Annotated in this window: 50 protein-coding genes (2 of these 50 running past the window's edge); 22 read left to right on the plus strand and 28 right to left on the minus strand. The window is 72.1% G+C overall.

Annotation, left to right across the window (positions count from 1 at the left end; all coding sequences use genetic code 11):
- Window positions 1–67 carry the 3' end of an NEW3 domain-containing protein gene (locus tag ACFVTX_RS08420; RefSeq protein ID WP_386899147.1) on the plus strand. Its footprint begins 1,136 nt before the window's first position, so only the last 67 of its 1,203 coding nucleotides appear in the window; its start codon lies off the left edge, out of view; its stop codon occupies window positions 65–67.
- A gap of 147 nt (window positions 68–214) precedes the next feature.
- Window positions 215–688: a helix-turn-helix domain-containing protein gene (locus ACFVTX_RS08425; RefSeq protein ID WP_386899148.1), complete on the plus strand. Its 474-nt coding sequence runs from the start codon at window positions 215–217 to the stop codon at window positions 686–688.
- On the opposite strand, the gene ACFVTX_RS08430 is transcribed toward ACFVTX_RS08425, so the two are convergent.
- The 3 genes from ACFVTX_RS08430 to ACFVTX_RS08440 all read right to left on the minus strand — a co-directional run bounded on the left by ACFVTX_RS08430 (window position 670) and on the right by ACFVTX_RS08440 (window position 2,518).
- Window positions 670–1,296 carry a ClpP family protease gene (locus ACFVTX_RS08430; protein ID WP_386899149.1) on the minus strand — a complete coding sequence of 209 codons (627 nt, stop codon included), beginning with the start codon at window positions 1,294–1,296 and terminating at the stop codon, window positions 670–672. The genes ACFVTX_RS08425 and ACFVTX_RS08430 overlap by 19 nt on opposite strands.
- Window positions 1,293–1,913, minus strand: coding sequence for a ClpP family protease (locus ACFVTX_RS08435; RefSeq protein WP_386899150.1), 621 nt, complete (start codon window positions 1,911–1,913; stop codon window positions 1,293–1,295). Before ACFVTX_RS08435 ends, ACFVTX_RS08430 begins: the two co-directional genes overlap by 4 nt.
- 80 nt (window positions 1,914–1,993) lie before the next feature.
- Entirely contained in the window at window positions 1,994–2,518 is a 525-nt protein-coding gene (locus ACFVTX_RS08440; protein WP_386899151.1) for a MarR family winged helix-turn-helix transcriptional regulator, read from the minus strand.
- A gap of 101 nt (window positions 2,519–2,619) precedes the next feature.
- Between ACFVTX_RS08440 and ACFVTX_RS08445 the strand changes: the two genes are divergently transcribed.
- Entirely contained in the window at window positions 2,620–3,192 is a 573-nt protein-coding gene (locus tag ACFVTX_RS08445; protein WP_386899152.1) for an NADPH-dependent F420 reductase, read from the plus strand.
- A 67-nt stretch (window positions 3,193–3,259) separates the two neighbouring features.
- Here the strand turns inward: ACFVTX_RS08445 and ACFVTX_RS08450 are convergent, their stop codons facing one another.
- Complete coding sequence (locus ACFVTX_RS08450) at window positions 3,260–4,114, minus strand: MBL fold metallo-hydrolase (RefSeq protein ID WP_386899153.1); 855 nt, start codon at window positions 4,112–4,114, stop codon at window positions 3,260–3,262.
- A gap of 59 nt (window positions 4,115–4,173) precedes the next feature.
- On the opposite strand from ACFVTX_RS08450, the gene ACFVTX_RS08455 reads away from it, so the two are divergent.
- The 3 genes from ACFVTX_RS08455 to ACFVTX_RS08465 all read left to right on the plus strand — a co-directional run bounded on the left by ACFVTX_RS08455 (window position 4,174) and on the right by ACFVTX_RS08465 (window position 7,888).
- On the plus strand, window positions 4,174–4,920 hold the full coding sequence (locus ACFVTX_RS08455) for an NUDIX domain-containing protein (protein WP_386899154.1): 747 nt from the start codon (window positions 4,174–4,176) through the stop codon (window positions 4,918–4,920).
- A gap of 2 nt (window positions 4,921–4,922) precedes the next feature.
- Window positions 4,923–6,386, plus strand: a complete 1,464-nt coding sequence (locus ACFVTX_RS08460; RefSeq protein WP_386899155.1) for a phytoene desaturase family protein — start codon at window positions 4,923–4,925, stop codon at window positions 6,384–6,386.
- Between the two features lie 71 nt (window positions 6,387–6,457).
- Window positions 6,458–7,888 carry a lipase maturation factor family protein gene (locus tag ACFVTX_RS08465; protein WP_386899156.1) on the plus strand — a complete coding sequence of 477 codons (1,431 nt, stop codon included), beginning with the start codon at window positions 6,458–6,460 and terminating at the stop codon, window positions 7,886–7,888.
- A gap of 12 nt (window positions 7,889–7,900) precedes the next feature.
- Here the strand turns inward: ACFVTX_RS08465 and ACFVTX_RS08470 are convergent, their stop codons facing one another.
- A complete protein-coding gene (locus ACFVTX_RS08470; protein ID WP_386899411.1) occupies window positions 7,901–9,283 on the minus strand; it encodes an MDR family MFS transporter in 1,383 nt (460 codons plus the stop codon).
- Between the two features lie 209 nt (window positions 9,284–9,492).
- Between ACFVTX_RS08470 and ACFVTX_RS08475 the strand changes: the two genes are divergently transcribed.
- Window positions 9,493–10,620 carry an AI-2E family transporter gene (locus tag ACFVTX_RS08475; protein WP_386899157.1) on the plus strand — a complete coding sequence of 376 codons (1,128 nt, stop codon included), beginning with the start codon at window positions 9,493–9,495 and terminating at the stop codon, window positions 10,618–10,620.
- Between the two features lie 44 nt (window positions 10,621–10,664).
- On the opposite strand, the gene ACFVTX_RS08480 is transcribed toward ACFVTX_RS08475, so the two are convergent.
- Window positions 10,665–12,566, minus strand: a complete 1,902-nt coding sequence (locus ACFVTX_RS08480) for a DUF2264 domain-containing protein (protein WP_386899158.1) — start codon at window positions 12,564–12,566, stop codon at window positions 10,665–10,667.
- A 116-nt stretch (window positions 12,567–12,682) separates the two neighbouring features.
- Here ACFVTX_RS08480 and ACFVTX_RS08485 point away from each other — a divergent pair, with 116 nt between their 5' ends.
- From ACFVTX_RS08485 to ACFVTX_RS08510, 6 genes are all read left to right on the plus strand, one after another.
- Window positions 12,683–13,771: a substrate-binding domain-containing protein gene (locus ACFVTX_RS08485; RefSeq protein WP_386899159.1), complete on the plus strand. Its 1,089-nt coding sequence runs from the start codon at window positions 12,683–12,685 to the stop codon at window positions 13,769–13,771.
- Between the two features lie 94 nt (window positions 13,772–13,865).
- The gene (locus ACFVTX_RS08490) at window positions 13,866–15,173 is read left to right on the plus strand and encodes an ABC transporter substrate-binding protein (RefSeq protein ID WP_386899160.1); all 1,308 of its coding nucleotides are present in this window, start codon (window positions 13,866–13,868) and stop codon (window positions 15,171–15,173) included.
- A gap of 62 nt (window positions 15,174–15,235) precedes the next feature.
- Window positions 15,236–16,168 (plus strand): carbohydrate ABC transporter permease, encoded by a 933-nt coding sequence (locus ACFVTX_RS08495; protein WP_386899161.1) that lies wholly within the window; start codon window positions 15,236–15,238, stop codon window positions 16,166–16,168.
- Window positions 16,165–17,079 carry a carbohydrate ABC transporter permease gene (locus ACFVTX_RS08500; RefSeq protein ID WP_386899162.1) on the plus strand — a complete coding sequence of 305 codons (915 nt, stop codon included), beginning with the start codon at window positions 16,165–16,167 and terminating at the stop codon, window positions 17,077–17,079. Before ACFVTX_RS08495 ends, ACFVTX_RS08500 begins: the two co-directional genes overlap by 4 nt.
- Window positions 17,076–18,083 carry a hydroxyacid dehydrogenase gene (locus ACFVTX_RS08505; protein WP_386899163.1) on the plus strand — a complete coding sequence of 336 codons (1,008 nt, stop codon included), beginning with the start codon at window positions 17,076–17,078 and terminating at the stop codon, window positions 18,081–18,083. The genes ACFVTX_RS08500 and ACFVTX_RS08505 overlap by 4 nt, the downstream gene beginning before the upstream one ends.
- Before the next feature lie 2 nt (window positions 18,084–18,085).
- The gene (locus ACFVTX_RS08510; RefSeq protein ID WP_386899413.1) at window positions 18,086–18,817 is read left to right on the plus strand and encodes a ThuA domain-containing protein; all 732 of its coding nucleotides are present in this window, start codon (window positions 18,086–18,088) and stop codon (window positions 18,815–18,817) included.
- Window positions 18,818–18,871: 54 nt separating this feature from the next.
- Here the strand turns inward: ACFVTX_RS08510 and ACFVTX_RS08515 are convergent, their stop codons facing one another.
- The 4 genes from ACFVTX_RS08515 to ACFVTX_RS08530 all read right to left on the minus strand — a co-directional run bounded on the left by ACFVTX_RS08515 (window position 18,872) and on the right by ACFVTX_RS08530 (window position 23,362).
- Entirely contained in the window at window positions 18,872–19,756 is an 885-nt protein-coding gene (locus tag ACFVTX_RS08515; RefSeq protein WP_386899164.1) for a sugar phosphate isomerase/epimerase family protein, read from the minus strand.
- Entirely contained in the window at window positions 19,753–20,970 is a 1,218-nt protein-coding gene (locus ACFVTX_RS08520; protein ID WP_386899165.1) for a dihydrodipicolinate synthase family protein, read from the minus strand. The genes ACFVTX_RS08515 and ACFVTX_RS08520 overlap by 4 nt, the downstream gene beginning before the upstream one ends.
- A complete protein-coding gene (locus ACFVTX_RS08525) occupies window positions 20,970–22,157 on the minus strand; it encodes a Gfo/Idh/MocA family protein (protein ID WP_386899414.1) in 1,188 nt (395 codons plus the stop codon). Before ACFVTX_RS08525 ends, ACFVTX_RS08520 begins: the two co-directional genes overlap by 1 nt.
- 146 nt (window positions 22,158–22,303) lie before the next feature.
- Window positions 22,304–23,362 carry a LacI family DNA-binding transcriptional regulator gene (locus ACFVTX_RS08530; protein WP_386899166.1) on the minus strand — a complete coding sequence of 353 codons (1,059 nt, stop codon included), beginning with the start codon at window positions 23,360–23,362 and terminating at the stop codon, window positions 22,304–22,306.
- 126 nt (window positions 23,363–23,488) lie between these two features.
- Here ACFVTX_RS08530 and ACFVTX_RS08535 point away from each other — a divergent pair, with 126 nt between their 5' ends.
- Window positions 23,489–24,628 carry a glycerate kinase gene (locus ACFVTX_RS08535; protein WP_386899167.1) on the plus strand — a complete coding sequence of 380 codons (1,140 nt, stop codon included), beginning with the start codon at window positions 23,489–23,491 and terminating at the stop codon, window positions 24,626–24,628.
- A 48-nt stretch (window positions 24,629–24,676) separates the two neighbouring features.
- Here the strand turns inward: ACFVTX_RS08535 and ACFVTX_RS08540 are convergent, their stop codons facing one another.
- The gene (locus ACFVTX_RS08540) at window positions 24,677–26,026 is read right to left on the minus strand and encodes a GNAT family N-acetyltransferase (RefSeq protein ID WP_386899168.1); all 1,350 of its coding nucleotides are present in this window, start codon (window positions 26,024–26,026) and stop codon (window positions 24,677–24,679) included.
- 154 nt (window positions 26,027–26,180) lie between these two features.
- Between ACFVTX_RS08540 and ACFVTX_RS08545 the strand changes: the two genes are divergently transcribed.
- Together ACFVTX_RS08545 and ACFVTX_RS08550 are read left to right on the plus strand one after the other, a co-directional pair.
- Entirely contained in the window at window positions 26,181–27,467 is a 1,287-nt protein-coding gene (locus tag ACFVTX_RS08545) for a multidrug effflux MFS transporter (protein ID WP_386899169.1), read from the plus strand.
- A gap of 57 nt (window positions 27,468–27,524) precedes the next feature.
- Window positions 27,525–28,268: a phosphatase PAP2 family protein gene (locus tag ACFVTX_RS08550; RefSeq protein ID WP_386899170.1), complete on the plus strand. Its 744-nt coding sequence runs from the start codon at window positions 27,525–27,527 to the stop codon at window positions 28,266–28,268.
- A 25-nt stretch (window positions 28,269–28,293) separates the two neighbouring features.
- On the opposite strand, the gene ACFVTX_RS08555 is transcribed toward ACFVTX_RS08550, so the two are convergent.
- From ACFVTX_RS08555 to ACFVTX_RS08570, 4 genes are all read right to left on the minus strand, one after another.
- The gene (locus ACFVTX_RS08555; protein ID WP_386899171.1) at window positions 28,294–28,800 is read right to left on the minus strand and encodes a molybdenum cofactor biosynthesis protein B; all 507 of its coding nucleotides are present in this window, start codon (window positions 28,798–28,800) and stop codon (window positions 28,294–28,296) included.
- Window positions 28,797–29,297 (minus strand): cyclic pyranopterin monophosphate synthase MoaC, encoded by a 501-nt coding sequence (moaC, locus tag ACFVTX_RS08560; protein ID WP_386899172.1) that lies wholly within the window; start codon window positions 29,295–29,297, stop codon window positions 28,797–28,799. The genes ACFVTX_RS08555 and moaC overlap by 4 nt, the downstream gene beginning before the upstream one ends.
- Window positions 29,290–30,594 carry a gephyrin-like molybdotransferase Glp gene (gene glp / locus ACFVTX_RS08565; protein WP_386899173.1) on the minus strand — a complete coding sequence of 435 codons (1,305 nt, stop codon included), beginning with the start codon at window positions 30,592–30,594 and terminating at the stop codon, window positions 29,290–29,292. Before glp ends, moaC begins: the two co-directional genes overlap by 8 nt.
- 66 nt (window positions 30,595–30,660) lie before the next feature.
- A complete protein-coding gene (locus ACFVTX_RS08570) occupies window positions 30,661–30,909 on the minus strand; it encodes a MoaD/ThiS family protein (RefSeq protein ID WP_386899174.1) in 249 nt (82 codons plus the stop codon).
- A 319-nt stretch (window positions 30,910–31,228) separates the two neighbouring features.
- On the opposite strand from ACFVTX_RS08570, the gene ACFVTX_RS08575 reads away from it, so the two are divergent.
- On the plus strand, window positions 31,229–32,407 hold the full coding sequence (locus tag ACFVTX_RS08575) for a ThiF family adenylyltransferase (RefSeq protein ID WP_386899175.1): 1,179 nt from the start codon (window positions 31,229–31,231) through the stop codon (window positions 32,405–32,407).
- Window positions 32,408–32,555: 148 nt separating this feature from the next.
- Here the strand turns inward: ACFVTX_RS08575 and narI are convergent, their stop codons facing one another.
- From narI to ACFVTX_RS08595, 4 genes are read right to left on the minus strand one after another with little or no spacing between them, the layout of a single operon-like run.
- Window positions 32,556–33,320: a respiratory nitrate reductase subunit gamma gene (narI, locus tag ACFVTX_RS08580; RefSeq protein ID WP_386899176.1), complete on the minus strand. Its 765-nt coding sequence runs from the start codon at window positions 33,318–33,320 to the stop codon at window positions 32,556–32,558.
- Window positions 33,317–34,060 carry a nitrate reductase molybdenum cofactor assembly chaperone gene (gene narJ / locus ACFVTX_RS08585; protein ID WP_386899177.1) on the minus strand — a complete coding sequence of 248 codons (744 nt, stop codon included), beginning with the start codon at window positions 34,058–34,060 and terminating at the stop codon, window positions 33,317–33,319. Before narJ ends, narI begins: the two co-directional genes overlap by 4 nt.
- On the minus strand, window positions 34,060–35,703 hold the full coding sequence (narH, locus tag ACFVTX_RS08590; RefSeq protein ID WP_386899178.1) for a nitrate reductase subunit beta: 1,644 nt from the start codon (window positions 35,701–35,703) through the stop codon (window positions 34,060–34,062). Before narH ends, narJ begins: the two co-directional genes overlap by 1 nt.
- Window positions 35,703–39,464 carry a nitrate reductase subunit alpha gene (locus ACFVTX_RS08595; RefSeq protein WP_386899179.1) on the minus strand — a complete coding sequence of 1,254 codons (3,762 nt, stop codon included), beginning with the start codon at window positions 39,462–39,464 and terminating at the stop codon, window positions 35,703–35,705. The genes narH and ACFVTX_RS08595 overlap by 1 nt, the downstream gene beginning before the upstream one ends.
- A 238-nt stretch (window positions 39,465–39,702) precedes the next feature.
- Here ACFVTX_RS08595 and ACFVTX_RS08600 point away from each other — a divergent pair, with 238 nt between their 5' ends.
- Window positions 39,703–40,929: a nitrate/nitrite transporter gene (locus ACFVTX_RS08600; protein WP_386899180.1), complete on the plus strand. Its 1,227-nt coding sequence runs from the start codon at window positions 39,703–39,705 to the stop codon at window positions 40,927–40,929.
- Between the two features lie 38 nt (window positions 40,930–40,967).
- On the plus strand, window positions 40,968–41,381 hold the full coding sequence (locus ACFVTX_RS08605) for a molybdenum cofactor biosynthesis protein MoaE (protein ID WP_386899181.1): 414 nt from the start codon (window positions 40,968–40,970) through the stop codon (window positions 41,379–41,381).
- A 22-nt stretch (window positions 41,382–41,403) separates the two neighbouring features.
- On the opposite strand, the gene moaA is transcribed toward ACFVTX_RS08605, so the two are convergent.
- Genes moaA through ACFVTX_RS08630 form a run of 5 tightly spaced genes read right to left on the minus strand, consistent with a single transcriptional unit; the run spans window position 41,404 to window position 45,753 of the window.
- Window positions 41,404–42,531, minus strand: coding sequence for a GTP 3',8-cyclase MoaA (moaA, locus tag ACFVTX_RS08610; protein WP_386899182.1), 1,128 nt, complete (start codon window positions 42,529–42,531; stop codon window positions 41,404–41,406).
- Between the two features lie 39 nt (window positions 42,532–42,570).
- Window positions 42,571–43,695 carry a sulfate/molybdate ABC transporter ATP-binding protein gene (locus ACFVTX_RS08615; protein ID WP_386899183.1) on the minus strand — a complete coding sequence of 375 codons (1,125 nt, stop codon included), beginning with the start codon at window positions 43,693–43,695 and terminating at the stop codon, window positions 42,571–42,573.
- Window positions 43,692–44,525, minus strand: a complete 834-nt coding sequence (locus ACFVTX_RS08620) for an ABC transporter permease (protein ID WP_386899416.1) — start codon at window positions 44,523–44,525, stop codon at window positions 43,692–43,694. Before ACFVTX_RS08620 ends, ACFVTX_RS08615 begins: the two co-directional genes overlap by 4 nt.
- Window positions 44,525–45,352, minus strand: a complete 828-nt coding sequence (modA, locus tag ACFVTX_RS08625; protein WP_386899184.1) for a molybdate ABC transporter substrate-binding protein — start codon at window positions 45,350–45,352, stop codon at window positions 44,525–44,527. The genes ACFVTX_RS08620 and modA overlap by 1 nt, the downstream gene beginning before the upstream one ends.
- A complete protein-coding gene (locus ACFVTX_RS08630; protein WP_386899185.1) occupies window positions 45,349–45,753 on the minus strand; it encodes a molybdopterin-binding protein in 405 nt (134 codons plus the stop codon). The genes modA and ACFVTX_RS08630 overlap by 4 nt, the downstream gene beginning before the upstream one ends.
- Before the next feature lie 230 nt (window positions 45,754–45,983).
- Between ACFVTX_RS08630 and ACFVTX_RS08635 the strand changes: the two genes are divergently transcribed.
- From ACFVTX_RS08635 to ACFVTX_RS08645, 3 genes are all read left to right on the plus strand, one after another.
- Window positions 45,984–46,562, plus strand: a complete 579-nt coding sequence (locus ACFVTX_RS08635) for a nucleoside deaminase (RefSeq protein WP_386899186.1) — start codon at window positions 45,984–45,986, stop codon at window positions 46,560–46,562.
- 16 nt (window positions 46,563–46,578) lie between these two features.
- A complete protein-coding gene (locus ACFVTX_RS08640) occupies window positions 46,579–48,123 on the plus strand; it encodes an NCS2 family permease (protein ID WP_386899187.1) in 1,545 nt (514 codons plus the stop codon).
- A gap of 113 nt (window positions 48,124–48,236) precedes the next feature.
- Window positions 48,237–49,478 carry an MFS transporter gene (locus tag ACFVTX_RS08645; protein WP_386899188.1) on the plus strand — a complete coding sequence of 414 codons (1,242 nt, stop codon included), beginning with the start codon at window positions 48,237–48,239 and terminating at the stop codon, window positions 49,476–49,478.
- 30 nt (window positions 49,479–49,508) lie between these two features.
- Here the strand turns inward: ACFVTX_RS08645 and ACFVTX_RS08650 are convergent, their stop codons facing one another.
- The 4 genes in view from ACFVTX_RS08650 to ACFVTX_RS08665 are tightly spaced (at most 15 nt apart) and all read right to left on the minus strand, a layout consistent with a single transcriptional unit that may run on beyond the window.
- Complete coding sequence (locus ACFVTX_RS08650) at window positions 49,509–50,309, minus strand: SDR family oxidoreductase (protein WP_386899189.1); 801 nt, start codon at window positions 50,307–50,309, stop codon at window positions 49,509–49,511.
- Window positions 50,306–51,148, minus strand: a complete 843-nt coding sequence (xdhC, locus tag ACFVTX_RS08655) for a xanthine dehydrogenase accessory protein XdhC (RefSeq protein WP_386899190.1) — start codon at window positions 51,146–51,148, stop codon at window positions 50,306–50,308. The genes ACFVTX_RS08650 and xdhC overlap by 4 nt, the downstream gene beginning before the upstream one ends.
- A 15-nt stretch (window positions 51,149–51,163) precedes the next feature.
- Window positions 51,164–53,611, minus strand: a complete 2,448-nt coding sequence (gene xdhB, locus ACFVTX_RS08660; RefSeq protein ID WP_386899191.1) for a xanthine dehydrogenase molybdopterin binding subunit — start codon at window positions 53,609–53,611, stop codon at window positions 51,164–51,166.
- A protein-coding gene (locus ACFVTX_RS08665) for a xanthine dehydrogenase small subunit (protein ID WP_386899192.1) crosses the window boundary here: on the minus strand, window positions 53,608–54,830 show its 3' portion. Its footprint extends 253 nt past the window's final position; only the last 1,223 of its 1,476 coding nucleotides appear in the window; its start codon lies off the right edge, out of view; its stop codon occupies window positions 53,608–53,610. Before ACFVTX_RS08665 ends, xdhB begins: the two co-directional genes overlap by 4 nt.

Here is a 54,830-nt window from a genome sequence, read left to right on the forward strand (position 1 = left end):
GGTCGAGTTCGTGGTGCTGCCCGCCAACGCGTCGATGCACGTGTTCGCGGTGGGCATCGCCCCCTGACCCGGGGGAGGGGGCTCTCCGGGCACGGAGGGCGGGCGGCGTGGGAACGGGGGTCCCGCGCCGCCCTTGGCTGTCACCGTGGCCGACCCGTTCTGCTGTCAGCGGATCGAGCTGTCGCCCGATCGGCTGCGCGGTTAGCCTCAGGGCATGGGCAAGGTCGTCGAGTTCACGCGAGCGCCGCGCACCGCGAAGCCGCTCTGGCGCAACGAGCTGGGTGAGGTGCTCCGCGGCGAGCGCCTCGAGCAGGAGCGCATCCTCACCGAGGTCGCCGGGGCGGCAGGCGTCTCGCCCCAGTACCTCTCCGAGATCGAGCGCGGTCGCAAGGAGGCGTCGAGCGAGGTGCTCGGCTCGGTCGCCGAGGCGCTCGGTCTCGAGCTCGTCGAGCTCGTGCACCGCGTGGCCGACTCGCTCGAGGCCCGCCGCGCCGTCGAACGGCGCGAGGCCGAGCGGCGCGAACGCCTCGAACGCGAGGTGTCGTTCGCGTTCCGCGCCGACCCGCCGGCGAGGCATCCCGCGCTCGAGGCCGACGCCGTGCTCGTGCTCGACCTCGACGCCGCGACGGCCGCGGGCGGCGCGACCGTCGTCACGCCGCCCGGCGGCGTCTACCTGCTCGCCGCGTAGGAGGCGCCCGCGCCGACCGCGACCTGCGCCGTCAGCACGTGATCGGCGATTCCGTACTCGACGGCGGCGGCCGCCGACAGGATGCGGTCGCGATCGGTATCGCGTCGGAGCGTCTCCGCGTCGTGCCCGGTGTCGGCGGCGAGCGCCGCTTCGAGCTCGGCCCGCACGCGCACGACCTCGTCGGCGTGGATGATGAGGTCGGGGATCGAGCCCCGGCCCTGCGTCGAGGGCTGGTGCAGCACGACCCGCCCGTGCGGCAGGATCGCACGCTGCCCCTTCGCCCCGCCCGCCAGGAGCACCGCGGCCGGCCCGGCCGCCTGGCCGACGCACGTGGTCGCGACATCCGGCCTGATGTGCTGCATCGTGTCGTAGACCGCGAGCGCCGCACCCGGCGAGCCGCCGGGGGAGTTGAGATAGAGGCTGATCGGGGTCTCGCTCGACTCGGACGCGAGATGGAGGAACTGCGCGATGAGCACGTTCGCGACGCCGTCGTCGATCTCGGTGCCGAGGTAGACGATGCGCTCGGAGAGCAGGCGGCTGTAGACGTCGAGCGAACGCTCGCTGTTGCCGCGCTTCTCGACGACGTAGGGGATGGTGTAGCTGGTCATGCGGTCGCTCGCAATCCGGTCTGGGGGAGCTCGGCCCGGGGGAACATCTCGTCGAAGCCGTCGGCGATGCGGTCGATGAAGCCGTAGTCGACCGCCTCCGCGGCGGTGTACCAGCGATCGCGGAGGGAGTCCTCGGCGATGCGCTCGAGCGGCTGGCCGGTGTTCGCCGCGGTGATGCCGAGCACGGTGTCGCGCATGTGGCGGAGGTCGTCGGCCTGCAGTTCGACGTCGACGGCGGTGCCGCCGATGCCCGCCGAACCCTGGTGCATGAGGATGCGCGCATGCGGCAGGGCGAAGCGCTTGCCCGGCGTGCCCGCACTCAGCAGGAACTGGCCCGCGCTCGCGGCCATGCCGTACGCGATCGTCGACACGTCGTTCGGGATCGAGCGCATCAGGTCGGCGATGGCGAGCATCGCCGACACCGAGCCGCCGGGTGAGTTGATCCAGAAGCGGATGTCTCGGCGCGGGTCGTCGGCCGCGAGGGTGACGAGCTGCGCGCAGAGGCGGTTGCCGCCCTGCTGGTCGAGCTCGTCGCCGAGCACGATGATGCGTTCGTGGAAGAGCCGGGCGGTGAGCTCGGCGTCGATCGGCAGGATGGCCGGGGTCTGTTCGCTCATGCCCTCAGCCTGCGCGGCCGTGGCAGGTCGCGGGCCCGATGCTGCCGAGGGCAGTGCTGCCCTGAGCAGAGACGACCGGCTCAGCCCGCGAGCGTGCGGACGACCGGCCCTTCGCTGAACTGGCACGAGGTGGCCGTGAGCCGCTCGTCGGGGTCGAGCTTCGCGAGCACGGCGCCCGCGATGACGTAGAGCTGTTCGAGCTGCTCGGCGCTCAGTGCGTCGAACACGTTCGCGCGCACGGTGCCGACGTGGCCGGGGGCGGCGTCGGCCATGAGCTCGAGCCCGGCCTCGGTGATCGTCGCGTTGGTCGCGCGCCGGTCTTCGGGGCAGGGGAAACGGCGGATCAGCCCGCGCTCCTCGAGCCGGCGGGCGACGTGCGAGAGGCGCGGCAGGGTCGCGTTCGTGCGCGAGGCGAGCTCGGTCATGCGCATGGTGCGGCCCGGGGCGTCGGCGAGCGCCATGAGCGCGACGTACTCGAAGTGGGTGAGGCCCGCGTCACGGAGGAGCTGCGCGTCGAGCGCCCCCGGCAGCAGTTCGGCGACGGCGATGAGGCGCACCCAGGCCGCCGATTCCTCGGGGGAGAGCCACTGCGTTTCGTCTGCCATGCCTCGATTCTAGCGCATTGGTTGACGCAACAACTGAATTGGTCTAAGGTAATGGTTGTCGTAACAAGTAATCGCGTCGAACGGCGCGGGGAGGAATCGCAATGACGACCGTCAGCATCATCGGAAACGGCAACATGGGCAGCGCGATCGGCGGCATCGTCGCCGCGGGCGGCAACAGCGTCGAGGTCATCGGCCGCGACGCCTCGCAGCCGATCACGGGCGACATCGTCGTGCTCGCCGTGCCCCACTTCGCACTCGCCGAGATCGTCGAGGCCCGTGGCGCCGAGCTCGCCGGCAAGATCGTCGTCGACATCACCAACCCGCTCGACTTCGAGACCTTCGACTCGCTCGTCCCCGCTTCCGACAGCTCGAAGGCCGCCGAGCTCGCCGCGCTCCTGCCCGAGTCGCGCGTGCTCAAGGCCTTCAACACGAACTTCGCGGCGACCCTCGCCTCGAAGTCGGTCGGCGAAGAGGAGACCACCGTGCTCGTCGCGGGCGACGACGCCGTGGCCAAGCAGGCCCTCATCGACGTCGTGCGCGCCGGCGGCGTGAAGGCGATCGACGCGGGCGCCCTCAAGCGCGCCCGCGAGCTCGAGTCGATCGGGTTCCTCCAGCTCACCCTCGCGGTTCAGGAGAAGATCGGCTGGACGGGCGGCTTCGCCGTCGCCGCCTGACGCTCCAGCACGTCGCGAGTCGCCCGCTTTCGTTCGAAGGCGGGCGATTCGGCGTTTCGGGGCGGGGTCAGGCGGTGCCGCGCAGGTAGCGCAGCTGCGCACGCACGGATGCCTCGGCCGCACCCCGCACCGAGGCATCCGTGTCGGCGTAGACGAGATCGGTGACCGCTTCGACCCCGGCGTCGGCGCCGAGGTGCGCGAGCGCCGCACGCATCTGGTCGAGCCGCTCGGCGCGATGCGCGAGGTACGCCTCGCAGATCCTCGCGAGATCGGGCAGCTCGGGGCCGTGACCCGGCAGCACCGGCACGTGGCCCGCTGCGCCGATCGCCCGCAGCCGCTCGAGCGAGTCGAGGTACGGCCCGAGGGCGCCGTCGGGGTCGGCGATGATCGTCGTGCCGCGCCCGAGGATCGTGTCGCCCGTGAGGACCGCGAGCGGGGCGCGAGCGCCTGCGACATCGCCCGCCTCGCCGCCCATCGGCTCGTCGCCCGCCTCGCCGAGCAGCGCGAAGCACACCGAGTCGGCCGTGTGCCCCGGTGTCGCGAGCACCTCGAGCTCGACGCCCGCGGCGGCGATGCGCTCGCCGTCGACGAGGGGTGCCGCGTCGCGGCAGAAGGCGGGGTCGATCGCCCGAACCGGGGCGCCCGTCAGCCGCACGAAGGCGTCGATCGCCTCGGTGTGGTCGGCGTGGTGGTGCGTGATGAGCACGAGCTCGACCGACCCCGCCGCGGCGAGCAGTGCGAGGTGCCCTGCGTCGGCGGGCCCGGGGTCGACGACGATCGCCCTGCGGGCGCCCGGCGCCTGCAGCACGTACGAGTTCGTGCCGTCCAGGGTCATCGGGCCCGCATTCGGGGCGAGCACGGTGCGGGCCAGTCGTGACGGCCCGGCCGGGTCGATCCGCTGGGGCGCTGCGGCGTCATCCATCCCCGCAGTGTATCCGCGGCTTCCGTGCGCGAGCGGGCCGACCGGCCTAGTCTGAGGGGATGGACCGCGAGCCCGAGCAGCCCCGCTCACCCGCCGCCACCCGATCCGCCGCCACCGTCGTCCTGCTGCGCGACGGCGAACTCGGCGTCGAGGTGCTGCTCGCCCAACGCCCGCATGACCGCGGCACCTTCGCCGGCGCCTGGGTGTTCCCGGGGGGCGCGGTCGACGAGGCCGACGCCGCGGGCGGCCCCGCCGACGGTCTCGACGCGGCCCGCCGCGCCGCCGTGCGCGAGGTCGAGGAGGAGGTCGGCCTCGTCGTCGACGCCGATGAGCTCGTTCCGTTCTCGCTGTGGACCCCGCCCGAGCGCTCGCCGAAGGCGCTCACGACCGCGTTCTTCGCGGTCCGTGTGCCCGACGGCGAGCTGCGCCTCGCGCCCGATGAGCTCGTCGACGCCGAGTGGATGCGCCCGGTCGACGCTCTCGAACGGCACTCCGCAGGCGGCTTCACCCTCTGGCCGCCGACCTGGGTGACGCTCTACGGCCTGCTCGACTCGCCGTCGGTCGATGCCGCGCTCGCCGCGTACGCCGCGGGCGAGGTGCGTCCCTACCGCGCCCGCCGTGACGAGGTGCGCCGCATGGTGCTCTGGGAGGAGGACGAGGAGTACGAGCGTCTCGGCACCTCCGACCCGAACGACGACCCGAACGATGGCGCGACTGCAGCCGCGGTCGCCGCCGCGGGTGCGCAGGGCGATCGTCACCGACTCCTGATGGACCGCCTGCCCTGGGTCTATCTCCACACCTCCTGAGCATGGTCGACGTCACCGTCGTCGGATCGGGGCCGAACGGCCTCACGGCCGCCGTCGTCGCCGCGCGTGCCGGGCTCACGGTGCGCGTCGTCGAGGCGGCACCGACGATCGGCGGCGGCCTCCGCACCGCCGAGCTGACCCTGCCCGGCTTCCGGCACGACGTCTGCTCCGCGGTGCATCCGGCGGCGCTCGCCTCGCCGGTGTTCCACGAGCTCGGCCTCATCGACGGCCCGCGCGCGCCCGAGTGGATCGTGCCCGAGGCCTCCTACGCGCACCCCCTGCCCGGCGGCCGCGCCGGCATCGCCTGGCGCGACCTCGATCGCACCGTCGACGGGCTCGGCGCCGACGGCCGGGCGTGGCGACGACTCGTCGGGCCGCTCCTCGCCCGCCAGGACGGCGTCGTCGACTTCACGGGGTCGCAGCTGCTCCGGGTGCCCCGAGATCCGATCGCGGCGTTCCGTTTCGGCCTGCGCGCGCTCGACCAGGGCACCCGCGCGTGGGACCGGCGATTCACGGGCGACGTCGCGCCGGCGCTGTTCACCGGGGTCGCCGCCCACGCGGCGGGCGGGCTGCCCTCGCTCGCCTCGGCGGGCGCCGGGCTCCTGATCGCGATGCATGCCCACGGCGTCGGCTGGGGGCTGCCGAAGGGCGGATCGCAGGCGATCGCCGACGCCCTCGTCGCCGAGCTCGTCGAGCACGGCGCCGAGATCCTGACGGATGCCCCGGTGCAGTCGCTCCACGAGGTGCAGGGCTCCCGCGCGGTGCTGCTCGACACCTCGCCCGAGCTGCTGTTCACCGCCGAGCTCCCGCATCGCTACGAGCGGGCACTGCGCCGCTACCGCTACGGGTCGGGCATCGCGAAGGTCGACTTCGCGCTCGACGGCCCGGTGCCGTGGGCGAACCCCGCCGTCGCGCTCGCCCCGACCGTGCATCTCGGCGGCAGCCGCCGCGAGATCGTCGAGGCCGAGAACGCGGTCGTGCGCGGGCTGCAGCCGGGCGTCAACGCGCAGGTCGCGGGCGACGGGGGAGCCCCGAGGCATCCGTACGTGCTCGTCTGCCAGCCGAGCGTCGTCGACCCGAGCCGTGCGCCGGCGGGCAAGCAGGTGCTCTGGGCGTACACCCACGTGCCGGCCGGGTCCACGCTCGACGCGACCGAGCTCGTGACCGCGGCGGTCGAGCGGTTCGCACCGGGGTTCCGCGACGTCGTGCTCGCGAGCGCGGCGAGTTCGGCGCGCGAGGTGGGGGAGTACAACCGCAACTACGTCGGCGGCGACATCTACTCGGGGGCGCTCGACCTCGCGCAGCTCGTGAAGCGCCCGGTGGTCTCGACGGCGCCCTGGCGCACCCCCGTCGACGGCGTGTACCTCTGCTCGAGCGCGACGCCGCCGGGCCCGGCCGTGCACGGCATGAACGGCTGGTACGCCGCGAAGCTCGCGCTCCGCGAGCGGTTCGGGCTCGGCGTCTGACGGCCGGGTGGCCTCGAGACGGCCGCTGCGCTCCCTCCTCGACCGACTTCCCGCGGGCGTAGCGTGGAGGGGTGGACTGGACCGCCTGGTTCGACGCGCACGACTACGAGGTCGCCCGCCAGGTGCTGCAGCGCGGCGTCGGCGCGCTCGCGGTCATCGCGTTCTGGTCGACCCTGAACCAGTTCCGGCCACTCCTCGGTGAACATGGCCTCCTGCCGGTGCCCGAACTGCTGCGCCGCGCCTCGCGGCTGCGCGGCCCGAGCCTGTTCCGCTGGGGGTACACCGACCGGCGGCTCGTCGCGGTGGCCGTCACCGGGATGGTGCTCGGGGCATCCGTCGTGCTCGGGCTGCCGCAGCTCGGCCCGCCGTGGCTGCCGATGCTCGTCTTCCTCGGCCTGTGGCTGCTCTACCTCTCGGTTGTGAACGTCGGCCAGACCTTCTACGGCTTCGGCTGGGAGATGCTCCTCTGCGAGGCGCTCTTCACCGTCGCGTTCCTCGGATCGAACTCGCAGCCCCCGCCGATCACGATCATCGTCGCGGTCTGGTGGCTCGTGTTCCGCCTCGAGTTCGGCGCGGGCATGATCAAGATCCGCGGCGGTCGCGAGTGGCGCGACCTCACGGCGCTCATGTACCACCACGAGACCCAGCCGATGCCGGGGCCGCTCAGCCGCCAGGCGCACCTGCTGCCGCCGTGGTTCCACCGCGGCGAGGTGCTCGGCAACCACTTCGCGCAGCTGGTCGTGCCGTTCCTGGTGTTCGTGCCGGGGTGGGTCGGCGCGGCGGCGGCCGCCGTCGTCATCGCCACGCAGCTCTGGCTGATCGTCACGGGCAACTTCGCCTGGCTCAACTGGATCACGGTCGTGCTCGCCGCCTCCGCCGTGCCCGACTCCGTCTGGCATGCGGTCATCCCGGCGATCCCGCAGAGCCTCGGCACGGATGCCACGGGCTCGCCGCTCTGGTGGGTGCTCGTCGTGCTCGTGGCATCCGCCCTGCTGCTCGTGCTCAGCTGGTGGCCGCTGCGCAACCTGTTCGCGCACCGGCAGCTCATGAACGCCGCCTTCAACCGGTGGATGCTCGTGAACGCCTACGGCGCCTTCGGCACGGTGACGAAGCGGCGCATCGAGATCGTCGTCGAGGGCACCCTCGACGGGGCGCCCGACGAGGATGGCGCCTGGCGCGAGTACGCCTTCAAGGGCAAGCCCGGTGATGTGCGGGCGCTGCCGCGGCAGTGGGCCCCGTACCACCTGCGGCTCGACTGGCTGATGTGGTTCCTGCCGCTCGGACGCATGTGGGAGCCGTGGTTCGAGGTGTTCCTCGAGCGCCTGCTCACGGCCGACGCGCCCACGCTCGCGCTGCTCGCGCGCGACCCGTTCGACGGGGCCAGGCCGAACCGGCTGCGGGTGCGGGCCTACCACTACCGCTTCTCGACGCGAACGGAGTTCCCGGCGACGGGCGATCGGTGGGTGCGGACCCTCGAAGCGGAGATCGCCCTCGTCGGTTGAGGGTCGACGGGTTCAGCTCGCGGCGGTCGCCTCCGCCGGGCGGTGCTCGATGTCGTCGACGTGCGCGCGCGGCATCACGAGGGCCGCGGCGACCGTGAGCACCGCGGCGACGACGACCGCGAAGAACACCGTCGCCGAGGCCGCTTGGATCGCCACGGGGGACTGGGCGCCGAGCCCCGAGCCGGCGATCACCGCGTTCGCGACGGCGCCGAAGATCGCGACGCCCACGGCGCTGCCCACCGAACGGAGGAACATGTTCGCGCCCGTCACGACCCCGCGCTCCTCCCACGGCACCGACGACTGGGCCGCGATGAGGGTGGGCGAGGCGACGAGCCCGAGCCCGAGGCCGACGATGAAGCACGCGATCGCCGTCGTCCACACGTTCGGCGCGAACGACGCGGCGAACAAAGCCGCGCTCCCGAGCACGGCGATCGCGAGCCCGATGAGCGCGGTCGCCCGGAACCCGATGCGGAGGAACAGCCGGCCCGCGTTCGAGGCGGCGATCGGCCAGCCGATGGTGAGTGCGGCGACCGCGAGTCCCGAGACGAGGGGCGAGGCATCCGCCGTGATCTCGAGGAAGGTGGGCACGTAGGAGGTGAGCCCGATGAGCACGGCGCCGACGCCGAGCGAGATGAGCGAGGTCGTGACGATGAGCCGGCGGGAGAACACCCACAACGGCAGCACCGGTTCGGCGGCGCGGCGCTCGATGAGCACGAAGGCGACGAGGAGCAGCCCGCCGACGCCGAACGCGGCGAGGCTCTGCCACGACATCCACGCCCACGCCTGGCCGCCTTCGAGCACGGCGAGGATGACGAGGGTGAGCCCCACGGTCAGCACGATCGCCCCGGCGACGTCGATGCGGTGCTTCTCGCGGCCGAGCGACTCGTGGTAAGCCCGCCACAGCATCACCGCGGCGAGGATGCAGAGGGGGATGTTGACGAAGAAGATCCATCGCCACGAGAGGAACTCGGCGAAGAGACCGCCGAGGGTCGGGCCGACGACGGCGGAGGCCGCCCACACGCTCGCGATGTAGCCCTGCACCTTCGCACGCTCGCGCACCGTGTAGATGTCGCCCGTGATGGTGATCGACACGGGCAGCACCGCGCCCGCGCCGAGGCCCTGCACGGCGCGGAAGACGATGAGGGAGGTCATGTCCCAGGCGACGCCGCAGAGGATCGAGCCGAGCAGGAACAGGCCGATGCCGACGAGCATGATGGGCTTGCGCCCGACCGTGTCGGCGAGCTTCGCGTACACCGGCACCGAGACGGCCTGCGCGAGCAGGTAGATCGAGAACAGCCACGGGAACTGCGAGAAGCCGCCGAGGTCGTCGACGATCGACGGCACCGCCGTCGCGAGGATCGTCGAGTCGATCGCGATGAGGCCGGTCGAGAGCATCACGGCGATGAGCACCGGCCCTCGTGCCGATCGGAATCCCACGCCTGTCGTGTCGGTCACCCTCGCTCCTCGCCGGGGCGCAAGGTGCCGCCCCGCAGTGGTGCAACGCCTCGGGCGGCGAATCATTCCATCCGTCCGCCGGGGCCGCCGGTTCGAACTCGCCGGGTCAAGGGGCTGCCGTCGGCGGGGGCGCGCATTACCGTCGAGGCATGCGAATCCGAACGAAGCGGCCGGTCGCTCCGCAGCCGCCGGCGACCGAGGTCACGAGCGACGGCGACGCGCGCGCGCCCGAGGTGAAGATCCGGGCGTTCCGCATCGGGTTCATCGGGGCGCTCGGCGTGCTGCTCGCGCTCATGCTCGGCGGGATCATCGCCGAGCTCGGCACCGTCATCCTCTACGTCGCGCTCGCACTCTTCCTCGCGCTCGGCCTCGATCCGGTGGTCAGCTGGCTGCAGCGCAGGGGGATGCCCCGGTGGGCCGCCATCCTCGGCGTCGTCATCGTCGTGGTCGGCCTCTTCGTCGGGCTCATCGCGACCATCGTGCCGCTCATCGTCGAGCAGACGACGTACGTCATCGAGAACTGGCCGACGATCGTCGAGAACTTCAAGCACAGCGACCTCGTCGGCTGGCTCAATAGCGTCTCGGGGTCGGGTGACGCGCTCAACGACGCGATCGAGTCGGTCGGCAAGTGGCTCGCGGACCCCGAGAACCTGGGCTCGCTCGGCGGCGGCATCCTCGCGGTCGGTGCGGGGATCGCGGGGGGCTTCACCGGCGCGACGATCGTGCTCATCCTCACGCTCTACTTCCTCGCCTCGCTCGACTCGATGAAGCGCTACGCCGCCCGCTTCGTGCCGGCCTCCTCGCGCGGGGGCTACCGCGACGTGTCCGAGGAGATCACGGGCTCGGTCGGCCGCTACGTCATGGGCCAGGTCAGCCTCGCCGCGGTCAACGGCGTGCTGAGCCTCGTCTTCCTGACGATCATCGGGGCGCCCGCGCCGATCCTGCTCGCGTTCATCGCGTTCCTGTTCTCGCTCGTCCCGCTCGTCGGAACGCTCTCGGGCGCGGTGATCATCTCGCTCGTCTGCCTCGCCGCCTCGCCCGCGACGGCGCTCGCCGCCGCGATCTACTACCTCATCTACATGCAGGTCGAGGCGTACGTGCTGAGCCCCCGCATCATGAACCGCGCGGTCTCGGTGCCGGGTGCGCTCGTCGTGATCGCCGCGGTCGCCGGCGGCACGCTCGGCGGCGTGCTCGGCGCGCTCGTCGCGATCCCGGTGGCGGCCTCGCTCATCATCATCGTGCAGAAGGTGATCTTCCCCAGGCAGGACACCATCTAGGGAAGTCCGCCGTCTGCCCGGAATCCCTTCGGGATGCGGTCGCGTCAGCCTCGACGCGAGGAGCCGGCACGAACGCCGAGCGTCCGCACGACACCGTCCCCGAAGTCGAGCCGGGCGAATACCTCGAGCTCGGATGCCTCGAGCGCGAGCAGCCGTGGGACCGGCGTCGGGTCCGGTCCTCCGAGGAGCACGGCGACGACGTGCAGACTGCGCCCGCCGGCATGGCTGCCGGTCAGGATCGGGACGGCCGTCTGCTCGCCGTAGGGGCTCGTCCCCACCGAGCGGTGGACGCCGGGGACGTGGTCGCCGAACAGGTCGACGACGGACGAGACCAGCCGGCCGTCGCCGACGGTCGCGCGTGCCGGGCCGATCGACTCCGCGGGTGCCGTCGCGGCGGCCAGGGCGAATCCGCCGATGCGCACGGGCAGATCGCGTGCGTCGTCGCTCTCGACGAGGTGGAGGTGCACCGTGTACGGCCCGTGCACGAGCGAGGCGGTGGTGATGCGGGCGCGGGCGAGGCGAGTCGCCGCCTCGGGTTCGGCGCCCGGCTCCGCCCAGTACGGGAGGTGTGCGCTCGCGAGCGCCCCGCCGTCACCGAGCGCGGGGACCCTCTCGATCGCGCCGCGCCGGCTCGCGCGGCCGTGCTCGTCGAGGAGCGCGATGTGGTTGTCGACGGGGTGCGGGTCGTAGCTCGGGGCGGTCGCCGAAGAGTACGCGAGCCGACCGTAGTGCGGGTCGTCGGGGCCGGTGAGCGGCGGATGATGGTCGCTGCCGTGGTTCACGAGCCGAACGACGCCGTCGGACGCGGTGGTCGACACCAGGAAGCCCGGTGCAGGGAGGACGAGCGATGCATCCTCCGCTTCGACGGGCGACGGTTGCTCGGGCGACGACCAGACCGCCGACCCTGCGGGCAGGAGCAGCCCGAGGAATCCCTTGCTCGCCCAGTACGGCGACGCCGGTCCCGAGTACGCCTGCACCATCGGCGGGAACGTACCGAGCCATCCACCCGTGAGAAGACCCCGTTCGTCGAACGCACCGCCGTCGGCGAACCGCTGGAACGTGCGCGAGGCGAGTCGGCGGAGCGCGCCCGGTTCGACCGGCGAGACGCCGTACAGCTCGCCGAGCCAGAGCGGGGCGAGCGCGGCGAACCGGTAGGAGAGCGAGCGGCCCTGGAAGACCGGCGTGCCGTCGCCGCCGAAGAAGTGGAGGTGCTGCGGGAGGAACGCCCGAAGGCGGTCGAGCGCCTGCTCGCGCACCGTGGTCGCCCGGGCGGGGTCGCGTCGCTCGTGCATGCGGCTCCACAACAGGGGATACAGGTGCATCGCCCAGGCGTTGTAGTAGTCGAAGTTCTGTCCGTCGCCATCGCGGAACCAGCCGTCGCCGTCGTACCAACCGTCGACGCGGGCCAGCCCCGCGTCGATGACGGACGGATCGTGGTCGAAGCCGGCGCCCGCGAGGAACTCCTGGACGACCACCCGGAAGAGCACCCAGTTGTTGTCGGGGGTCGCGACCCGGGCCGACGGAGCGAGCCACCGGGCGATTCGGGCCTGCTCCCCGGCATCGAGCCGATCCCAGAGCCAGGGCCGTGTGAGGTCGAGGCCGACGGCCAGTGATGCCGCCTCGACGAGGGCCTGTCCGCGATCGACGATCCGCGGCCAGGCCTCGGGATGCTCTGGGTCGGTGCCTGCGAGGAGACCATCGCGGTAGCGGGGGAGGAGCGCGGCAGGATCCTCGCCGTCGCCGCCCGCGATGCGCAGCGCGAGCAGCAGGAACGAGCGGGCATAGCCTTCGAAGGCATCGGAGCGTTCGCCCGACCAGCTCGGGCGACCCGGCAACTCGATGAGCGCCCCCGAGCCCGAGCGGAACGGGCCGAGCGCATCGAGCATCCGATCGGCGGCGGCGAACCAGTCGGCTCGTCCCATCGTCGGGGAACCGGGCTGGGACATCTGCGCTCGCTCCTTCGCTGACCGGTCGCCGTCGTGTACAGCGCGGTGCGGTCAAGTGTATGGTGAGTTTCGTTCGTTCAGCAGTAACGAACAAGATCGAACAAAGGGGGTTCGAGGTGTTTGCTCCGGGTCGGCACGATGCCATCCTCAAGGAACTCGAGTTGCGGGGGGCGCTCGAGGTCACCCCGTTCGCTGCGAAGCTCGGTGCGTCGACGATGACGCTGCGGCGCGACCTCGCCGAACTCGAGGAGCGGGGCCTGCTGGTGCGCGTGCACGGCGGCGCCGTCTCCCGATCCGTCGCCGCGCAACGCGAGGAAGGTGACTCGGGGGCCCGTGCGCCGCGACGGCCGGTCGCGACGATCGGCATGATCACTCCGTCGGCGAGCTACTACTACCCCGAGGTGATCCGGGGCGCGCGAGATGCGGCGCGCGAGCTCAACTGCCGCCTCGTGCTGGGGACGACGAACTACTCCGAGCGGGAGGAGCTGCGCCAGGCCGAGCGGCTGATCGCCGGCGGCGTCGATGCGCTCATGATCACGCCGAGCAGCGTGCACATCGAGGGAACCCCCCTCCATGATCTGCTCGTCGACGCACCGATCCCGGTCGTCGTGGTCGAGCGGGCGATCGACGAGCGGGCGGGCGGGCGGCTCGAGTGCGTGCGCAGCGACCACGGCTACGGTGCCGAGCTCGCGGTGCGGCATCTCGCGGCGCTCGGCCATCGACGCATCGCGCTCGCCGCTCGGGAGACGCCCACGACGCCATGGGTGGTCGACGGCTACACGCGGGCGATGGGGCGGATGGGGAACGGCGACGCGATGCTCCACCACGCGCTCCCGACGCCCGATGTCGGCGACGACGGGCAGGTCGAAGCGCTCGGCCGGTTCCTCGCCGACTGCCTCGAGCGGCAGATCACCGCCGCGATCGTCCTGAGCGATGTCGATGCCGTCGCCTTCGCGGATCTCGCCGCCGACCGCGGGGTGCGGGTGCCCGAGGACTTCGCCGTGATCGCCTACGACGACGAGATCGCCGCGCTCGCCAGAGTGCCGCTGACCGCGATCGCGCCGCCGAAGCGCGACCTCGGCTATGCGGCCATGCGGCTCTGCTTCGATCGCATCAAGCAGGCGGATGCCTCGAGCCGGGCGGTCACGCGCACGGCCATGCTGCCCGAGCTCATCGAACGGGAATCGACGCGCATCGTCGCATGATGTTCGATCTTGTTCGTTTGTGGCGTTATGTCTTGCCTCTGAGGGCTTCGGGCGGTTCAGTAGTGCTGCACGTCACATTCAAAGGAGAATACGAATGATTCTGCGCAACAGGCTGCTCACCGGCGCCGCGCTCGTCACCGCCGGAGCACTGCTCGCCGGCTGCTCGACCGGCTCGGGCGCGGCCGCACCGTCGCCCGAGGAGAATCCCTCGGGCGAGATCACCTTCTGGTCCGCGATCCCCGGCATGGACCTCGTGACCGCGGCGTTCAACGAGAGCCAGGACGACATCACCGTCACGTTCGAGGAGATCCCGAACAGCGCCGGCGGCGGATACGCGAAGCTCGCCACGGCCATCGCCGCCGGCGACGGCCCCGACGTCGCCGGTTTCGAGTACGCCCAGCTCCCGCAGTTCGTCGGTGCAGGTTCGATCGTCGCGATCGACGACCTCGTGCCCGCCTCGACCCTCGACGAGTACTCCGCGGGCATCAGGAACCTCGTGACCTTCGAAGACGCGACCTACGCACTGCCGTACGACGCACCCCCGCTCGTCATGTACTACCGCCAGGACGTGCTCGACGCCGCAGGCCTCGAGATCCCGACCACCTGGGACGAGTTCCGCGCTGCGGCCGAGGCAGTCCGTGCCGCGAACCCGAACGCCTACCTCGCGAGCTTCAACCCGAACGAGCCCGCCGTGCAGGCCGCCCTGTCGTGGCAGGCCGGCGCGAGCTGGTTCAGCGTCGAGGACGACAGCTGGAAGATCGGCGTGAACGACAAGGAGTCGACGAAGGTCGCCGAGTTCTGGCAGGGCCTCATCGACGACGATCTCGTGAAGGTGCAGCCGTCGTTCAGCGACGAGTGGACCGCGGACATGGCGAACGGCGTGACGAACGGCGTCCTCGGTGCGAGCTGGAGCGCCGCGGGCATCAAGTCGCGCACCGAGGCGAACGGCCAGGCCGGCAAGTGGGTCGCCGCAGCACCGCCGACGTGGGGCGAGGAGTCGAACGCCCTGTACGGCGGCACGAGCTTCGCGGTCACGTCGAACTCCGAGAACCCCGCGGCCGCAGCGGAGTTCCTGGAGTTCGTGACGACCGACCCGGCTGCGGTCGAGGCTCGCGGCGAGGTCGGCAGCGCCTACCTCGCGTACCCGGGGCTCAGCGAGATCGCCGAGGGCGTGTTCCCGACCGACTACTTCGCCGGAGACCTCTACGCGGTGTTCGACGAAGCCTACGCAGCAGTGGTCGACGGCTGGCAGTGGGGGCCCAACTTCGACGTGACGAACACGGCGCTCAAGGACTCGATGAGCACGGTCGGCGCGGGCGGCAGCGTGCCGGACGCCCTCGACGTCTCGCAGAAGGCGACCGTCGACGGCCTGGAAGACCTCGGCTTGTCCGTCACCGAGTAGTCCCGCAGTCCGCGGGGCGGCCGCACGGTCGCCCCGCGGACGCGACCAACAAGGAGCACCTGATGACCACGAGCCTCGCCGGCCGGACGCGCACCGTCGCGCGCCGGCGCATCCCGGGCACCGGCGGCCGCACCGCCGCCATCTTCCTCATTCCCTTCTTCAGCCTGTTCGTCGTCGCGATGGTCGCACCGGTCGTCTACGCGATCGGGCTCAGTTTCTTCGCCCAGCAGCGCTCGGGTCTCGGCTTCGGCGGGGCCGAGACGGTGTTCGTCGGGCTCGGCAACTACGTCGAAGTGCTCACGAACGAGAGCTTCCTGGCCGGCTTCCTGCGGCTGTTCGTGTACTGCCTGATGTACATTCCGATCATGCTGGGCGCCGCGCTCGGCTTCGCCCTCCTGCTCGACGCCGCCGTCACGGTCGCGAAACGCGCCTTCCAGCTCTTCCTCTTCCTTCCGCACGCCGTGCCCGGCGTGATCGCCGCGCTCATCTGGGCCTACCTGTACACGCCCGGCGTCAGCCCGATCGTGTCGGCGCTCGCAGCCGGCGGCATCGAGATCGACTTCCTCTCGGTGCACATGGTGCTGCCCTCGATCGTGAACATCGCGGTCTGGGAGTGGACCGGCTACAACGTGATCGTGCTGTTCACCGCGTTGCAGGCGGTGCCCCGAGACATCCTCGAGGCGGCACGCGTCGACGGCGCGAGCGAGATCCGCACCGCGTTCTCGATCAAGGCGCCGCTCATCCTCCCCGCCTTCGGGGTGACGCTGCTGTTCACCGTCATCGGCACGTTGCAGATGTTCACCGAACCCCAGATCCTGTCGAAGGCGACGACCGCCGTCACGAGCACCTGGGTGCCGAACATGTGGGCCTACGACGCGGCGTTCAACCGCAACAACCTGCCGCAGGCGGCGGCCGCATCGATCATCCTCGCGCTGCTCGCCGGGCTTCTGTCCTGGATCGTGACGCGCATCACCTCGAAGGGAGCGTCGCGATGACCGCCACGCTCGACACCCGCGCCGCCGTCTCGGTCGACGCCGACCGCGGCCTGCTCGACGGGCCCCGTCGGAGACGGCCGCGTGCCGTCGGCTCCCGCATCACGGTCAACGGCCTGCTGGTGCTCGGCTCGCTCTACATGGTGCTGCCGATCCTCTGGCTCGTCTTCGCTTCGACGAAGGATGCCGCCGGGCTCTACGGCACGAGCGCCTTCAGCTTCGGCGGTGCACTCTGGGAGAACGTCGTCGCCGTCGTCACCGAGGGCGACGGGATCTTCGTGCGCTGGATGGCGAACAGCGTCTTCTACGCCGGTGTCGGCGCGGTGGTCGGCGGCCTCATCTCGGTGATGGCCGGGTACGCCTTCGACAAGTTCCAGTTCCGGGGCAAGAACACGCTGTTCGGCGCCGTGCTGATCGGGGTGCTCATTCCGAACACTGCGACGGTGCTGCCGCTCTATCTGCTCGCGAGCTCGGTGGGCCTCACGAACACGATGTGGGCGGTGCTCATCCCGGTGCTCTGCAACCCGTTCAGCGTCTACCTCGCACGGGTGTTCAGCTCCGGCTACATCCCCGACGAGACCCTGGAGGCGGCACGCGTCGACGGTGCGCGGCCGCTCCGCAGCTTCTTCAGCATCGGCCTGCCGATGCTCGGCCCGGGTTTCGTGACGATCGCGCTCTTCCAGTTCGTCGGCATCTGGAACAACTTCATGCTGCCCCTCGTGATGCTGCAGAACCGGGAGCTGTTCCCGGTCAGCGTCGGGATGTCGCTCTGGCAGGGGTACACGCTGCCGATGCCCGAGTTCACGCCGATGGTGATCACAGGGTCGTTCCTCTCGGTCGTCCCGCTCGTGGTCGCCTTCATCCTGCTGCAGCGCTTCTGGCGCGCCGGCCTCTCCGCAGGGAGCATCAAATGAGCAACGCGCGCCCGCGCCTCGCCTTCGCCATGTCGGCAGAGGTGCTCGACCGGGTGTTCACCCCCGATCGCCGCGCCGCCTTCGCGGAGGTGTCCGACGTCGTCGGGGTGCTCACCGAGTTCACCTCTCCCGAGGCGGAACGGCTGCTCGGGGAGGTCGAGGTGCTCGTGACCGGCTGGGGCAGCCCGCTGGTCGACGAGCAGGCGCTCGACGCGGCGCCGAGGCTGCGTGCCATCGTGCACGCGGCGGGGTCCGTCAAGCATCACCTCACCGCGGAAGTCTGGCAGCGCGACATCGTGGTGAGCTCCGCGGCTGCGGCCAACGCCGTTCCCGTCGCGGAGTACACGGTGGCGATGATCGTCCTCGCCAACAAGCGAGTCCTGCCGATCGCGCGTCGATACCGTGCCGAGCGGCGCGATTTCGACGTCGAGGCGGACTTCCCCTGGCTCGGCAACTACGGCAACCGGGTCGGGATCGTCGGCGCGTCCAAGATCGGGCGCAACGTCATCGAGCTCCTGCGGCCGTACGACCTCGAAGTCGTCGTGGCCGACCCCTTCCTCGGCGAGGAGGATGCACGCGAACTGGGCGTGCGTCTCGTCGAACTCGACGAGTTGCTCGCGACGAGCGACGTCGTCTCGGTGCACGCCCCCTCGCTGCCCGAGACGCAGGGCATGCTCGACGCCACCCGCATCGCGTCGCTGAAGCCGGGGGCGACGCTCCTGAACACGGCGCGAGGAGAGCTGATCGATCAGGAGGCGCTGACGGCACGAGTGCTGCGCGGCGACCTCTACGCCATCCTCGACGTCACGACCCCGTGGGTGCTCGATCGAGCGCATCCGCTCTACGACCACGAGCATGTGCTGCTCACACCGCACATCGCCGGTTCGCTGGGGCTCGAGCTCGGCCGTCTGGCCGAGGTCGCGCTCGACGAGACCCGACGTCTGGCGCGCGGCCTGCCGCTCGCGTACGGCGTGCTCGCCGATGAGCTGTCGTTCACGGCGTGACGATGCCTGAGCGCGGGCGGACGGCGGTCGTCGACGGGGAGCACCACGTTCGCGCCGTGCTGTTCACCGGGTCGGCACGCTACGCCGACCCGTGGCATCCGTTCGCTGAGACGAGTGCCCGCCTCGGTGAGCTGCTCGCCGAGGCGGGGGTCGAGGTCGAACTCCACGAGCGGGTCGAGACGGCGTTCGCGGCGCTCGACGGCGCCCGGCTGCTGGTCGTCAACGCCGGCGACCCCGATGGTCCCGGTGCCGATGGCGGGCCAGCCCGGCCGCCGGCCGGCCGCGAGCAGGCCGCGGTCGTGGCGGGCGAGGCGCAGCTGCGAGCGGCGGTCGACCGCGGAATCGGCATCCTGGTGATGCATGCCGGAGTGTCCAGCCTGCGCGAGTTCGGCGTCTTCGGCGAGGCGATCGGCGGTCGCTGGGTGCGTGGGGGCAGCTGGCATCCGCCGTACGGCGACGCGCACGTGCGATTCGTCGGCGAGCATCCGATCCGCTCCACCCTCGTGGACGCGGTCGTGCAGGACGAGCGCTATACCGACCTCGAGTTCACCGGTCCCGTCGAGGTGATCGCCGAGCACGACGAAGGCGGCCGATCGCACCCGCTCGTGTGGGCGCGCGAGCTCGGGCGGGCCCGCGTCGTGGTCGACCTGCTCGGGCACGACGCGGCATCCTACGAGGCACCCGGCCACCGCGAGCTGTTGCGGCGGTCGATCGACTGGCTCCTCCAGCGTTGAGACGCGCGAAGGGCGGGCTCGAGACGGTCGTCTCGAGCCCGCCCTTCGGACTGCTCAGGCCGCGTCGGCCCGAGCCTCGCCGAGGTGCGGCGCCACCGCCGCGGCGAAGGCCGCCGCGGTGCGCCGGGCGGTCTCGTCGCTCGGCGCATCCCAGATCTGCTGATTGAAGATCTCGACCTCGACGTCGCCCGCGTATCCGCTCGCCTCGACCGCGCTGGTGAGGCTCGCGAAGTCGATGACGCCGTCGCCCGGCTGGTGGCGGCCGAGCAGCACGTCGGCGGGCAGGGGCGTCTTCCAGTCGCAGACCTGGTAGCTCGCGATGCGCCCCTCGGCGCCGGCGCGGGCGATCTGGGGCAGCACCTCCGGGTCCCACCAGATGTGGAAGGTGTCGACCGTCACGCCGACCGTCGCCGCGTCGAACGGCGCCGCGAGGTCGAGTGCCTGCTTGAGGGTCGACACGACGGCGCGGTCCGAGGCGTACATCGGGTGCAGCGGTTCGATGGCGAGCGTCACGCCGGCTGCGGATGCCTCGGGCGCGAGCTCCTCGAGTGCGTCGGCCACGCGTGCCCGCGCCCCGAGCAGGTCGTTCGAGCCCTCGGGCAGGCCGCCCGCCACGAGCACGAGCACGGCGCGCGATCCGGTCGCTCCCGCATCGGCGAGCGCCGCGGTCTCCTCGATCGCCCGGCGGTTCTCGTCGATCGAGGCGCGGCGGGCGGGGCCCTCGCGCATCGTGAAGAAGCCCTGGCGGCAGAGCGTCGAGAGGCGCAGCCCGCTCGCGCGGAACCGCTTGAGGGCGGGCTTCAGCCCGACCTCGGCGATCGGTTCGCGCCAGAGGCCGACCGACTCGTAGCCCGCCGAGGTCAGCACGCGCAGCGACTCGTCGAAGGAGGCGTGCTTGATCGTGCCGACGTTCATCGACAGCCGCGGGTGCGCGCTCATGCGAAGACCGCCGTGCCGAGGTGCGAGGCGGGCGCCGAGGCATCCGGCCCGCTCGCGGCGTCGATGCCGTTGACGGCGAGCATCGCGTGCCAGCGGGCGGCGGCGAGCTCGGGGAGCTCGAGCGCGCCCGCGGCGTTCGCGAGTTCGACGATGCGCGAGAGGTGCGGGAGGCTGCGCGCCGCGTGCAGGCCGCCGACCATCTGGAAGGCGGGCTGGTGGCCGTTGAGCCAGGCGAGGAACGCGACGCCCGTCTTGTAGAAGTACGTCGGCGCGGCGAACACCTGGCGCGACAGCGCCTCGGTCGGGCCGAGGATCGCACGGTAGCCCGCGACATCGCCCGCGTCGAGCGCCTGGATCGCGGCCGAGGCGTTCGGTGCGACCGCCGCGAACGCGCCGAGCAGCGCGTCGGAGTGCCCCTGCTCGTCGCCCTCGATGAGGCCGACGTAGTGGAAGTCGTCGCCCGTGAACATCCGCGCCGACGCGGGCAGCCGGCGACGGACGGCGATCTCGGCGTCGGCGTCGAGGAGGCTCATCTTCACGCCCGTGACCTTGTCGGGGGCGGCGTCGATGATCTCGAGCAGGGTGTCGGCCGCGAGAGCCGGGTCGTCCGAGCCGAAGTAGCCCGCGAGCGCCGGGTCGAACGCCGTCCCGAGCCAGTGCAGCACGACGGGGGCGCCCGCGGCGGCGAGCACCTCGCGGTACACGCGCACGTAGTCGGCGCCCGACGACGCGGCGCGCGCGAGGTGCCGGCTCGCCATGAGCACGACCCCGGCGCCGGCATCCTCGGCGTGGTGCAGCTGCTGGACGTATGCGGCGACGACCTCGTCGAGCGAGACCCGCTCGGCCTCGAGGTGGTCGGTGTTGACGCCCACGACGAGGGCGCCGCCGACGGAGGCCGCCTCGGCGGCGCTGCGGGTGACGAGTTCGCGGGTGGCTGCGGCGTCGAGGCCCATGTTCCGCTGCGCGGTGTCCATCGCGTCGGCGACGCCGAGCCCCCACGACCAGACGTGGTGGCGGAACGCGAGCGTGGCGTCCCAGTCGATCTCGGCGGGCCGGCCGGGCGTGTTGTCGGCGAATGCACTGGGCACCACGTGCGCGGCCGCGTACGCGACGCGGGTCCCGAGCGGCCGGGCGGGCTTCGCGAAGGCGGGCTCCTCGGCGAGCTGCGCCGTGCGCCGCCCGCCGAGCTCGTCGAGCAGGGTGAGCGCGGTCATCAGCGCACCCCGGCGAGGGCGGATGCCTCGCCCGCGGGCTCGGCCGAGGCATCCGCCTGCTCGAGGCCGATGACGGGCAGCTCGACGCGCCGGCCCTCGGCGCTCGAACGGAGGCCCGCCTCGGCGAGGAGGACCCCGCGGGCGCCCGCGAGGAAGTCGAAGCGGTTCGGGGCGTCCTCGACGACGTGGCGGAGGAACTCCTCCCACTGCGTCTTGAAGCCGTTCTCGAACTCGCGGTTGCCGGGGCTCTCGATCCAGTCGGCCGAGTAGTCGTGCTGGTCGGCGAGGTCGGGGTTCCAGACCGGCTTCGGGGTGGCGTTGCGCGACTGGATCTTGCAGCCGAACAGGCCGACGACGGCCGAGCCGTGGGTGCCGTCGACGTGGAACTCGACGAGCTCGTCGCGGTTCACGCGGGTCGTCCAGCTCGAGTTGAGCTGCGCGGTGATGCCGCCCTCGAGCTCGAAGATCGCGTAGGCGGCGTCGTCGGCGGTCGCGAGGTACGGCTCGCCCTGCTCGTCGTAGCGCTCGGGGATCTCGGTGACGGCCTTCGCGTAGACGGACTCGACGCGGCCGAACAGGTTCTCGAGCACGTAGTTCCAGTGGGGGAACATGTCGACGATGATGCCGCCGCCGTCCTCGGCGCGATAGTTCCAGCTGGGGCGCTGCGCGGGCTGCCAGTCACCCTCGAAGACCCAGTAGCCGAAGTCGCCGCGCACCGACAGGATGCGGCCGAAGAAGCCTGAGTCGATGAGGCGGCGGAGCTTCACGAGGCCCGGCAGGTAGAGCTTGTCGTGCACGACGCCGTTCTTGATGCCGGCCTCCTCGGCGAGGCGGGCGAGTTCGAGGGCCTCCTCGAACGACTCGGCGGTCGGCTTCTCGGTGTAGATCGCCTTGCCCGCGGCGATGGCCTTCTTGAGTGCGGCGGCGCGGGCCTTCGTCACGAGGAAGTCGGAGTAGATCTGCCAGCGCGGGTCGGCGAGGGCCTCGTCGAGGTTCGTCGTCCAGTGCTCGATGCCGTGGCGTTCGGCGAGTTCGGCGAGCTTCTTCGCGCTGCGGCCGACGAGGATCGGCTCGACCTGCACGCGGGTCTCGCCGTCGGCGAGGAGCACGCCGCCCTGCTCGCGGATCGCGAGGATCGAGCGGACGAGGTGCTGGCGGTAGCCCATGCGCCCAGAGACGCCGTTCATGATGATGCCGATGGACTGGGGGACGGTCTGGTCTGTCACGGGTGACTCCTCTGCGGGGCTGGAAAGCGTTTACCCGAGTGTGCCACGAGATCCGCGGCGGCACAAGATCGCCGCGGATGCTGGTGGAAACCGTTTGCCCGTCAGGCTCAGTCGCGCGGCGGCGTCGACGCGCGCAGCACCACCTCGGCGGGCGCTTCGAGCCCGGATGCCTCGTCGCCGAGCGCGAGGCGCAACGCGCGCCGCCCGATCTCCTCGAGGGGCAGCCGCACGGTCGTGAGCGGCGGCGTCACATCGCGCGCCGTCGGAATGTCGTCGAAGCCGGCCACCGCGACCTCGACGCCCGGCGTGAGCCCCGCATCGCGGAGCGCCGACATCGCGCCGACCGCCATCACGTCGTTCACGGCGAAGACGAGCTCGAGCCCGTCGCCCGCGTCGCCCGCCTCGGCGAGGAGTCGTGACATCCCCTCGTAGCCGCCGTCGCGCGTGAAGTCGGCGTCGACCGTGCGCTCGAGCGTCGCGCCCGCGCCCGACCCGGCGAGCCCTTCGGCGAAGCCGCGCAGCCGCTCGTCGGCGGTCGCGATCCCGCCCGTCGCGCCGATCGCGGCGAAACGGCGGAAGCCCGCGTCGTGCAGCGCCCTGGCGAGGGCGGCCGCGCCGGCGCGGTTCTCGAGCGGCACATGCCCGAACGCGGCGTCGCTGCCGCTGATGAATGCGACTCGGCCGCCCTTCGACTCGTACGCGCGGAGCTCGCGATCGAGCTCCGCCGCCGTGGCGGGATCGTCGTGCCGCGAGGCCGCGAGGATCATCGCCCGCGGCCGCTGGCCGCGCAGCGCCCGCACGAGCTCGAGCTCGCGGGCGGGGTCGCGCTCGGTCGCCGCCATCGTGACGATGAGCCCCTCGCGGTCGGCCTCGCGCACGACGCCCGCGGCGATCTGGGAGAAGTACGGGTCGGCGACGTCGGCGACGAGGAGCGCCACCGTCGTGCTCGTGCCGCGCGCGACGGCCTGGGCCGAGAGGTTCGGCGAGTAGTCGAGCTCGGCCGCGGCGTCGAGCACGCGCTTGCGGTACTCCTCGTTCACGACGCGGGTGCTGCCGTTGAGCACGCGCGAGGCGGTCGCGAGCGAGACGCCCGCGGCGGCGGCCACGTCGTGCAGGGTCGCACTCGAGCGGGTGGAGGCCGTGTTCGGGCGTCTGCTGCCGGTCATGCACGTCATCATTCCATGTCGGCAGTGGCGGCGGGCGGCGCCGAGCCGCTACGGTGGACAACGTTTTCCCGCCGGGTGGCCAGCCGTGGCGCCCGCAACCCGACCACGACCCCGCGGAGGTGCCCGATGGGCCGCATCGTCATCGCCCCCGACTCGTTCAAGGGAACCGCCGCCGCCGCCGATGCCGCCGCCGCGATCGCCCGCGGCTGGCGCTCGGTGCGCCCCGACGACGAACTCGTGCTGCGGCCCATGGCCGACGGCGGCGAGGGCACGATCGACGCCTTCGCCGCGGCCGTGCCCGGTGCCCGGCGCATGCCGATCACGGTCTCGGGGCCGGTCGGCCGACCCGTCGAGGCGTGCTGGCTCCACCTGCCGGCGGCCGCCAGGGCGCCGGGGGCGACCGGCACCGCCGTCGTCGAGCTCGCCGCGACGAGCGGCATCACCCTGCTCGACCCGCTCGCCCCGCTCGACGCGCACACCCGCGGATTCGGCGAGGCGATCGCCGCAGCGCTCGACCACGGCGTCGACCGCGTGCTGCTCGCGCTCGGCGGCAGCGCCTCGACCGACGGGGGAGCGGGCGCGCTCACCGCGCTCGGCGCTGAACTCGTTGGCGCCGACGGCGGCCCGATCCCGCTCGGCGGGGGCGGGCTCGCACGCCTGTCCGACGTGCGACGGGGCGGGCTGCGCCCGCTGCCCGCGGGCGGCGCGCAGCTGCTCGTCGACGTCACGAACCCGCTGCTCGGGTCGAACGGCGCCGCCGCGGTGTTCGGCCCGCAGAAGGGGGCGGGCGCCGACGAGGTCGACGCCCTCGAGGCCGGGCTGGCCCGGCTCGCCGCGGTCCTGCCCGCCGGGCTCGTCGACCCCGAGACGCCCGGCGCGGGCGCCGCGGGCGGCACCGGATTCGGCCTGCTCGCCTGGGGGGCCGTGATCGCACCCGGCGCGCGCACCGTCGCCGAGACGATCGGGCTGCCCGCCGCACTCGACGGGGCTGCGCTCGTCATCACCGGCGAGGGGCGCTTCGACGGGCAGTCGGCGGCGGGCAAGGCGCCCTCCGAAGTCGTGCGGCTCGCCCGGGCGGCCGGGGTGCCGTCGGCGCTCGTCGCGGGGGCGATCGACGCCGACCCCGCGGCCGTCGGGTTCGGTGCGAGCGCCTCGCTCAGCGAGATCGCGGGCGGCGGGGCTGCGGCGATGGCCGAGCCGCTGCGCTGGCTCAAGCGGGCGGGCGCCGAGCTCGCGACCGCGTTCGACGCCACCGCGGCAGGCTGAACGCCGCTTCGGCACCGGGCGCCGAGCTCAGGGCGCCGGGCGCCGAGCTCAGAACCAGACGCTGAGCTGCGGTGCCCGCGGCGACGCGAACAGCCGGTCGGCGAGCGCCAGCGACCCGGGCGTCGTCTCCACGACCCGCCCGGCGCGGGCGAGGAGCGAGGGCGTCACGTCGCCGAGGTAGATCGCCGACAGCTCGGCGACGCCGAGCCTCAGCCCCTGCACCGGGCGCGACCTGCGGGTGGCGTGCGCCGCGGCATCCGGGGCGCCCTGCTCGAGACGGCGCACCTCGGCGTGGCCCTTCGCCGAGATCTCGACCTCGAAGCGACCCGCGGCGAAGCCCCGCGGGTCGTCGACCTCGAGCACGAGCGAACCGGTGCCCGCGTAGCGGCGCGCCTCGAGGGCGGCGACCGGGTCGAGGATGCGCAGCCACAGGTGGTCGTGCAGCGCGGTCGTGCGGATCGCACGGCGGTCGCCGACGAGCCAGGGCAGCGGCTCGTCGACCGAACGCAGGTGGGCGCGCACGGCGCGCACGTAGTCCTGCTCGAGCAGGAAACGCCACAGCGCCCGCTCGGCCTCGTCGCTCGCCGCCGCCATGAAGTCGAACTCGAGCACGCCGGCGCCCTCGCCCTCGTGCTTCACCCGGTACGCGACGAAGCCCTGCGGCTGGTCGTGCCGGTCGTCGTAGCGGGCGACCCGCACGGCGCGGGATCGTTCGGTCTCGGGGTGGTGCACGCCGAGCACGCGGTCGAGGAGTCCCGACCACCGGTCGATCTCGCCGGGGGTGCGCGCGACCGCGCGTCGGGCGATCGCCGCCGCCTGCTCGCGCATCTTCGCGGGCTCGACGAACTGCACCCGCCCGGGTTCGGCAGGGCCCGTCCACTCGACGCGCGCCCGCTCGATCTCGAGGGTCGTCGCGCGCGCAGCGGGGGCGAAGCCGTAGCGACCGTAGATCGTCGCCTCGGTCGCGGTGAGCATCGCGAGGGCGGCGCCCGCGGCGACCGCGTTCTGCAGTTCGCCCTCCATGAGCGCACGGGCGACCCCTCGGCGCCGGTGCGTCGGTGCGACCGTCACCGAGCTGATCGCCCAGCCGTCGACGCTGCGCCCGCCCGGCACGCTGAGACCGGTCGGCCAGCTCGCGACGGTGGCGACGGGCACCTCGGGCACGTCGAGCGTGGGGTCGTAGACGCCGTGCACGCGCCGCTCGACGAACACGGCGATCTCGCGTTCGAGATCGGCCTCGGTCGGGGCCGGGTTGTGGAACCCGCGGATGTCGGCCAGCGACCACGCCGCGAGCGCCGCCCGATCGCGGGGGTCGATGACGCGGTACGAGAGCCCGCGCGCGGCGAGGGCGGCCTCGACCTTCGGATCGATCGGGATGTCTCGGAGATCGAACGGCATCGATCCAGACTAGCGACGACTTCCGTGCAGACGCCGGGGAGATCCTGAATCCGTGTTGCGCACGGGTTTCGCGCGAGCGAGCGTCTGGGATAGCATTGCGCTTTCGAATCGATTCGAGTCGGATGTCGCGACTCGGCCCGCACGCTGGGATCGCATGTCCGTCACGAGTTCCATCCCCGTCATCCGCCCCGACGACACCCGGTCGACCCCCGTCGTGTCGGAGCATCCCGGCGACCGCCTGACCAGCCGTCAGCGTCTCGTCTACGTGCTCGTGCTCGGCGCGCTCACCGCGCTCGGGCCGTTCACCGTCGACCTCTACCTGCCCGCGTTCCCCGTGCTGCAGGACGAGCTGGGCGTCTCCGCGGCCGCGGTGCAGATCACGCTCACCGGCACCATGATCGGCTTCGGCTTCGGTCAGCTCATCGTCGGCCCGTGGAGCGACAAGGTCGGCCGCCGGCTCCCGCTCATCCTCGCGACGACCCTGCACATCGCCGCGTCGATCGGGGCGGCGTTCGCGCCCGACATCGTGTGGCTCGCCGTGTTCCGGCTGCTGCAGGGCTTCGGCGCCGCGGCCGGCGGCGTCGTCGCCATGGCGATGGTGCGCGACCTCTTCGGCGGCAAGCCCCTCGTGAAGATGCTGTCGCGGCTCGCGCTCGTGAACGGCCTCGCACCCGTGCTCGCGCCCGTCATCGGCTCGCAGCTGCTGCAGGTCATGGACTGGCGCGGCATCTTCTGGGTGCTCGCCGGGTACGGCGTCGTCGTGGTGCTCTGCGTGTCCTTCCTCATCGTCGAGACGCTGCCGCCCTCGCGCCGCCACGTCGCCGGGCACTCGACGATGCGCGACCGCTACCGGGCGCTCTTCCGCGACCGGGTCTACCTCGGCGCCGCGCTCGTCGGCGGCATGGTCTTCACGGGCCTGTTCGGGTACCTGTCGACCTCGTCGTTCCTCTTCCAGGAGGTCTACGCCTTCACCGCCCAGCAGTACGGCCTGCTGTTCGGCGTGAACTCGGTCGGCATCATCATCGGCGTGCAGACGAGCTCGCGGCTCATGCGCGGGCGCGTCGCCCCGCAGTGGATCCTCGCCGTCACGACCGTCGTGCTCTTCGGCTCGGCGATCGCGATCGGCGTGCTCGACGCGACGGGCGCGGGCCTCTGGGGCACGATCGTGCCGCTGTTCGTGTTCATCACGGCGTGCGGATTCTCGTTCCCCGCGGTGCAGATCCTCGCGCTCGCGTCGCACGGCAGCGAGGCCGGCACGGCGGCATCACTGCTCGGCGCCCTCAACTTCGGACTCGCGGGCCTCATCTCGCCGCTCATCGGCCTCATGGGCGTCGGCAGCGCGCTGCCCATGGCGATCGTCATGACCGCCGCCGCCGGCATCGCGATCATCGGCCTCTGGGCGCTCGTGCGCCCGAAGACCGTCCCCCCGCTCACCGACTGAGCGGCGTCGGGCGCGGCGCGGCGGGCGGGCGGCCGCGCCGACATTAGCGTGAAGGGTATGCACGCGACGCAGACCGTTCAGGCGAAGAAGGCGGATGCCTCGGTGCGGACCGTGCGGCGACGGGCGCCCCTCGTCGGCGGCCTCGTCGCGGTGGTCACGGCGATGCTCCTCGGGTTCCTGATCATGGTGCGCAACGACGGCCTGCCGTTCGAGGTCGACGAGGAGTGGGCCGAGGACGTGCTCACCTGGCGCGGCCCGCTCGGCGATGTGTTCTCGTACTTCATGAACGCGCTCGGCGGCGGGATCATGGCGGTGTTCGTGATCCCGGTCGGCGCGGCGATCGTGCTGCTCGTCATGCGGCGCCCCTGGGCGGCGCTGTACTTCGTGCTCGCCTCGGCGCTCAGCGCGGGAGTGGTGCAGCTGCTCAAGTCGTTCTTCGGCCGGGCCCGGCCCGAGGACATGCTCGTCGTCTCCGACTACGGCTCGTTCCCGTCGGGGCATGTGGCGAATGCCGCGACGATCGCGGTCGCCGTCGGGGTGATCGTGCCGCGCGTCTGGGTATGGGTGCTCGGCGCCGCGTACACCGTGCTCATGGCGGTCAGCCGCACCTACCTCGGCGCCCACTGGTTCTCCGACACGGTCGGCGGTGCGCTCGTGGGCGCGGGCGTGGCGCTCGTGCTGTGGGCGTTCCTCGCCGTGCCGCTCGAGCGCGAACGGCTCGCCCGCATCGCCCGCCTCTCCGCGCGCAACGCCGCGCTGGCCCAGGCGCACATCACCCCGCCCCGCTCGCCCCGCCGCTGAGCGCAGGGTCAGTCAGAGGCAGGGGCTACGCGGATGCCGCGGGGTGGTCGCCGCCCGCGAGCTGGTCGAGCACGTGGTCGAGCACCTCGCCGAGCAGTCCGAGCCCGTCGCGCACCCCGCCGGTCGAGCCGGGCAGGTTGACCACGAAGGTCGTTCCGGCGACCCCGGCGAGCCCGCGGCTGAGCAGCGCGGTGGGCACGGTGGCGGCGCCGCGGCGGCGCAGCTCCTCCATGAAGCCGGGCAGTTCGCGGTCGAGCACGGCGGCGGTCGCCTCGGGGGTGCTGTCGCCCGGGGCGAGTCCGGTGCCGCCCGTCGTGACGATCACCGCGGGCGACGACGTCACGGCCGCGTGCAGCGCCGCGGCGAACGCCGGGCCGTCGGCGACGACGAGCGGGCCCTGCACCGTGAACCCGCGCCCGGCGAGCCACTCGGCGATGACGGGGCCCGTGCGGTCCTCGTAGACGCCGGCCGCGGCCCGCGTCGAGGCGACGAGCACGGTCGCGGCACGTGGCATCCGCTCGGCCGAGCTCATGAACGCGACCAGTCGCCGCTCTTGCCGCCCGCTTTCGCGAGCACCATGATGTCGCCGATGACGGCGCGGTTGTCGACGGCCTTGATCATGTCGTAGAGGGTGAGCGCGGCGACGCTCGCGGCGGTGAGCGCCTCCATCTCGACACCGGTGACGCCCTTCGTCGTGGCGGTCGCGACGACGCGCACCTGCTCGGGCGACACGGTCGTGATGTCGACGTCGAGCTTCGACAGCGGCAGGGGGTGGCACAGCGGAATGAGGGCAGAGGTCTGCTTGGCCGCCATGATGCCGGCGATGCGCGCGGTGCCGACCGCTTCGCCCTTCGGCAGGGTGCCGTCGAAGATCGCCGAGACCACCTCGGGGCGGGTCGTGAGCACGGCCTGCGCGCTCGCGACCCGCTTCGTGACCTGCTTGTCGGTGACGTCGACCATGTGGGCCGAGCCGTCGTCGCGGAGGTGGGTGAGGCGCGGTTCGGCGGGGGTGGGGGCGTGGTCAGTCATCGATCCTCCAGACGTCGACGTGGGCGCCGGCGGGCAGGGCGTCGACCCCGACCGGCAGGTGCACGAGCACCGTCGCCCGAGCATACGCGTGCAGCAGGTGCGAGCTCGGTGCGCCGACCTCGACCGCGCCCGCTCCGTCGATGACGCCGCGGCGCACCTGGTGCTTGCCGAGCGGCGAGACGACGTCGTGCGCGAGCGGCAGGCGTGCGCGGTGGCGGTCGGGGGCGAGCCCCTCGAGCCGTCGGAGCACCGGCCGCAGGAACAGTTCGAACGAGACGAGCGCCGACACCGGGTTGCCGGGGAACGAGATGACGGGCACCTCGACGGGCGTCGCGTGATCGTGGCCGAGCCCCTCGCCGTCGCTGCGGGGGATGCGCGCCGTGCCGAGACCCTGCGGACCGCCCGGTTGGATCGCGACCTTCACGAACTCGACGCCGAGCGGCGCGAGCGCGTCGCGCACCACTTCGAACGCGCCCTCGCTCACGCCGCCGGTGGTCACCACGAGATCGACGAGCGGTGCGGATGCCGCGAGCACGGCCTGCACGGAGCCGGCATCGTCGGTCGCGCGGGACTCGAGCACCTCCGCGCCGCACGCCCGCAGCGCCGCTGCGAGCATCGACGTGTTCGCGTCGTGCAGCTGCCCCGGCCGGAGCGGCGAACCCGGCGCGCGCAGTTCGTGGCCGGTCGAGATGAGGAGCACCCGCAGGCGACGGCGCGCGCGAACCTCGGTGACGCCCGCCGCGGCGAGCGAGCCGAGCTGGGCGGGGCCGAGCCGGGTGCCCGCGGGCAGGAGCAGTGCCCCGGCGTCGATGTCGCTGCCGATCGGCCTGATGAAGGTGCCGGGTTCGACCGGGGCGGTGAAGCCGACGACGGAGCCGGCGGGGGAGTCGTGGCGCCCTCCGCCGATCCCGATGAACGCCGACGGCGAGGCGTGCTCGATCGGCACGACGGCGTCGGCGCCGTCGGGGATCGCCGCGCCGGTCATGACGGGCGATGCGGTGCCGGGTGCGAGCGCGAAGGGGGCGTCGCCCGCGGCGCTCGTGCGGCCGACAATGAGGCGGACGGGCGAACCGGGGCGGGCGCCGGCGAGCTCGGCCGAGCGCACGGCGTAGCCGTCCATCTGCGAGTTGTCGAAGCCGGGCAGCGCGATCGGCGAGACGACGTCGCTCGCGAGCACCCGCCCGAGCGCATCGGGGCGCGCGAGCTCGAGTCGCTTGGCTCCGAGGTCGTGGAGTCGCGCGGCGAGCGAGCCGAGCAGTTCGTGCACGGCCTGCTGGTGCTCGGCGTAGCTGCGCATGCGGCCTCGTTCTCTGCGATGAGTTCTGTGGTGTCCGAGCTCGACGAGACTCGGGGAGGGCTCGGCTCAGCCGCCGGCGAACGGCGGGAGGATGTCGACCGCGGCGCCGAGGGCGGTCGCGGGGTCGCGCTGCACGCTGCCGTCGAGGAGGAACGAGCCGTTCTGCAGCACGCGCTGCATCGCCGCGCCGTACCGGGCTGCGAGTTCGTCGCGGAGATCGCCGACCGTCGCGTCGTCGGGGAGCTCGATCCGCTCCTCCTCCGAACCGGCCGCTTCGGCGGCGGCGGCGAAGTACCGCACGGTCACGATCGTCATGTCGACGATGGTACCCGAGCGGCCGGAGTCGGCCGCTCGGGTCGCCCCACGATGCGGATCGGCCGGTCGCGAATCTCACTGGAAGCATGCAGCAAGGGTGGAGCGCGTTCACAGGCTCGGTGCCTAGATTCATGAGTGGGACGTTTGACCCACACCCGAGTGGGTGTCCCGCGATCGGCGTTCCGGGGTGGAGCGGGTTTCGGCCCCCCACGAACTGCTCCCATGCGCCCCGGCGCCGATCACCCCGATCCCCTCGATGCGACGGATCCGGAACCCTATCCGGATCCGCCGCGCGGGCACCCGGATTACACTGGGCCGCATGACCGAGCCGCTCGTCGCCCCCGGCCCGCCGCTGGCCCCGGCACGGCTCGCGCGCTTCAGCCGACAGCTCATGCTGCCGGGCTTCGGCGAGCTCGCCCAGCGCCGGCTGCAGGCCGCGCGCGTGCTCGTCGTGGGCGCCGGCGGGCTCGGCAGCGCGGTCGTGCCCGCACTCGCGGGTTCGGGCGTCGGCACCATCGGCATCGCCGACTTCGACACGGTCGAGCTCAGCAACCTGCCCAGGCAGCAGAGCCACGGCGTCGCCGACCTCGGACGGCCGAAGGTCGACTCCCTCGCCGAGACCGTCGCCGCGAACGACCCCGAGTGCCGGGTGGTGCGCCATCGCGAGCGCCTGACCGCGGCGAACCTCCGTGGCATCCTCGACGACTACGACCTCATCGTCGACGGCAGCGACAACTTCCCGACCCGGTATCTCACGAACGACGCCGCGCACCTCGCGGGCAAACCGCTCGTGTGGGGGGCGATCCTCCGGTTCCACGGGCAGCTCGGCGTCGCCTGGCGCGGGCAGGGCCCCGGGTACCGCGACCTGTTCCCGGTGCCCCCGGCACCCGGAGAGGTGCCGAGCTGCGAGCTCGGCGGTGTGCTGCCGACCCTCTGCCTGATGGTCGGCGCGCTCATGGCGAACGAGGTCGTGAAGCTCGTCACCGGCGTCGGCGACCCGCTGCTCGGGCGGGTGCTGAGCCTCGACGCGCTCACCTCGCGCACCCGCGAGATCCCGTACTCGGCGATCGCGGACGCCGAGGAGATCACCGACCTCATCGACTACGAGGTGTTCTGCGGCCTCGAGAGCGCGGCGAGCCGTGAGACCGGCGCGGATGCCACGGCGCCCGCCTCGCACGGCGACCCCGCCCCGATCTCCGCCGCCGAACTGCTGCGTCGCGTGCGAGCCGCAGAGCCCGTGCGCCTCCTCGACGTGCGCGAGCCGAGCGAGGCGGCGCTCCTCCGCATCGACGGCAGCACGCTGCTGCCGCTCGGCGAGCTGCTCGCCGGCGCCGAGCCGCCCGCGGGCGAGGGCCCGATCGTCGTGTACTGCGAGGTGGGCATGCGCTCGCAGCGCGCCGCCCGCGAGCTGGCGCGCCGCGGGTACGCAGGGGTGGCGTCGCTCGACGGCGGCATCCAGCGTCTGGCGGGCGTGGCCGCCGAGCTCGTCGTCCGCTGAGTCGCCGCGCCGCGCCGCGCCGCCTCGGCCCGCCATCCCAGATCGAGTGGGCAGAAATGAACCTTCACGTGCTCGCGAAGGTTCATTTCTGCCCACTCGATTGCGCGGGCGCAAGCGCGGGCGCAAGCGCGGGCGCGCGCGCCGCGCCTCAGAGCTTCGTGAGCTTCTTCGGGTCGGGCGTCTGGATGCCCTCCCAGCCGGGGCGCGCGGGGCGCGAGCCGGGGCGGCGGGCGTCGTCGCGCGAACGGTAGACGACGTACGGACGGAACAGGTACCCGATCGGCGCCGACCACACGTGCACGAGCCGGGTGAAGGGCCAGATCGCGAAGAGCAGGCTCGCGCTGATCACGTGGAGCTGGAACATGATCGGCACGTCGGCCATGAGTTCGGGCTTCGGCTGGAAGATGATGAGGCTCCGGATCCACGGGCTCACCGTGCCGCGGTACTCGTAGCCCGGGCCGAGCACCTGGTACATGACCGTCGCGATCGTGCCGAACAGCAGCACCGCGCCGAGCACGACGTACATGAACTTGTCCATGCGGGTCGTCGCGAGGAACACGGGGCCGACGGTGCGGCGACGGTAGATGAGGATCGCGAGCCCGGCGAGGGTGAGCAGCGCGGCCGCCGTCCCGAGCACGGTCGCACCGATGTGGTACATGTGCTCGTCGATGCCGATGGCGTACAGCCATTCGCGCGGGATGAGGAGGCCCACGACGTGCCCGGCGATGACCATGAGGATGCCGAGGTGGAACATCGGCGAACCCCAGCGCAGCAGCCGGTTCTCGTAGGTCTGGCTCGAGCGCGTCGTCCACCCGAACTTGTCGTAGCGGTACCGCCAGATGTGCCCGACCACGAACACCGCGAATGCGGCGTAGGGCAGGGCGACCCAGAGCAGGACGTCCCAGGCGTTCATGCGCGTACCTCCTCGTGTGCGGCCCCGACGGGCCGATAGGGCTCGACTGCGGATGCCCCGGGCATGCCGAGGAACGACAGCCCGACGGTCTCGGCGGGCGGGCCCTGGCTGACGAGCTCGAGGTAGCGTTCGCGGGTCGCCGCATCGAGTTCGGGCAGCGAACGGCACACGGCGCGCACGAGCGGCACCCACGGGCTCCGCTGCTTCTCGAGCGCCTCGCGCAGCACCTCGAGCCCCTCGCGGTGCGCGGCGAGCAGCTCGAACGCGATGGGCGAGTCGCTGCGCGCCGAGAACTCGAGCACGGCCGGCAGGTAGTCGGGCAGCTCTTCGGCGTCGAACTCCCAGCCCGCGGCGCGGTACGCCTCGATGAAGGTGACGAGTGCCATGCCGCGCCGCCGCGTGTCGCCGGCGGCGTAGTAGCTGAGGTACAGGCAGCAGCGCCGCTTCAGGTCGAAGGTCGCGACGTACTCGGTCTTCAGCGCCTCGCGGTCGGTGGTCGCCACGTGATCGAGGAACTCGCGCAGGTCGCGCGCGATCTCGGGCGGCAGTTCGTCGAGGGATGCCGCGACCGCCGCGACCCGCTCGTCGAACCCGTCGCCGGGGTAGTCGAGGAGCAGCGAGGCCGCGATGTGGACGAGCCGGCGTGCGCCGGGTTTCAGGGCGAGCGGCGTGGTGATCGCGCCGCGCGTGCGCCCCTCGGCATCCGAGGACTTTCTGAAGATGAGCGGGAAGTTCGCCATCATTCGCCCTCGGGCTTCGGCGGGAACATGCCCGACGGCGGGGTACCGTTGCCGTCCCAGTTGAGCAGGTTCACCCGGCCCGGCGTCGAGGGCCGGTCTGCGGTCTGCCGGTTCTTCAGCGCGTGGAAGTTCTCGACCGCGACGGGCACCGGCTGGCCGCTCGACGAGCCGAAGGGCCCTGCGCCGCCCATGCCGGGGCCGCCGTCGTAGTCGAGCGAGCAGGCGAGCTCGTCGAGCTCGCGGGCCTGCTCGGTGTGGGCCGCGGGGATCACGTACCGCTCCTCGTACTTCGCGATCGCGAGCAGGCGGTACATCTCCTCCAGGGTGTCGCCCGTCATGCCGACGGCGTCGGCGATGCGCTCGTCCTTGCCCTCGCCGAGGTTGATGCCGCGCATGTAGGAGCGCATCGCGGCGAGCTTGCGGAGCGACGCCTCGACTGGGCGCGTGTCGCCCGCGGTGAACAGCCCCGCGAGGTACTCGAGCGGGATGCGGAGCTTCGAGATCGCCGCGAACAGCGTCTTCGCGTCTTCGGCGTCGTTGCCCGAGGATGCGATGACGTCGACGACGGGGGAGAGCGGCGGGATGTACCAGACCATCGGCATCGTGCGGTACTCGGGGTGCAGCGGCAGCGCGACCTTGTACTCGTTGATGAGCTTGTGGATCGGCGAGCGCTGGGCGGCGTCGATCCAGTCCTCGGGGATGCCGGCCTCGCGTGCGGCCTGCACGACCGCCGGGTCGTGCGGGTCGAGGAAGACGCTGCGCTGCGACTCGAGGAGCGCGTGCTCGTCCTCGATCGAGGCGGCCTCGGCGACCTTGTCGGCGTCGTAGAGCACGAGGCCGAGGTAGCGGAGGCGCCCGACGCACGTCTCGGAGCACACCGTCGGCAGCCCGACCTCGAGGCGCGGGTAGCAGAGCGTGCACTTCTCGGCCTTGCCCGTCTTGTGGTTGAAGTACACCTTCTTGTACGGGCAGCCCGAGACGCACATGCGCCAGCCCCGGCACTGGTCCTGGTCGACGAGCACGATGCCGTCCTCGACGCGCTTGTACATCGCGCCCGAGGGGCACGAGGCGACGCACGAGGGGTTGAGGCAGTGCTCGCAGATGCGCGGCAGGTAGAACATGTAGGTCTGTTCGAACTCGGATGCCACGTGCTCCGACATGTGCTGCAGGATCGGGTCGTCCGCCATCGTCTCGGCGGAGCCGCCGAGGTTGTCGTCCCAGTTCGCCGACCACGAGATCTTCATGTCCTCGCCGGTGAGGAGGCTCTTCGGCTTCGCGACCGGCGTGTGCTCGCCGGCGGGGGCGTTCAGCAGCATGTCGTACTCGTAGGTCCACGGCTCGTAGTAGTCGTGGATCTCGGGCAGCTTCGGGTTCGAGAAGATCGTCGCGAGCTTCTTCAGGCGCCCGCCCGCGCGGAGCTTCAGGCGCCCCGACTTCGTGCGCACCCAGCCGCCGCCCCACTTCTCCTGGTCTTCGTAGCGGCGCGGGTACCCGATGCCGGGCCGCGTCTCGACGTTGTTGAACCACACGTACTCGACGCCGGAGCGGTTGGTCCAGGCCTGCTTGCACGTCACGCTGCAGGTGTGGCATCCGATGCACTTGTCGAGGTTCATGACCATCGACATCTGAGCCATGACCTTCATCAGTACTCCACCTCCTGGCTGCGACGGCGGATCACCGTGACTTCGTCTCGCTGGTTGCCGGTCGGCCCCAGGTAGTTGAACGCGAACGCGAGCTGCGCGTACCCGCCGATCAGGTGGCTCGGTTTCAGGAGCACCCTGGTGAGCGAGTTGTGGATGCCGCCGCGCTGCCCGCTGGTCTCGGTGCGGGGCACATCGACCGTGCGGTCCTTCGCGTGGTACATGTACACCGTGCCCTCGGGCATTCGGTGCGACACGATCGCACGGGCGACGACGACGCCGTTGCGGTTGTACGACTCGATCCACTCGTTGTCGCGGACCCCGATCTTCTCGGCGTCCTGGGTCGACATCCAGATCGTGGGGCCGCCGCGCGAGAGCGAGAGCATGAACAGGTTGTCCTGGTACTCGGAGTGGATCGACCACTTCGAGTGCGGGGTCAGGTAGCGCACCGCGACCTCCGCGTGGCCGGCCGCCGCCGGGTCGCCGCTCGGCGCCGTGGAGCCGACCCTCGGCGAGTCGCCGAAGAGTCTCGCGAGATCGAGGGGCGGTCGGTAGATCGGCAGGTTCTCGCCGAGTTCGCGCATCCAGTCGTGGTCGAGGAAGAAGTGCTGGCGCCCGGTGAGCGTGTGCCACGGCTTCAGGTGCTCGACGTTGATCGCGAACGCCGTGTACCGACGGCCGCCGTGTTCGGATCCCGACCATTCGGGGCTCGTGATCACCGACACCGGTCGCGACTGCACGTCGGCGAAGCGGATGCGACCGCCCTCGTGGTCCTCGGCGAGCTGCGCGATGCGCTGCCCCGTCCGCTGCTCGAGCTGCCGGAAGCCCTGCACCGAGAGCCGGCCGTTCGTCGTGCCCGACAGGGCGAGGATCGCCTCGCACACCTTCACGTCGGTGTCGAGGAGCGGCTGGCCGGCCCCTGCCCCGCTCGTCGCGACGCCGTTGACACGGCCGAGCTCGGCGACCTCGGGCGTCGGGTCGAAGACGATGCCCTTCGTCACCATGCCGAGCTTCGTCGCGAGCGGGCCGAGGGTGGCCATCTTGTCGGCGATCGCCGTGTAGTCGCGTTCGATGACGAGGAGCTTCGGCATCGTCACGCCCGGCACGAGCGGCAGGTCGTCCTTCACGGTGCCGTGCGGCGTCGCCATCGCATCGGGGGTGTCGTGCAGGAGCGGAGCTGCGACGAGGTCGCTCCGCGTGCCGAGGTGGGTCTTCGAGTACTCGGAGAACCGCTTCGCGAGGAGGTGGAAGATCTCGAAGTCGGTCTTCGTCTGCCAGGGCGGCGCGATCGCCGGGTTGAACGAGTGCACGAACGGGTGCATGTCGGTCGACGAGAGGTCGTGCTTCTCGTACCAGGTGGCCGCCGGCAGCACGACGTCGGAGAACAGCGTCGTCGAGGTCATGCGGAAGTCGGCCGTGACGAGCAGGTCGAGCTTGCCCTGCGGGGCGTCGTCGTGCCACTCGATCGAGTTCGGGCGTCGCTCGGGCGGCGCCTCGGCGGCACGTACGGCCGAGTCGGTGCCGAGCAGGTGCTTGAGGAAGTACTCGTTGCCCTTGCCCGAGGAACCGAGGATGTTCGCGCGCCACACGTTGAGCACGCGCGGGAAGTTCTCGGGCGAGTCGGGGTCTTCGCACGCGTACTTCAGCGATCCGTCCTGCAGCGACTCGACGACGTACTCGGCCGGGTCCTTGCCGGCGGCGCGGGCGTCGTCGACGAGGTCGAGCGGGTTCCGGTCGAAGGTCGGGTAGCTCGGCATCCAGCCGCGCTTGGCCGACTCGACGAGGCAGTCGGCCGTGGTGCGGCCCGCGAACACGCCCTCGGCGAGGGGGGAGGCGAGCTGGTCGGCCGGCAGCCCGTCGTAGCGCCACTGGTCGGTGGCGAGGTACCAGAACGCGGTGCCGATCATCACGCGGCCGGGCCGCGACCAGTCGCCGCCGGTCGCGTACTGCGTGTAGCCGGTGACGGGGCGCACCTTCTCCTGGCCGACGTAGTGCGCCCAGCCGCCGCCGTTGACGCCCTGGCAGCCGGTCATCGTCGTGAGGGCGAGGAAGGTGCGGTAGATCGTGTCGGAGTGGAACCAGTGGTTCGTCCCGGCGCCCATGAGGATCATCGAACGGCCGCCCGAGCGTTCGGCGTTGTCGGCGAACTCGCGGCCGATGCGTTCGGCCTGCTCGGCGGGCACCCCCGTGATCTCCTCCTGCCAGGCGGGCGTGCCCGGGGTCGAGGCATCCGCGTAGCTCGACGGCCACTCGCCGGGCAGGCCCTCGCGGGCGACGCCGTACTGCGCGAGCAGCAGGTCGAAGACGGTGGTGACGAGCTTGCCGGCGACGCGGGCGACGGGCACGCCGCGCAGCACCGTGCCGCTGCCGCCCTCGTGCTCGGAGCCGGGTTCGGGGGCGATGTCGAAACGGGGCAGCTCGAGGGTCGCGACCCCGCCGTCCCAGGCGGCGCCGTCCTTGATGGAGAGCTGCGGGTCGACGCCCTCGAGGTCGAGGTTCCACTTGCCGGTGTCGGCGGCGCCGAAGCGGTGGCCGAGCGATCCGTTCGGCACGACGACGGTGCCGTCCTGGTCGAGCAGCACCGTCTTGAACGCGGCGTTGTCGACCGCGGCCTGCGCGCCGCCGAGGTCTTCGGCTGTGAGGAACTTGCCGGGCACGAAGCTGCCGCCGGGCTCGCGCTCGTCGAGCGTGACGAGGTACGGGGAGTCGGAGTAGGTCTTCAGGTAGTGCTCGAAGCGCGGCACGCGCCGCTCGACGTGGAACTCGCTGAGGATGACGTGCCCCATCGCCATGGCGAGGGCCGCGTCGGTGCCGGGGTGCGGCGAGAGCCACTCGTCGGCGAACTTGGTGTTGTCGGCGTAGTCGGGCGAGACGGTGACGACCTTCTGGCCGCGGTAGCGCGCCTCGGTCATGAAGTGCGCGTCGGGGGTGCGCGTGACGGGCACGTTCGAGCCCCACATCATGAGGTACGTCGAGTTCCACCAGTCGGCCGACTCGGGCACGTCGGTCTGGTCGCCGAACACCTGCGGGCTCGCGACGGGCAGGTCGGCGTACCAGTCGTAGAACGACTGCATGGTGCCGCCGATGAGGTTCACGAAGCGGGCGCCCGCGCCGTGCGAGACCATCGACATCGCCGGGATGGGCGAGAAGCCGGCGACCCGGTCGGGGCCGTGCGCCTTGATCGTGTGCACGTGCGCGGCGGCGACGATCTCGAGCGTCTCGTCCCACGTCGCGCGCACCAGCCCGCCCTTGCCGCGCGAGCGCTTGTATGCGCGGGATGCCTCGGGGTCGGTGACGAGCGCCTCCCAGGCGAGCACGGGGTCGCCGCCGACGCGCTGCTTCGCCGCTCGGTAGTGCTCGAGCAGCACGCCCCGCACGTACGGGTAGCGCACGCGGGTCGGCGAGTAGGTGTACCAGCTGAACGCTGCGCCGCGGGGGCAGCCGCGCGGCTCGTACTCGGGGGAGTCGGGGCCGACCGAGGGGTAGTCGGTCTGCTGGGTCTCCCAGGTGATGATGCCGTCCTTGACGTAGACCTTCCACGAGCAGGAGCCCGTGCAGTTCACGCCGTGCGTCGAGCGCACGACCTTGTCGTGCGACCAGCGGTCCCGGTAGAACACGTCGCCCTGTCGGCCGCCCTCGAGCGTCACCGTGCGGAGGTCCTGCGACACCTCGCCCGGCCTGAGGAACCGCCCCAGCTTCAGCAGCGAATCGGCGAGCGGACCATCGGTCGCGGGCTCACTGGCGGATCGGGGCGCTCGGCTCATTCGAAGCCTCCTCATCGGCTGGCTACGGTGACGAGCGCTGTCCGCGCCCCCACACGTCCTACCGACATTGTGCTGGGTGATCGGGTGATTGGGAAGGACGGCGCCGAGGTGGCGTGTCCCTCGCGACAAATCCTGCCTCAGTTTGGCAAGATTCAACAAGTCGGGTGCGCGAGGCGCGATCCGCCGCTACTGTCGGGCTCAGGAAGTGTCTCGATATCCACGCGACTGGAGGGGCAGCATGACCACAACGTCGACCTCGGCGGCAGAAACCGGGAGCACCCAGCTGCGGGGGCAGCTCGGTCAGGTGCTCCTCGCGACCTTCGCCTCGACCATCGGATTCTGGGCCTGGATGGTGATCGCCCCGCTGCAGAAGACCTACGCGACCGAGATGGGGCTCGACGAGGGGCAGATCTCGCTCATGCTCGCCACCCCGGTGCTCGTCGGCGCGCTCGGCCGCATCCTCACCGGCGCCATGACCGATCGATTCGGTGGGCGCAGGATGTTCACGGCGGTGCTGCTCGCCTCGGTCCCGGCCGTGCTGCTCGTCGCCCTCGCGGGCGAGCTGAAGAGCTTCCCGCTGCTCCTCGCCTCGGGGTTCTACCTCGGCGTCGCCGGCACGATCTTCGCCGTCGGCGTGCCGTTCGCGAGCGCCTGGTACCCGCCCGCGCGCCGCGGCTTCGCGACCGGCGTGTTCGGCATGGGCATGATCGGCACCGCGGTCTCGGCGTTCTTCACCCCGCGCCTGGCCGAATCGATCGGCTACCTGCCGACGCACCTGCTCATCGCCGCGATCATGGCCGGCACCGCGGTCATCGTGTGGTTCTTCCTCCGCGACTCGCCCGCCTGGGAGCCGAGCCGCCAGCCGCTCGTGCCGAAGGTCGTCGGCGCGCTGAAGCTCCGCATCACGTGGGAGATGGCGTTCCTCTACGGCATCGTGTTCGGCGGCTTCGTCGCCTTCTCGACCTACCTGCCGAAGTACCTCACCACGATCTACCCCGACGACGTCGACCCGGTCGGTGCCGGCACCCGCACCGCGCTGTTCGCCGCCGCGGCCGTGGTCGCCCGCCCTATCGGCGGCGTGCTCTCCGACAAGGTGGGGCCGAAGGTCATCTCGCTCATCTCGCTCGCCGGCATCGTCTCGCTCGCGTACATCGTCGGCCAGCAGCCGCCCGAGGGCATCGTCACCGGCGTCACCTTCATCCTCATGGCTGCGGCGATGGGGCTCGGCATGGGCGCCGTGTTCGCCTGGGTCGGCCCGTCGACCCCGAAGGACAAGGTCGGTGCGGTCACCGGCGTCGTCGCGGCCGCCGGCGGCCTCGGCGGCTACTTCCCGCCGCTCGTCATGGGTGCGACGTACAACCCCGAGACGAACTCCTACGCGCTCGGCCTCTGGCTGCTCGTGCTCGTCGGCGCCGTCGCCCTCGTCGTCGCCGGCATGCTGCGCGACGCCCGACCGAGCAGCTGATCGGCGCGCCCGCCGCAGCCCGGGGTTAGGATCGCGGGGTGATCGAACCCTACGCCGTCGTCTCCGACCAGCCGCTCGACGAGGCCGCCGTCCGGCGCGCCGTCGAGTCCGACGCGAGCGGGGCCGTGGTCATGTTCTGCGGCGTGGTGCGCGACCACGACGGCGGGCGCGGTGTGCAGGCGCTCGACTACCGGGCGCACCCCGAGGCCGAGCGGTTCCTCGCCGACTGCGTGCGGAGGATCGCCGATGAGACCGGGTTCGCGGTCGCGGCGGCGCACCGCGTCGGCGACCTCCGCATCGGCGACGTCGCCCTCTTCGCGGCGGCCGGCGCCGGGCACCGGGCGCAGGCGTTCGACGCGTGCGAACGGCTCGTCGAGCTCATCAAGCAGGAGGTGCCGATCTGGAAGCGGCAGCACTTCGACGACGGCGTCTCGGAGTGGGTCGGGCTCTGAACCGCGCGGCGGCGACCGCGGGTCATCCGCCGATGTAGCTCATCTCGACCTTGGCGCGCTCGGCGCGCAGCTCGGGCGTGAGCGTCGCCCGCACCTCGGAGTAGCGGTCGTCGCGGTCGCGCCAGATCGAGGCCATCGCCGCGGCGAGCCCGTCGTCGTCGACGCCGCCCCGCAGCAGGGCGCGCAGGTCGTGGCCCTCGGTCGCGAAGAGGCAGGTGAAGAGCTTGCCCTCGGTCGAGATGCGCGCCCGGTTGCAGGTGCCGCAGAAGGCGTTCGTCACGCTCGAGATCACGCCGATCTCGCCCCCGCCGTCGGTGTAGCGCCAGCGCGCAGCGGTCTCGCCGGGAGCGGTCGCGCCGAGCGGTTCGAGCGGCAGTTCGGCCCCGATGCGCTCGACGATCTCGGCCGACGAGACGACCTCGTCGAGCTGCCAGCCGTTCGACGTGCCGACGTCCATGTACTCGATGAATCGCAACGTCGAAGGCGAACCGTGGAAATGCCTGGCCATCGGCAGGATCTCGTGATCGTTGAGGCCGCGCTTGACCACCATGTTGACCTTGACCGGACCGAGGCCCGCCGCGTGTGCGGCCTCGATCCCGTCGAGCACGCGGGCGACGGGGAAGCGGACGTCGTTCATCGCCTCGAACAGCTCGTCGTCGAGGGAGTCGAGCGACACGGTGACGCGGGTGAGCCCCGCCTGCTTCAGCGACTCGGCCTTCATCGCGAGGGCCGATCCGTTCGTCGTGAGCGCGATCTCGAGCGGGCGGCCGTCGGGGGTGCGGAGCTCGGCGAGCTGCTCGATGAGGCCCTCGATGCCGCGGCGGAGCAACGGCTCCCCGCCCGTGAGCCTGAGCTTCTCGACGCCGTGCGCCGCGGCGACCCGGGCGATGCGCGTGATCTCCTCGAAACTCAGCAGTTCGTCGCGGTCGAGGAAGGCGTAGTCGCGCCCGAACACCGCCTTCGGCATGCAGTAGACGCAGCGGAAGTTGCAGCGGTCGGTGATCGAGATGCGGAGGTCCCGCATCGGCCGGGCGAACCGGTCGACGAGGCCCCCCGTCGCGAGCCCGGTCGAGGGCAGGCGGCGCACGCCGAGCGTCTCGCGAACGGCGGAATCGCCGTCGGGCGCGTGCGTCGGCACAGGACTCGTCATGGTCACCCCCTCGGTGGTGGCGTCTACCGTAGCACCGCCTCAGGGGTGGGGACGCACCGAGACATCCGCGGCCGAGACCTCGAACTCGAGCCGCGATCCGGTGTCGAGATCGAGTCCGACGGCGGCCGCGCTCGGCACGTCGACGGCGATGCCGGGATGTTCGGCGGTCGTGATCCGCACCCCGCCAGGCGTCGCCTCGAGGAGCGCCACGGTGCCGGTCCAGCGATTGGCGACGGCCGGTCCGGCGTCCGCCGGAGCGGTGCGCGCGTGCACGGCTCCGGGGCTGAACACCGCCGACGCGCCCGCCCCCGGCGGGGGAGCGTCGCCCTCGCCGCGCAGGAGCAGTCGCGGCGAGGCGACGTCGGCGGAGGGGGCCGCACCGTCGGCCAGCACCGCACCGTCGGCGGTCGCGGCGCCGTTCACCAGGTTCACGCCCGCGAGCGCCGCGATGAACGCGGTGCGAGGATGCCCGAGCACCTCGGGGACCGGGCCGACCTGGGCGATGCGGCCGTCGTGGAGGATCGCGGCACGGTCGGCCAGCACGATCGCGTCGAGCGGGTCGTGGGTGACGAGCAGCGTCGGCAGCCCGTGCTCGTCGCGCTGCGCGGCGACGAGCCGACGCATCTGCGCGGCGGTCTCGACGTCGAGCGCCGTGAACGGCTCGTCGAGCAGCAGCACCTCGGGGCGTGCGGCGAGGGTGCGTGCGATCGCCACGCGCTGCTGCTGCCCGCCCGAGAGTCCGGTGGGCCGACGCGAGGCGAACCCGCCGAGCCCGACCGAGTCGAGCAGGCGAGCGGCCTCGTCGCGCGCCTCACGCGCTGGGCGGCCCTGCGCGCGGGGTCCGAACGCGACGTTCTCGAGCGCCGAGAGGTGGGGGAAGAGCAGCGGCTCCTGCCCGAGCAGTCCGACGCGGCGTCGCTCGAGCGGGACGTTCGTGCGGGGGCCGGGCCCGGCGTTCACGAGGTCGCGTCCGCCGGCGCGCACGTAGCCGCGCGAGGGCGTGAGTCGGCCCGCGATCGCGGCGAGCAGGGTCGACTTGCCCGAGCCGTTCGGCCCGAGCACCGCGAGGATGCCTCCGGGGCCGACGTCGAGCTGCGCGGTCAGCGTGAAGTCGCCGACGTCGACGGTGACATCGAGTTCGAGCCCCCGATCCGACGTGCTCATCGCGTGGCGTCCTCTCGCCAGCCGCGCATCACGAGCAGCACGGCGACCGCGACGACGATGAGCATGAGCGACAGCGCGATCGCCGTGTCCTCGCTGACGCCGGCGCCGTTGAACGCCGTGTAGATCGCGAGCGGCATCGTGCGGGTGGTGCCGGCGGAGTTGCCGGCGAACAGCGCGGTCGCGCCGAACTCGCCGAGCGCCCGCGCGAAGCAGAGCACCGTGCCGGCGAGGAGCCCAGGGCCGACGATGGGCAGTGTGATGCGGCGGAAGGCGGTGAACCGGCTCGCGCCGAGGCCGGCGGCGATGGTCTCGTACCTGGTGCCGGCGGTGCGCAGCGAGCCCTCGACCGAGATCACGAGGAACGGCAGCGCGACGAACGTCTGCGCGATCACGACGGCCAGCGTCGTGAACGGCACCCGGATCCCGGCGGCGGCGAGCGCATCACCGGCGAGGCCGGTGCGGCCGAGGAGGGCCAGCAGGGCGATGCCGCCGACGAGCGGCGGCAGCACGAGCGGCAGGGTGGCGAGGGTGCGCAGCACCGCCGCCACCCCGCGCGAGGAGCGCGCGATGACGACGGCGAGCGGCACGCCGATGAGCACGCAGACGAGGGTGGCGAACGTCGCGGTCACGAGCGAGAGCCAGAGCGCCTGGAGCGCGGCCGGCGAGGTGATCGCCGCGGGCACGCCCGCCCAGTCGAGGCGCACGAGCAGCGCCACGAGCGGGAGCACGAGCACGGCGGCGCCGACCGCCGCCGGAGCGTACAGCCACACCGGGAACCGGGCGGCGGCCCGTTCCGCGGCGGGTCGCTCCGGCGGGGCCGGCGCGGTGATCACGGGGCGCCGAAGCCGAAGGAGGCGAGGATGCGCTGACCGTCCGCGGAGTTCACGAACTCGGTGAAGGCGGCGGCCGCCTCGGGGTTCGGGGCGCCGGTCAGCACGGCGATCGGGTAGGAGTTCGTCGCGGCGTCGGCGCCGTCGATCTCGATGCCGTCGACCTCGCCGGCCGCGGCTTCGACGTCGGTGACGTACACGAGCCCGGCGTCGGCCTCGCCCGAGCGCACCTTGGTGAGCACCGCGGTGACGTTCTGCTCCTCGCTCGCCGGGGTCAGCGTGATGCCGGCGGCCTCGATGAGCGTCTGCGAGGCGGTGCCGCACGGCACCTCGGGTGCGCAGAGCACGACCGTCGCGGGGGCGCCGCCGCTCTCGGTCGTCGCCCCGTCGGCGAGGTCGTCGAGCGAATCGATGTCGAGCGGGTTGCCGGGGGCGACCGCGATCTCGAGCACGTTCGTCGCGAACACCTCGCCCGTGCCGTCGATGAGGCCGGCGTCGCTCACCTTCGCGAGGTTCTTCTCGTCGGCCGAGGCGAAGACGTCGGCGGGTGCGCCCTCGATGAGCTGGGTCGCGAGCACCGAGGAGCCGTCGTAGGTGATCGGCAGCACGTCGAGCTCGGGATGCCGCGCCTCGAACTCGCTCGCGAGCTCGTCGAAGGCGCCCTGCAGCGAGGCCGCCGCGTAGACCGTCAGCTCGCCCGTGAGCGCGACGCCGCTCGCCTCGGCCACGGGTTCGGTCTCTGGCTCGTCGGGCGTGGCGGCGCAGGCCGCGAGGAGGGCGAGGGAGCCGAGGGCGAGTGCGGCGGCGGCGATGCGGGGGCGGTTCACGGATTCTCCTGTTCGGTTTCGACGACGACCATCGTCGCCTTCACGATCGCGACGCCGCGCGAGCCGACCTCGAGCCGGAGCTCGCTCGCCGCCTCGGAGGACATCAGCGAGACGACCCGGTGCGGGCCGCACTGCAGTTCGACCTGGGCCATGAGGCCGTCGATCTCGACGCGGGTCACGAGCCCGACGAAGCGGTTGCGCGCGCTGCGGCGCACGTGCGAGCGGTCGCCGCTCGTCGTGGCGATCGCCTGCGCGCGGGCGGCGAGCTCCGCGCCGGGCACGACCTGCCGACCCGATGCGTCCTTGGTGACGCTGAGGAGGCCCTCGCTCACCCATCGGCGGACGGTGTCATCGCTGACACCGACGAGTTCCGCCGCTTCACTGATCCGATACTGCGTCATGACGATGACAATACTTCCGCAGATACGGAGTCGCAAACAGAACTTCCACAAATCGGAATCTGAATTCCATATTGTTATGGACGCGTGTCCCACTGCCTGCTACCTTCGAACACGGCCGACGCAGCAACCCTGCCGAACGTGTGGCCACCCATGAGTCGGATCAACGGAGATCCACCCGGTACCCCGGGGAGTCCACCGCGCCGGCGATGAACAAGCAAGGAAGCCCTCTCATGGATTCGATCGGACTCTCGACAGTCCCGGCCGCACCGACGGCAGCCGACGGCCAGCCCGCCGCTCAGCCCGCCGCTGGCCAACCCGCCCCCGATGCCCGACCCACTCCCGCCGAATACCTCGCCCGCGCCGTCGCGATCGCGACCGAGAACGTCCGCAACGCCGGCGGCCCCTTCGGCGCCATCGTCGTCACCGCAGACGGCCGCGTGTTCGAGGGGGTGAACCGCGTCACCGCGAACCTCGACCCGACCGCTCACGCCGAGGTCTCGGCGATCCGTGCGGCCTGCCAGGGCATCGGCAGCTTCGACCTCTCGGGCGCCACCCTCTACACGAGCTGCGAGCCGTGCCCGATGTGCCTCGCCTCCTCGCTCTGGGCGCGCCTCGACCGCGTCTACTTCGCGGCGACGCGCGACGACGCCGCCGACGCCGGCTTCGACGACGCCGTCTTCTACCGCTACTTCGAGGGTGCCGACGCCGATCGCGCGATCATGCCGGTCGGCGACATCGAGCTGCCCCCGGCACAGCGCGTCGCGCCGTTCACCGAGTGGCAGCACACCGCGACCCGTACCGAGTACTGAGAGAGGAGGAGCGCACATGTCACAAGACACCGGTACCCGCGGTGGGGACCACTCGGGCGAGCCTCGCGGCGAACTGCCCGCCGACACCTTCGCGGTCGCGAGCATCCCGAACCCGCTGCCCACGGGTGCGACGACGACCGTCGACGCCGAGCCCAAGAACGCCTTCGACCGCTTCTTCGAGATCACGCGGCGCGGATCCACGGTCGGCCGCGAGATCCGAGGCGGCATCGTCACGTTCGTGACCATGGCCTACATCGTGATCCTCAACCCGCTGATCCTCGGCGGCACCGACGACGTCGCGGGCAATGCGCTCGACGGCGCGCAGATCGGCGCGGCGACCGGCCTCACGGCCGGGCTCATGACGATCCTGTTTGGGTTGTTCGCACGCCTGCCCTTCGCGCTCGCGGCGGGCCTCGGCATCAACTCCTTCCTCGCGGTCTCGGTCGTCGGGCAGGTCACCTGGCCCGAGGCGATGGGGCTCGTGGTCATCAACGGCATCATCATCGTGCTGCTCGGGGCCACCGGTGCCCGTACCGCGATCTTCAAGGCCGTGCCGCAGGCACTGAAGGCGGCGATCACGGTCGGCATCGGCCTGTTCATCGCGTTCATCGGGTTCGTCGACTCGGGCTTCGTCAACCGCACCCCGGGCGGCCCGCCCGTGCAGCTCGGCGACTCGGGTTCGATCACCTCGGTCCCGACGCTCGTGTTCCTCATCACGCTCATCCTCATCGGCATCCTCGTGGCGCGACGTGTGCCCGGTGGCATCCTGATCGGCATCGTGACCGGCACGATCATCGCGATCATCGCGCAGGCGATCCTGCAGCTCGGGCCGAGCTTCAAGGACCCGGGCGGCTGGCACATGACGATCCCCGAGCTGCCGACGTCGCTCGTGACGATCCCCGACTTCGGACTCGTCGGCCAGTTCGACCTGTTCGGCGCGTTCGGCCGCATCGGCGTGCTGTCGGCGACGATGCTCGTCTTCACCCTCGTGTTCTCGAACTTCTTCGACGCGATGGGCACGATGACGGGTCTCGCGAAGAACGCCGGGCTGGCGCACAAGGACGGGACCTTCCCGCGCCTTCGGGCCGCGTTCATCGTCGAGGGCGCCGGCGCCATCGCCGGTGGCGCGACCTCGACCTCGTCGAACACGGTGTACGTCGACAGCGCGTCCGGCATCGGCGAGGGCGCCCGCACGGGTCTCGCGGCGATCGTCGTCGGGGCGCTGTTCCTGCTCTCCATGTTCCTCACGCCGCTCACGCTCGTCGTTCCGATCGAGGTCGGCTCGGCCGCCCTCGTGGTCGTCGGTGCGATGATGATGGCGCAGGTCAAGGAGATCAAGTTCACGAACTTCGCGGTCGCCCTCCCGGCGTTCCTCACGATCGTGACGATGCCGCTGACCTACTCGATCGCGAACGGCATCGGCGTCGGCTTCATCTCCTGGGTGCTGGTGAATGCGCTCTCCGGCCGGAGCCGCAAGGTGCACTGGTTGATGTGGGTGGTTGCCGCCGGCTTCGCGCTGTACTTCGTGCGCGGCCCCATCGAGGCGATGCTGGCAGGCTAGCCGCAGCACCCCCGCAATCGACGGCCTGCCCCGGATCGCACCTCGTGCGGCCCGGGGCAGGTCGCTTCGCGTGATCGCGCGCGGAAGACAGTACAAAAGAAAGAGGTACGCAGGTGACGAACTCCGTCTGGCGCGCACCCGGCATGCCGGCGCTGCTCACGATGGTCGCGGCAGGCTTCTCGGGCTACGCGGTGCTGCTGCCGGTGGCTCCGCAGTGGGCGGTGGCGGGCGGTGCCGACGCGGCCGGCGCTGGACTCGTGACCGGGGTCTTCATGTTCTCGACGGTGCTGTTCCAGACCATCGTGCCGGCCGCACTGCGCCGTCTCGGCTGGGGCCCGGTGCTCGTCGCGGGCCTCGTGCTGCTCGGCGCGCCGTCGCTCGCCCACCTCGTCTCGAACGAGCTCGGTCCGATCCTCGCGATCGCCGCGGTGCGAGGCGCCGGCTTCGCAGTGCTCACGGTCGCCGGTTCGGGCGCCGTGGCCGACCTCGTTGAGCCCGCCCGCCGCGGGCGCGCGATCGGGGCGTTCGGGCTCGCCATCGCCGGGCCGCAGCTCGTGCTGCTGCCCGCCGCGCCCTGGGTCGCCGAGACCTTCGGCTACCAGTGGGTGTTCCTGGTCGGCGCCCTGCCGCTCGTGGGCATCGTGCCCGCCATCCGCCTCGCGCGCCGACTGCACGCCCGGCACGCCGAGCAGGCGGCCGAGGCCGCAGCCGCCGGGCACGTGCACCAGGTCGGACGGCGTGCCGCGCTCCTGGCGCTCGCCGCGCCCGTCGGCATCCTGCTCAGCGTGACGCTCGCGGGCGGCGCGCTCATCACCTTCACGCCGCAGCTCACGGGCGACGCCGTCACCGTGACCCTCGGGCTCGCGCTGCTCACCGCGACGGCGGCCCTCGCCCGCTGGCTCGTCGGCGGCGCGGCCGACCGCTTCGGCGCGCACCGCCTGCTCTGGCCGTTCATCCTCGTGACGACGGCCGGGCTCGTGCTCGTGGCGTGGGCCGCGGTCGGTGCGGGCAGCGGGGCCTCCGCGTCATCCGGCGGGGATGCCTCGACCGCACCGCTCCTCATCGGCCTCGCCCTCGTCGGGGTGAGCTACGGCGGCCTTCAGAACCTCACCATGGGCGAGGCGTTCGCCGCGGTGCCGCCCCGCCAGTCGGTCTTCGCGAGCGCGGTGTGGAACATCGGCTTCGACCTCGGCAGCGGCATCGGCGCGGTCCTCGTCGGCATGATCGCGACGGGCAGCTCGTTCAGCGCGGCGTTCCTCGTGGCGGCCGCGATCTCGCTCGCGACGCTGCCGCTCGCCCTCCGCCGTCGACCGGTGCCGGTCGAGCCCGAGCAAGTGCGGGTGCCGCGCGAATAGCCCATCCGCGTGGCGGCCGGGCCTCCCGGATCAGCCGCGGGCGATGAAGGGCATGCCCGCCGCGGTCGCGGTCAGTTGCGGCACGCTCGCCTCGGCGGGCAGCCCCGCGAGGTGCACGATGAGCCCGGCCACGATGCCGACGTCCATCGTCGGTTCGACGATCCGTCGGCCGTCGGCCTGCAGCGCGCCTTCACCGACGAAGCCGTCGAGCAGTTCGGTGCGGGCGTTGCCGACGTCGAGCTGGGTGCAGGAGATGCCGTGCGCGCGGCCGTCGAGCTCGATCGACTTGGAGAGCCCGGCGATCGCATGCTTCGTCGTCGTGTAGGCGACCGAGCGGGGCCGAGGCGACTGCGCCGCGATCGAACCGTTGTTGATGATCCGGCCGCCGGCCGGGCGCTGCGCGGCCATCTGCCGGAATGCGGCGCCGGCGACCAGCACCGCCCCGGTCGTGTTGACCGCGAAGGTCGCGGCCCAGTCCTCGGCGGTCAGCTCGCCGACGTCCGCGGCAGGGCCGGGCACGCCCGCGTTGTTCACGAGGACGTCGAGTCGGCCGAAGCGATCGACGTGCGCGGCGACGAGCGCGGTGACGGCCGCGTCGTCGGTGACGTCGCACGGCACGACGAGGGCGTTCGGATGCCTCGCGCCGACGCCGCCCGAACGGGCGTCGGCCAGGGCCGCGCCGACGGCGGCGGCCTCCTCGAGGGGTCCGCGCCTGCGGCCCGCGAGGGTGACGGCGAAGCCCGCTGCGAGGAGTGCTCGCGCGGTCGCGCGGCCGATGCCCGTCCCGGCGCCGGTCACGAGGACCGAACGGGGCCCGTCGGCGTCGCTCACCTCGTGGCCTCGACCTCGGCCGCCTGCGCCTCCTCGATGAGCTGCAGGATCCGGGCGGCGACGCTCACCGCGATCGTGGCCGGCGCCTTCCCGGCGACCTCTGGCACCCCGATCGGGGTGGTCACGCGTTCGAGGTCGAGCTCGTCGTGCCCGAGCTCGGTGAGCTTCGTGCGGAACCGGGCCCACTTGGATCGGGAGCCGATGAGCCCGATCGAACCGAGATCACCGCGGCGCAGCGCGGTGTCGGTGACCGCGAGATCCTCGATGTGGTCGTGGGTCATGATGAGCACGTGCGCGCCGGCCGGCAGCTCCGCGAGCCCCGCCTCGGGGACGGGTTCGTGGTGCACGTGCACCGCGGCGACGGCGTCGGCGAGCACCCCCGTCTCGCCGGGGTGGCCGAGCCGTTCGTGCGCCAGCATCTCGGCGCGCGAGTCGACCAGGTGCAGGTCGAGTTCCTGGCGCGCGAGGATGCGCGCCAGCTCGAGCCCGACGTGGCCCATGCCGAAGATCGCGACGGACGGGACCACCCGGACGGGTTCGAGCATGAGCGTGACCTCTCCTCCGCAGCACTGCACGCCGTACTCGGTCGTGGCCTTGTCGCTGAGCTTCAGGGTGAGCAGCTCGGGCTCGGCCGAGCCCGAGGCGAGCAGTTCCCGGGCGCGGCCGATCGCCGTCGCCTCGAGGTTGCCGCCCCCGACGGTGCCGAAGACCTCGGCGGGGGAGACGACCATCTTCGCGCCGCCGTTGCGCGGCGCATGCCCGCGCACGATGGCGAGGGTGACGATGACGGCCGGCGTCCGCGAGTCGCGGAGCCGTCGCAGTGCGTCGAGCCAGTCCATCGTGCGCGGGTCCGCTCAGGCCTCGGTGCCCGCGAGCGCGGGCTCGTCGACACCGGCCAGCGGGGTGCCTGCGGACGCGTCCGCCGTCGCCACCTCGGCCGTGGCATCCGCGCCCTCGCTCGAACTGTCTGCCTCGGCGGCCGACCTGGCCGCCTCGATCGCCCAGTAGACCGCCTCGGGCGTCGCGGGCGAGCCGAGCTCGACCCCGCGCCCCGCGGGGCCGAAGGCGCCGACGGCGGTGCGGATCGCCTCGCGGGCGCTGAAGGCGAGCATGAACGGCGGCTCGCCGACGGCCTTCGAGCCGTAGACCGCGCCGTCCTCGCGGGCGTTCTCGAAGAGCCGCACGTTGAACTCCTCGGGCATCTCCGAGAAGCTCGGCAGCTTGTAGGTCGAGGCGGACTGGGTGAGGAGGCGGCCCCGGTTCGGACCGTCGGTCTCGTCCCAGCGGAGCTCCTCGAGGGTGAGCCAGCCGACGCCCTGCACGTACGCGCCTTCGATCTGCCCGATGTCGAGCATCGGCGAGAGCGAGTCGCCGACGTCGTGCACGATGTCGACGCGCCGCACGCGGTAGGCGCCGGTGAAGCCGTCGACCTCGACCTCGGTCGCCGCAGCCCCGTACGCGAAGTACTTGAAGGGCGAGCCCTGCATGAGGTCGGGGTTCCAGTGCAGGCCCTCGGTGCGGTAGTACCCGGCGGCCCAGAGCTGCACGCGCTGCAGGTAGGCCGCATTGGCGAGCTCGGCGAAGCTGAGCCGCTGGTCGCGGTTGCCGAGCCCCGTGACGAAGCCGCCGTCGAACCGCACGTCGCGCTCGTCGACGCCGAGGAGGCGCCCGGCGACCTTCGCCATCCGCTCGCGGATCTGTTCGCACGCGTTCTTGACGGCGCCGCCGTTGAGGTCGGCGCCCGAGCTCGCGGCAGTCGCCGAGGTGTTCGGCACCTTGTCGGTTCGGGTCGGGGCGAGCCGGACCTGGTGCAGTTCGAGCCCGAGTGCGGTCGCGGCGACCTGCAGCATCTTCGTGTGCAGGCCCTGGCCCATCTCGGTGCCGCCGTGGTTGATGAGCACCGAGCCGTCCTTGTAGACGTGCACGAGGGCGCCGGCCTGGTTGAACGCGGCGAAGTTGAAGGAGATGCCGAACTTGACCGGGGTGATCGCGAGCGCACGCTTCGAGTCGGCGTGCGTGCGGTTGAACTCCTCGATCTCGAGCTGCCGCTCGTCGAAATCGCTCTCGTCGCGCAGCTGGTTCCAGATGAGCGGCATGCGCTCGGCGTCCTTCACGAGCTGGCCGTACGGCGTCGACTGCCCGGCGCGGTAGAAGTTCTGCTCGCGGATCGTCGTGGGATCGATGCCGAGCTGCGGAGCGACCCGGCCCAGGATGTCCTCGATGAGGAACACGCCCTGCGGCCCGCCGAAGCCGCGGAACGCGGTCTGCGAGGTCTTGTTCGTCTTGGCGATCCGCCCGTTCGCGTGCACGTTCGGGATCCAGTAGGCGTTGTCGAGGTGGCAGAGCGCGCGCCCGAGCACGGGCTCGGAGAGGTCGATGCTCCAGCCGCCGTCGGCGGTCAGGGTGGCCTCCAGCGCCTGGATGTACCCGTCGTCGCTGAAGCCCGCCTTCCAGCTGATGTGGAACGGGTGGCGCTTGCCCGTCATCGTGAGGTCCTGCGTGCGGTTGAGCCGCAGGCGCACCGGCCGTCCCGTGAGCTTCGCTCCGAGCGCGGCGATCGCCGCGAAGCCGTGAGGCTGCATCTCCTTGCCGCCGAACGCGCCGCCCATGCGGAGCGACTGCACCGTGACCTCGTTCGACGAGATGCCGAGCACGTGCGCGACGATCTCCTGCGTCTCGGAGGGGTGCTGCGTCGAGCACTGCACGAAGTACTGCCCCTCGGAGTCGCGGAGAGCGAGCGAGGCGTGGGTCTCGAGGTAGAAGTGCTCCTGGCCGCCGAACTCGGTGACCCCCTCGAAGACCCGGGGGGCCGCGGCCATGGCGGCGGCGGCGTCGCCGCGGGTCACCGTGCGGGCGATGCCCTGGAACGACTCGGCTGCGATCGCGTCCCGCACCGTGACGTACGACGGGAGCGGTTCGTACTCGACCGTCACGGCGGCGGCGCCGAGGCGAGCCGCCTCCTGCGTCTCGCCGAGCACCCAGACGAGCGCATGGCCGTAGAACATCGCCTCGCTCGGGAACAGCGGCTCGTCGTGCTTGATGCCGGCGTCGTTGATGCCGGGGACGTCCTCGGCGGTGAGCACGCGCACCACGCCCGGCACCTCGTAGGCGGGGGCGACGTCGACCGTGACGCGGGCGTGCGCATTGGTCGCCTGCACGGGCCAGGCCGTGAGCACGCCTGCGGTGTGCGCGGCGAGATCGTCGGTGTACATCGCAGCCCCGGTGACGTGCAGCGCGGCACTCTCGTGGACCGCGCGGCGGCCGACGACGGGGTTGCTGGGGCGATCGGCGAGGGAGCTCATGCCGACACCTCCTTCGATTCGATGACGGCCTGACTGTAGAGCTTCAGCAGCGCGCTGCCGAGCATGAGGGAGCGGTACTCGCTCGAGGCGCGGTGGTCGCTCATCGGCGTGCCCTCGCCCTGCAGCACCTTCGAGGCGGCGCGCACCGTGGCGACGTTCCACGGCTCGCCGATGAGCGCGGCCTCGGTGGCCGTCGCCCGCAGGGGGGTGGCCGCGACGCCGCCGAGCCCGATGCTGGCGCGCGTGACGATGCCGCCGTCCACCTCGAGGGCGAAGCCCAGTGCGACGCTCGAGATGTCGTCGAAGCGGCGCTTCGCGATCTTGTGGAAGGCGGTGATCGGGGCGAGCGGCAGCGGGATGCGGACGGCTCGGATGAGCTCGTCGGGCCGGCGCACCGTCTGGCGGTACCCGGTGAAGTAGTCGGCGAGTTCGACCTCGCGCTCGCCGTCGGCCGAGGCGAGCACGAGCCGGGCTTCGAGGGCGAGGAGGGCGGGCGGGGTGTCGCCGATCGGCGAGCCGGTGCCGAGGTTGCCGCCGATGGTGCCGCGGTTGCGGATCAGGCGGGAGGCGAACTGCGGGAAGAGCTGGGCCAGCAGCGGCACCCGCCCGTCGAGGCGTCGTTCGACCTCGGAGAGGGAGAGCGCCGCGCCGATCTCGATCACCTCGTCGCCGAGTTCGAGCGTGCGGAGCTCGTCGAGCTGCTCGATCGCGACGGTGAGGGGCGATCGGCGGCCGCGCAGGTTCACCTCGACGCCGAGGTCGGTCGAGCCGGCGACGAGCACCGCGGTCGGTTCGTCGCGCAGCAGCTGCAGCGTCTCGTCGAGCGAGGCGGGTCGGATGAACCGACCGCCGTCGGAGGTGAGGTCGGTCGGGACCGGGGCGGGCGCGGGGCGCGAGCGCCGTGCGGCGAGCTCGTCGTCGGGATCGGGCGTGCCGAGCGTGTAGGCCGCGTCGCGGATGGGGCGGTAGCCCGTGCAGCGGCACAGGTTGCCGCTCAGCGAGTGCAGGTCGAAGCCGTTCGGGCCGTGCTCGGGGTCGTGCTCGGGGCATCCCTCGTCGTGCTCCTCCGCTGCTGCGGCAGCGGGCGTGCGGTCGGCGCGGTAGTACTCGCCGGCCATGCTGCAGGCGAAGCCCGGCGTGCAGTAGCCGCACTGCGAGCCGCCGGCCTCGGCGAGCTTCTCTTGCACGGGGTGCAGGGCCTCGGGGGTGCCGAGTCCTT

The organism is Agromyces sp. NPDC058136 (assembly GCF_042884375.1).
In the GTDB taxonomy this organism is placed as follows: Bacteria; Actinomycetota; Actinomycetes; order Actinomycetales; family Microbacteriaceae; genus Agromyces.

Excerpts from the sequence above, each read along its gene's own strand:
- ACFVTX_RS08425 (WP_386899148.1), top strand. The coding sequence starts at position 215 with ATGGGCAAGGTCGTCGAGTTCACGCGAGCGCCGCGCACCGCGAAGCCG.
- ACFVTX_RS08430 (WP_386899149.1), bottom strand. The coding sequence starts at position 1,296 with ATGACCAGCTACACCATCCCCTACGTCGTCGAGAAGCGCGGCAACAGC.
- ACFVTX_RS08435 (WP_386899150.1), bottom strand. The coding sequence starts at position 1,913 with ATGAGCGAACAGACCCCGGCCATCCTGCCGATCGACGCCGAGCTCACC.
- ACFVTX_RS08440 (WP_386899151.1), bottom strand. The coding sequence starts at position 2,518 with ATGGCAGACGAAACGCAGTGGCTCTCCCCCGAGGAATCGGCGGCCTGG.
- ACFVTX_RS08445 (WP_386899152.1), top strand. The coding sequence starts at position 2,620 with ATGACGACCGTCAGCATCATCGGAAACGGCAACATGGGCAGCGCGATC.
- ACFVTX_RS08450 (WP_386899153.1), bottom strand. The coding sequence starts at position 4,114 with ATGGATGACGCCGCAGCGCCCCAGCGGATCGACCCGGCCGGGCCGTCA.
- ACFVTX_RS08455 (WP_386899154.1), top strand. The coding sequence starts at position 4,174 with ATGGACCGCGAGCCCGAGCAGCCCCGCTCACCCGCCGCCACCCGATCC.
- ACFVTX_RS08460 (WP_386899155.1), top strand. The coding sequence starts at position 4,923 with ATGGTCGACGTCACCGTCGTCGGATCGGGGCCGAACGGCCTCACGGCC.
- ACFVTX_RS08470 (WP_386899411.1), bottom strand. The coding sequence starts at position 9,283 with ATGCTCTCGACCGGCCTCATCGCGATCGACTCGACGATCCTCGCGACG.
- ACFVTX_RS08475 (WP_386899157.1), top strand. The coding sequence starts at position 9,493 with ATGCGAATCCGAACGAAGCGGCCGGTCGCTCCGCAGCCGCCGGCGACC.
- ACFVTX_RS08480 (WP_386899158.1), bottom strand. The coding sequence starts at position 12,566 with ATGTCCCAGCCCGGTTCCCCGACGATGGGACGAGCCGACTGGTTCGCC.
- ACFVTX_RS08490 (WP_386899160.1), top strand. The coding sequence starts at position 13,866 with ATGATTCTGCGCAACAGGCTGCTCACCGGCGCCGCGCTCGTCACCGCC.
- ACFVTX_RS08495 (WP_386899161.1), top strand. The coding sequence starts at position 15,236 with ATGACCACGAGCCTCGCCGGCCGGACGCGCACCGTCGCGCGCCGGCGC.
- ACFVTX_RS08500 (WP_386899162.1), top strand. The coding sequence starts at position 16,165 with ATGACCGCCACGCTCGACACCCGCGCCGCCGTCTCGGTCGACGCCGAC.
- ACFVTX_RS08505 (WP_386899163.1), top strand. The coding sequence starts at position 17,076 with ATGAGCAACGCGCGCCCGCGCCTCGCCTTCGCCATGTCGGCAGAGGTG.
- ACFVTX_RS08510 (WP_386899413.1), top strand. The coding sequence starts at position 18,086 with ATGCCTGAGCGCGGGCGGACGGCGGTCGTCGACGGGGAGCACCACGTT.
- ACFVTX_RS08515 (WP_386899164.1), bottom strand. The coding sequence starts at position 19,756 with ATGAGCGCGCACCCGCGGCTGTCGATGAACGTCGGCACGATCAAGCAC.
- ACFVTX_RS08520 (WP_386899165.1), bottom strand. The coding sequence starts at position 20,970 with ATGACCGCGCTCACCCTGCTCGACGAGCTCGGCGGGCGGCGCACGGCG.
- ACFVTX_RS08525 (WP_386899414.1), bottom strand. The coding sequence starts at position 22,157 with ATGAACGGCGTCTCTGGGCGCATGGGCTACCGCCAGCACCTCGTCCGC.
- ACFVTX_RS08530 (WP_386899166.1), bottom strand. The coding sequence starts at position 23,362 with ATGACCGGCAGCAGACGCCCGAACACGGCCTCCACCCGCTCGAGTGCG.
- ACFVTX_RS08535 (WP_386899167.1), top strand. The coding sequence starts at position 23,489 with ATGGGCCGCATCGTCATCGCCCCCGACTCGTTCAAGGGAACCGCCGCC.
- ACFVTX_RS08540 (WP_386899168.1), bottom strand. The coding sequence starts at position 26,026 with ATGCCGTTCGATCTCCGAGACATCCCGATCGATCCGAAGGTCGAGGCC.
- ACFVTX_RS08545 (WP_386899169.1), top strand. The coding sequence starts at position 26,181 with ATGTCCGTCACGAGTTCCATCCCCGTCATCCGCCCCGACGACACCCGG.
- ACFVTX_RS08550 (WP_386899170.1), top strand. The coding sequence starts at position 27,525 with ATGCACGCGACGCAGACCGTTCAGGCGAAGAAGGCGGATGCCTCGGTG.
- ACFVTX_RS08555 (WP_386899171.1), bottom strand. The coding sequence starts at position 28,800 with ATGAGCTCGGCCGAGCGGATGCCACGTGCCGCGACCGTGCTCGTCGCC.
- moaC (WP_386899172.1), bottom strand. The coding sequence starts at position 29,297 with ATGACTGACCACGCCCCCACCCCCGCCGAACCGCGCCTCACCCACCTC.
- glp (WP_386899173.1), bottom strand. The coding sequence starts at position 30,594 with ATGCGCAGCTACGCCGAGCACCAGCAGGCCGTGCACGAACTGCTCGGC.
- ACFVTX_RS08570 (WP_386899174.1), bottom strand. The coding sequence starts at position 30,909 with ATGACGATCGTGACCGTGCGGTACTTCGCCGCCGCCGCCGAAGCGGCC.
- ACFVTX_RS08575 (WP_386899175.1), top strand. The coding sequence starts at position 31,229 with ATGACCGAGCCGCTCGTCGCCCCCGGCCCGCCGCTGGCCCCGGCACGG.
- narI (WP_386899176.1), bottom strand. The coding sequence starts at position 33,320 with ATGAACGCCTGGGACGTCCTGCTCTGGGTCGCCCTGCCCTACGCCGCA.
- narJ (WP_386899177.1), bottom strand. The coding sequence starts at position 34,060 with ATGGCGAACTTCCCGCTCATCTTCAGAAAGTCCTCGGATGCCGAGGGG.
- narH (WP_386899178.1), bottom strand. The coding sequence starts at position 35,703 with ATGAAGGTCATGGCTCAGATGTCGATGGTCATGAACCTCGACAAGTGC.
- ACFVTX_RS08595 (WP_386899179.1), bottom strand. The coding sequence starts at position 39,464 with ATGAGCCGAGCGCCCCGATCCGCCAGTGAGCCCGCGACCGATGGTCCG.
- ACFVTX_RS08600 (WP_386899180.1), top strand. The coding sequence starts at position 39,703 with ATGACCACAACGTCGACCTCGGCGGCAGAAACCGGGAGCACCCAGCTG.
- moaA (WP_386899182.1), bottom strand. The coding sequence starts at position 42,531 with ATGACGAGTCCTGTGCCGACGCACGCGCCCGACGGCGATTCCGCCGTT.
- ACFVTX_RS08615 (WP_386899183.1), bottom strand. The coding sequence starts at position 43,695 with ATGAGCACGTCGGATCGGGGGCTCGAACTCGATGTCACCGTCGACGTC.
- ACFVTX_RS08630 (WP_386899185.1), bottom strand. The coding sequence starts at position 45,753 with ATGACGCAGTATCGGATCAGTGAAGCGGCGGAACTCGTCGGTGTCAGC.
- ACFVTX_RS08635 (WP_386899186.1), top strand. The coding sequence starts at position 45,984 with ATGGATTCGATCGGACTCTCGACAGTCCCGGCCGCACCGACGGCAGCC.
- ACFVTX_RS08640 (WP_386899187.1), top strand. The coding sequence starts at position 46,579 with ATGTCACAAGACACCGGTACCCGCGGTGGGGACCACTCGGGCGAGCCT.
- xdhC (WP_386899190.1), bottom strand. The coding sequence starts at position 51,148 with ATGGACTGGCTCGACGCACTGCGACGGCTCCGCGACTCGCGGACGCCG.
- xdhB (WP_386899191.1), bottom strand. The coding sequence starts at position 53,611 with ATGAGCTCCCTCGCCGATCGCCCCAGCAACCCCGTCGTCGGCCGCCGC.